The organism is Kingella sp. SNUBH-2017, from assembly GCF_028680565.1.
In the GTDB taxonomy this organism is placed as follows: domain Bacteria; phylum Pseudomonadota; class Gammaproteobacteria; order Burkholderiales; family Neisseriaceae; genus Kingella_D; species Kingella_D pumchi.
This window is the reverse complement of the sequence record NZ_JAPHVK010000007.1, coordinates 53963-109710: the sequence shown is the minus strand read 5'-3', so window position 1 is coordinate 109710 and position 55748 is coordinate 53963. Positions and strand designations below refer to the sequence as shown.

General features: G+C 59.4%; 51 protein-coding genes and 1 other RNA gene (2 of these 52 running past the window's edge). 16 read left to right on the top strand and 36 right to left on the bottom strand.

Annotated elements, in window-relative coordinates; all coding sequences use genetic code 11:
- From OP500_RS07195 to tgt, 4 genes are all read left to right on the top strand, one after another.
- Nucleotides 1-220: the 3' portion of a hypothetical protein gene (locus OP500_RS07195; RefSeq protein ID WP_274070576.1), read on the top strand. It extends 44 nt beyond the left edge of the window; the window shows 220 of its 264 coding nt (coding positions 45-264); the start codon falls outside the window, past its left edge; its stop codon occupies nucleotides 218-220.
- 55 nt (nucleotides 221-275) lie between these two features.
- The gene (locus OP500_RS07190; protein ID WP_274070575.1) at nucleotides 276-848 is read left to right on the top strand and encodes a hypothetical protein; all 573 of its coding nucleotides are present in this window, start codon (nucleotides 276-278) and stop codon (nucleotides 846-848) included.
- Between the two features lie 298 nt (nucleotides 849-1146).
- Entirely contained in the window at nucleotides 1147-2100 is a 954-nt protein-coding gene (locus OP500_RS07185; RefSeq protein WP_238745639.1) for a dicarboxylate transporter/tellurite-resistance protein TehA, read from the top strand.
- A gap of 106 nt (nucleotides 2101-2206) precedes the next feature.
- Entirely contained in the window at nucleotides 2207-3325 is a 1119-nt protein-coding gene (tgt, locus tag OP500_RS07180; RefSeq protein WP_274070574.1) for a tRNA guanosine(34) transglycosylase Tgt, read from the top strand.
- Between the two features lie 64 nt (nucleotides 3326-3389).
- On the opposite strand, the gene OP500_RS07175 is transcribed toward tgt, so the two are convergent.
- Nucleotides 3390-3656, bottom strand: coding sequence for an SWEET family sugar transporter (locus OP500_RS07175; RefSeq protein ID WP_238745642.1), 267 nt, complete (start codon nucleotides 3654-3656; stop codon nucleotides 3390-3392).
- Between the two features lie 176 nt (nucleotides 3657-3832).
- Entirely contained in the window at nucleotides 3833-5038 is a 1206-nt protein-coding gene (gene pncB / locus OP500_RS07170; protein WP_274070573.1) for a nicotinate phosphoribosyltransferase, read from the bottom strand.
- 124 nt (nucleotides 5039-5162) lie between these two features.
- Here pncB and ubiA point away from each other — a divergent pair, with 124 nt between their 5' ends.
- Nucleotides 5163-6065, top strand: coding sequence for a 4-hydroxybenzoate octaprenyltransferase (ubiA, locus tag OP500_RS07165; protein WP_274070572.1), 903 nt, complete (start codon nucleotides 5163-5165; stop codon nucleotides 6063-6065).
- A 139-nt stretch (nucleotides 6066-6204) separates the two neighbouring features.
- Here ubiA and OP500_RS07160 read toward each other — a convergent pair whose 3' ends face one another.
- From OP500_RS07160 to OP500_RS07110, 11 genes are all read right to left on the bottom strand, one after another.
- Nucleotides 6205-6702, bottom strand: coding sequence for a hypothetical protein (locus OP500_RS07160; RefSeq protein ID WP_238745648.1), 498 nt, complete (start codon nucleotides 6700-6702; stop codon nucleotides 6205-6207).
- Between the two features lie 81 nt (nucleotides 6703-6783).
- Nucleotides 6784-7299 (bottom strand): 2-amino-4-hydroxy-6-hydroxymethyldihydropteridine diphosphokinase, encoded by a 516-nt coding sequence (folK, locus tag OP500_RS07155; protein ID WP_274070571.1) that lies wholly within the window; start codon nucleotides 7297-7299, stop codon nucleotides 6784-6786.
- A 55-nt stretch (nucleotides 7300-7354) separates the two neighbouring features.
- Nucleotides 7355-7597, bottom strand: a complete 243-nt coding sequence (locus OP500_RS07150; RefSeq protein WP_274070570.1) for a glutaredoxin family protein — start codon at nucleotides 7595-7597, stop codon at nucleotides 7355-7357.
- Between the two features lie 58 nt (nucleotides 7598-7655).
- Nucleotides 7656-8672, bottom strand: coding sequence for a ferrochelatase (gene hemH / locus OP500_RS07145; protein WP_238745653.1), 1017 nt, complete (start codon nucleotides 8670-8672; stop codon nucleotides 7656-7658).
- A 164-nt stretch (nucleotides 8673-8836) separates the two neighbouring features.
- The gene (gene ftsZ / locus OP500_RS07140) at nucleotides 8837-10021 is read right to left on the bottom strand and encodes a cell division protein FtsZ (RefSeq protein WP_238745655.1); all 1185 of its coding nucleotides are present in this window, start codon (nucleotides 10019-10021) and stop codon (nucleotides 8837-8839) included.
- An 86-nt stretch (nucleotides 10022-10107) separates the two neighbouring features.
- Nucleotides 10108-11415, bottom strand: a complete 1308-nt coding sequence (gene ftsA / locus OP500_RS07135; RefSeq protein WP_238745657.1) for a cell division protein FtsA — start codon at nucleotides 11413-11415, stop codon at nucleotides 10108-10110.
- A 56-nt stretch (nucleotides 11416-11471) separates the two neighbouring features.
- Nucleotides 11472-12272: a cell division protein FtsQ/DivIB gene (locus tag OP500_RS07130; protein ID WP_274070569.1), complete on the bottom strand. Its 801-nt coding sequence runs from the start codon at nucleotides 12270-12272 to the stop codon at nucleotides 11472-11474.
- A 14-nt stretch (nucleotides 12273-12286) separates the two neighbouring features.
- Complete coding sequence (locus OP500_RS07125; RefSeq protein ID WP_274070568.1) at nucleotides 12287-13204, bottom strand: D-alanine--D-alanine ligase; 918 nt, start codon at nucleotides 13202-13204, stop codon at nucleotides 12287-12289.
- 129 nt (nucleotides 13205-13333) lie between these two features.
- On the bottom strand, nucleotides 13334-14749 hold the full coding sequence (gene murC, locus OP500_RS07120; RefSeq protein WP_274070581.1) for a UDP-N-acetylmuramate--L-alanine ligase: 1416 nt from the start codon (nucleotides 14747-14749) through the stop codon (nucleotides 13334-13336).
- A gap of 195 nt (nucleotides 14750-14944) precedes the next feature.
- On the bottom strand, nucleotides 14945-15403 hold the full coding sequence (gene nudB, locus OP500_RS07115; protein ID WP_274070567.1) for a dihydroneopterin triphosphate diphosphatase: 459 nt from the start codon (nucleotides 15401-15403) through the stop codon (nucleotides 14945-14947).
- Nucleotides 15393-16763 (bottom strand): mechanosensitive ion channel family protein, encoded by a 1371-nt coding sequence (locus OP500_RS07110; protein WP_274070566.1) that lies wholly within the window; start codon nucleotides 16761-16763, stop codon nucleotides 15393-15395. Before OP500_RS07110 ends, nudB begins: the two co-directional genes overlap by 11 nt.
- Nucleotides 16764-16959: 196 nt before the next feature.
- Here OP500_RS07110 and OP500_RS07105 point away from each other — a divergent pair, with 196 nt between their 5' ends.
- The 5 genes from OP500_RS07105 (at nucleotide 16960) to OP500_RS07085 (ending at nucleotide 21598) form a co-directional block, all read left to right on the top strand.
- Complete coding sequence (locus OP500_RS07105) at nucleotides 16960-17919, top strand: beta-ketoacyl-ACP synthase III (RefSeq protein ID WP_238745667.1); 960 nt, start codon at nucleotides 16960-16962, stop codon at nucleotides 17917-17919.
- 245 nt (nucleotides 17920-18164) lie between these two features.
- Entirely contained in the window at nucleotides 18165-18845 is a 681-nt protein-coding gene (locus tag OP500_RS07100; protein WP_238745668.1) for a response regulator transcription factor, read from the top strand.
- Between the two features lie 22 nt (nucleotides 18846-18867).
- Complete coding sequence (locus OP500_RS07095) at nucleotides 18868-20256, top strand: HAMP domain-containing sensor histidine kinase (protein ID WP_238745669.1); 1389 nt, start codon at nucleotides 18868-18870, stop codon at nucleotides 20254-20256.
- A 209-nt stretch (nucleotides 20257-20465) separates the two neighbouring features.
- Nucleotides 20466-20735, top strand: a complete 270-nt coding sequence (gene rpsO / locus OP500_RS07090; RefSeq protein WP_238745670.1) for a 30S ribosomal protein S15 — start codon at nucleotides 20466-20468, stop codon at nucleotides 20733-20735.
- A gap of 113 nt (nucleotides 20736-20848) precedes the next feature.
- The gene (locus OP500_RS07085) at nucleotides 20849-21598 is read left to right on the top strand and encodes a hypothetical protein (RefSeq protein ID WP_238745671.1); all 750 of its coding nucleotides are present in this window, start codon (nucleotides 20849-20851) and stop codon (nucleotides 21596-21598) included.
- Between the two features lie 155 nt (nucleotides 21599-21753).
- Here OP500_RS07085 and aceF read toward each other — a convergent pair whose 3' ends face one another.
- The 3 genes from aceF to aceE all read right to left on the bottom strand — a co-directional run bounded on the left by aceF (nucleotide 21754) and on the right by aceE (nucleotide 26977).
- Complete coding sequence (aceF, locus tag OP500_RS07080; protein WP_238745672.1) at nucleotides 21754-23391, bottom strand: dihydrolipoyllysine-residue acetyltransferase; 1638 nt, start codon at nucleotides 23389-23391, stop codon at nucleotides 21754-21756.
- Between the two features lie 70 nt (nucleotides 23392-23461).
- Complete coding sequence (locus OP500_RS07075) at nucleotides 23462-24064, bottom strand: hypothetical protein (protein ID WP_238745674.1); 603 nt, start codon at nucleotides 24062-24064, stop codon at nucleotides 23462-23464.
- 228 nt (nucleotides 24065-24292) lie between these two features.
- A complete protein-coding gene (gene aceE / locus OP500_RS07070; RefSeq protein ID WP_274070565.1) occupies nucleotides 24293-26977 on the bottom strand; it encodes a pyruvate dehydrogenase (acetyl-transferring), homodimeric type in 2685 nt (894 codons plus the stop codon).
- 272 nt (nucleotides 26978-27249) lie between these two features.
- Between aceE and yccS the strand changes: the two genes are divergently transcribed.
- Nucleotides 27250-29439, top strand: coding sequence for a YccS family putative transporter (gene yccS / locus OP500_RS07065; protein ID WP_274070564.1), 2190 nt, complete (start codon nucleotides 27250-27252; stop codon nucleotides 29437-29439).
- A 194-nt stretch (nucleotides 29440-29633) separates the two neighbouring features.
- Here the strand turns inward: yccS and OP500_RS07060 are convergent, their stop codons facing one another.
- From OP500_RS07060 to OP500_RS07050, 3 genes are all read right to left on the bottom strand, one after another.
- A complete protein-coding gene (locus OP500_RS07060; RefSeq protein WP_274070563.1) occupies nucleotides 29634-30068 on the bottom strand; it encodes a hypothetical protein in 435 nt (144 codons plus the stop codon).
- A gap of 128 nt (nucleotides 30069-30196) precedes the next feature.
- Entirely contained in the window at nucleotides 30197-30922 is a 726-nt protein-coding gene (locus OP500_RS07055; protein WP_274070562.1) for a DUF6796 family protein, read from the bottom strand.
- Nucleotides 30923-31298: 376 nt separating this feature from the next.
- Nucleotides 31299-31928 carry a DUF4189 domain-containing protein gene (locus tag OP500_RS07050; RefSeq protein WP_274070561.1) on the bottom strand — a complete coding sequence of 210 codons (630 nt, stop codon included), beginning with the start codon at nucleotides 31926-31928 and terminating at the stop codon, nucleotides 31299-31301.
- A 153-nt stretch (nucleotides 31929-32081) separates the two neighbouring features.
- Here OP500_RS07050 and OP500_RS07045 point away from each other — a divergent pair, with 153 nt between their 5' ends.
- Entirely contained in the window at nucleotides 32082-32540 is a 459-nt protein-coding gene (locus OP500_RS07045; protein WP_274070560.1) for a hypothetical protein, read from the top strand.
- Nucleotides 32541-32705: 165 nt separating this feature from the next.
- Here OP500_RS07045 and OP500_RS07040 read toward each other — a convergent pair whose 3' ends face one another.
- From OP500_RS07040 to OP500_RS07030, 3 genes are all read right to left on the bottom strand, one after another.
- Nucleotides 32706-33698, bottom strand: a complete 993-nt coding sequence (locus tag OP500_RS07040) for a virulence RhuM family protein (RefSeq protein ID WP_238745690.1) — start codon at nucleotides 33696-33698, stop codon at nucleotides 32706-32708.
- A gap of 406 nt (nucleotides 33699-34104) precedes the next feature.
- Nucleotides 34105-34899 (bottom strand): NYN domain-containing protein, encoded by a 795-nt coding sequence (locus OP500_RS07035; RefSeq protein ID WP_238745692.1) that lies wholly within the window; start codon nucleotides 34897-34899, stop codon nucleotides 34105-34107.
- Nucleotides 34900-34977: 78 nt separating this feature from the next.
- Entirely contained in the window at nucleotides 34978-37938 is a 2961-nt protein-coding gene (locus OP500_RS07030) for a valine--tRNA ligase (protein WP_274070559.1), read from the bottom strand.
- 229 nt (nucleotides 37939-38167) lie between these two features.
- Here OP500_RS07030 and OP500_RS07025 point away from each other — a divergent pair, with 229 nt between their 5' ends.
- Entirely contained in the window at nucleotides 38168-39052 is an 885-nt protein-coding gene (locus OP500_RS07025) for an EamA family transporter (protein ID WP_274070558.1), read from the top strand.
- A 140-nt stretch (nucleotides 39053-39192) separates the two neighbouring features.
- Here OP500_RS07025 and OP500_RS07020 read toward each other — a convergent pair whose 3' ends face one another.
- The 4 genes from OP500_RS07020 to OP500_RS07005 all read right to left on the bottom strand — a co-directional run bounded on the left by OP500_RS07020 (nucleotide 39193) and on the right by OP500_RS07005 (nucleotide 41259).
- Complete coding sequence (locus OP500_RS07020; protein ID WP_274070557.1) at nucleotides 39193-39726, bottom strand: DNA-3-methyladenine glycosylase I; 534 nt, start codon at nucleotides 39724-39726, stop codon at nucleotides 39193-39195.
- Entirely contained in the window at nucleotides 39723-40109 is a 387-nt protein-coding gene (locus OP500_RS07015; RefSeq protein WP_274070556.1) for a DUF488 domain-containing protein, read from the bottom strand. Before OP500_RS07015 ends, OP500_RS07020 begins: the two co-directional genes overlap by 4 nt.
- A gap of 62 nt (nucleotides 40110-40171) precedes the next feature.
- On the bottom strand, nucleotides 40172-40786 hold the full coding sequence (locus OP500_RS07010; protein ID WP_238745701.1) for a hypothetical protein: 615 nt from the start codon (nucleotides 40784-40786) through the stop codon (nucleotides 40172-40174).
- Complete coding sequence (locus tag OP500_RS07005; protein ID WP_238745703.1) at nucleotides 40783-41259, bottom strand: hypothetical protein; 477 nt, start codon at nucleotides 41257-41259, stop codon at nucleotides 40783-40785. Before OP500_RS07005 ends, OP500_RS07010 begins: the two co-directional genes overlap by 4 nt.
- A gap of 261 nt (nucleotides 41260-41520) precedes the next feature.
- Here OP500_RS07005 and murB point away from each other — a divergent pair, with 261 nt between their 5' ends.
- Nucleotides 41521-42555 carry a UDP-N-acetylmuramate dehydrogenase gene (gene murB / locus OP500_RS07000; protein ID WP_238745736.1) on the top strand — a complete coding sequence of 345 codons (1035 nt, stop codon included), beginning with the start codon at nucleotides 41521-41523 and terminating at the stop codon, nucleotides 42553-42555.
- A 522-nt stretch (nucleotides 42556-43077) separates the two neighbouring features.
- Here murB and recN read toward each other — a convergent pair.
- The 5 genes from recN to metK all read right to left on the bottom strand — a co-directional run bounded on the left by recN (nucleotide 43078) and on the right by metK (nucleotide 49036).
- The gene (gene recN / locus OP500_RS06995; RefSeq protein ID WP_238745705.1) at nucleotides 43078-44742 is read right to left on the bottom strand and encodes a DNA repair protein RecN; all 1665 of its coding nucleotides are present in this window, start codon (nucleotides 44740-44742) and stop codon (nucleotides 43078-43080) included.
- Nucleotides 44743-44814: 72 nt separating this feature from the next.
- Nucleotides 44815-46233 carry a sodium:proton antiporter gene (locus tag OP500_RS06990; RefSeq protein ID WP_238745707.1) on the bottom strand — a complete coding sequence of 473 codons (1419 nt, stop codon included), beginning with the start codon at nucleotides 46231-46233 and terminating at the stop codon, nucleotides 44815-44817.
- 221 nt (nucleotides 46234-46454) lie between these two features.
- On the bottom strand, nucleotides 46455-47531 hold the full coding sequence (locus OP500_RS06985; protein WP_238745708.1) for a DUF1176 domain-containing protein: 1077 nt from the start codon (nucleotides 47529-47531) through the stop codon (nucleotides 46455-46457).
- A 90-nt stretch (nucleotides 47532-47621) separates the two neighbouring features.
- Nucleotides 47622-47718: signal recognition particle sRNA small type (gene ffs / locus OP500_RS06980), an RNA gene on the bottom strand.
- 148 nt (nucleotides 47719-47866) lie between these two features.
- Complete coding sequence (gene metK / locus OP500_RS06975; RefSeq protein WP_238745709.1) at nucleotides 47867-49036, bottom strand: methionine adenosyltransferase; 1170 nt, start codon at nucleotides 49034-49036, stop codon at nucleotides 47867-47869.
- On the opposite strand from metK, the gene OP500_RS06970 reads away from it, so the two are divergent.
- A complete protein-coding gene (locus OP500_RS06970) occupies nucleotides 49035-49568 on the top strand; it encodes a hypothetical protein (RefSeq protein WP_238745710.1) in 534 nt (177 codons plus the stop codon). The genes metK and OP500_RS06970 overlap by 2 nt on opposite strands.
- 120 nt (nucleotides 49569-49688) lie before the next feature.
- Here OP500_RS06970 and OP500_RS06965 read toward each other — a convergent pair whose 3' ends face one another.
- The 3 genes from OP500_RS06965 to adk all read right to left on the bottom strand — a co-directional run bounded on the left by OP500_RS06965 (nucleotide 49689) and on the right by adk (nucleotide 51986).
- A complete protein-coding gene (locus OP500_RS06965) occupies nucleotides 49689-50552 on the bottom strand; it encodes a phosphoribosylaminoimidazolesuccinocarboxamide synthase (RefSeq protein ID WP_238745711.1) in 864 nt (287 codons plus the stop codon).
- A gap of 101 nt (nucleotides 50553-50653) precedes the next feature.
- A complete protein-coding gene (locus OP500_RS06960) occupies nucleotides 50654-51241 on the bottom strand; it encodes a CNP1-like family protein (protein WP_238745712.1) in 588 nt (195 codons plus the stop codon).
- Between the two features lie 94 nt (nucleotides 51242-51335).
- On the bottom strand, nucleotides 51336-51986 hold the full coding sequence (adk, locus tag OP500_RS06955) for an adenylate kinase (protein ID WP_238745714.1): 651 nt from the start codon (nucleotides 51984-51986) through the stop codon (nucleotides 51336-51338).
- Nucleotides 51987-52362: 376 nt separating this feature from the next.
- Between adk and OP500_RS06950 the strand changes: the two genes are divergently transcribed.
- Complete coding sequence (locus OP500_RS06950; RefSeq protein WP_274070555.1) at nucleotides 52363-54933, top strand: FimV/HubP family polar landmark protein; 2571 nt, start codon at nucleotides 52363-52365, stop codon at nucleotides 54931-54933.
- Here OP500_RS06950 and OP500_RS06945 read toward each other — a convergent pair.
- Together OP500_RS06945 and gatA are read right to left on the bottom strand one after the other, a co-directional pair.
- Complete coding sequence (locus tag OP500_RS06945; RefSeq protein ID WP_238745718.1) at nucleotides 54930-55112, bottom strand: hypothetical protein; 183 nt, start codon at nucleotides 55110-55112, stop codon at nucleotides 54930-54932. The two genes, OP500_RS06950 and OP500_RS06945, sit on opposite strands and share 4 nt — an antisense overlap.
- A gap of 22 nt (nucleotides 55113-55134) precedes the next feature.
- Nucleotides 55135-55748 carry the 3' end of an Asp-tRNA(Asn)/Glu-tRNA(Gln) amidotransferase subunit GatA gene (gatA, locus tag OP500_RS06940; RefSeq protein WP_274070554.1) on the bottom strand. The gene runs 838 nt beyond the window's last position, so only the last 614 of its 1452 coding nucleotides appear in the window; the start codon falls outside the window, past its right edge; the stop codon is at nucleotides 55135-55137.

The window sequence follows — 55748 nt, the reverse complement described above, 5'->3', positions numbered from 1 at the left end:
GTATGACAAGAAGCAAAAAGAAAACAAAATGACTCTGCCGGCCGGCTTTGAAGAAGTGCATTGGCGTGATGACGATGCTTCGGGGTTTTCTGCCGGTGTGTACCGTTCGGCAGACGGCAAGCAGGTGGTGGTTTCGTTTACCGGCACCAATGCCCGCACCGTTTCAGGCTGCCTGTCTGATGGTTTAAAGGATGAACCATCAGACAGGCAGCCTGCGTAGCGCAGCGAAGTTGCGAAGCTAAAACCATTCCGCCCAATGCAATAAAGGAGAAACCATGAAAGCGCTAAAACCGTTATTTGCCCTGCTGCCAGCCCTGCTGCTGGCGGGTTGCGACTGTATGTTTGCTTCGGGAGAAACATCGTGGAAAGAAGAAGTGCAGTTATCAAGCGGCACCAAAATTTGGGTAAAGCGCACAGTAAAGGGCGAAGCATCCTGCCAGTTGGGTGGACCCAATTCTTATGAAGTAAACGAGCGCGAATTGGAAGTGATTGCTTCTGCCGGTCTGCCCGTTCCGCCGAAATGGTCGTCGGAGTGGGATGATATGATTTTAGACCGGGATAAAGACGGCACATGGTATCTGGTGGTAACGGCAGGCTCCCCGGTTAACTGGGTCAGCGATTTGAAATACGCCCAATTCAAAGCAATCGACGGGAAATGGCAGCAGGTGGAGTTTGACAAATCGCTGGATGGTAGGGATGCCAATTTGGAGTACACTCTAAAAGTAGGAAAAATGCCGAAAGAAATTTTCCTACATGACAAACCATTGAATAGAGTACACCCTAAAGAGTTTAAAAGTAATGTTCAATCTAGGTATAAGTATATTAATCTTGACACCAAATACTGGTAATTTTATTTCATAAACTTAGGAGAGAATCATGGCAATCGATGTAAAAACCTACGCCCAACTGGCTGCCCGTGTGTATGACAAGAAGCCCTTAAACAAACCAGCGCCAATCTGCCCGCTACGCCGCCGCTCAACAGCCCCCCACATTTTCAGGCTGCCTTGCACTTTGCAAGGCAGCCTGAAAACATAATGAGTGCTTAAGACCATATCCTGAGCCTTAGGGCGAAGTCTGCCCCGCCGCAAAGCCGTACCATCGCCGCTTTTTAATCGGCAGCGCAGGAGGCTGCCAAAGGAGCAAACAATGGCATCAGCCAAAAAACCGTTTCCGATGCCGACGGGCTATTTCGGCATCCCCCTGGGCCTGGGCGCATTATCGCTGGCGTGGTCGCACGCGGCGGACGTTTATCCGCAGCTGGCGGCGTGGTTCGGCACCGCAGCGGGCGTATTGTCGGTGGGCAGCTGGGCGCTGTTTGCGCTGATGTTCGCCTACAAATGGCTTGCCTACCGCGAGCAGCTGCTGGACGAATGGCGCTGCCCCGTGCGCTTTTCCTATATCGCGCTGGTGGCGATCAGCACGATTATCGTCGGCGAAGTGCTGCGCCGCTGGACGGGCTGGGGCGAAGCGCTGATTTGGGCTGGCGTTGCCGGCCAGCTGGTGTATTCCAGCATCCGCATCGGTTCGCTGTGGCAGGGCGACGTGTTTACCGAAAAATCAGTGCAGCCGCCGTTTTACCTGCCCGCGGTCGCCGCCAACTACACCAGCACCGGCGCGATGGTGGTGCTCGGGCATCACGATTTCGGCTGGATGTTTTGGGGCGCGGGCACGCTGGCGTGGATCATGTTTGAACCGCTGCTGTTGCAGCGCATGCGGCTGTTCCGTTTGGAAAAAGACCAGCGCCCCGCCATCGGCATCGTGCTGGCGCCCGCTTTTGTTGGCGCGGCGGCGTATCTGGCGCTTACGGGCGGGCAGGTGGACAACGTGGTCAAAATCTTGGTCGGCTACGGCTTTTTGCAGCTGTTTTACCTGCTGCGCCTGCTGCCGTGGATTTTGGAATACGGCTTTGCCGTGGGACATTGGTCGTTCTCGTTCGGCGCGGCGTCGATGGCGGCGGTGGCGCTGTCCATGCGCGCGCAAACGGCGTATCCGCTGTTTTGGACGGGCGTGTTTTGGTTTGCCAATGCGCTGATTGCGCTGTTGGTGCTGATGACGGCGCTGCGGATTGCGCAGGGGCGGTTTTGGTTAAAAGCAGCCTGAAAACGGCGAAACGGCAGAAAAACGGCTTTCAGGCTGCTTTGGCGGCAGCCTGAAAGCCCGATTCGTTTATAATCCGCCCCTTTGTTTCCCCGCCATCAGGCACACCATGCTCAAATTCACCCTGCACAAAACCGACGGCCACGCCCGCCGCGGCACGCTCGAACTCAACCACGGCAGCATCGAAACACCCGTTTTCATGCCGGTGGGCACTTACGGCTCGGTCAAAGCCATGTCGCCCGCCAACCTGCACGACATCAAAGCGCAGATTATTCTCGGCAACACTTATCACTTGTGGCTGCGCCCCGGGCTGGAAGTCATCGAACAATTCGGCGGCCTGCATCAGTTTATCGGCTGGGACAAACCGATACTCACCGACTCGGGCGGCTTCCAAGTGTTTTCGCTCGCCGATATGCGCAAGCTCACCGAAGAAGGCTGCACCTTCAAAAGCCCGATTAACGGCGACAAATTGTTTCTCTCGCCCGAAATCTCGATGAAAATCCAAACGGTTTTGAATTCCGACATCGCCATGCAGCTTGACGAATGCACGCCCGGCGAAGCCACAAAGGCGCAGGCCGAAGCATCGCTGCAAATGAGCCTGCGCTGGGCGGAGCGCTCGAAAAAGGCGTTTGAAGATTTGAACAATCCCAACGCGCTCTTTGGCATTGTGCAGGGCGCGATGTATGAAGATTTGCGCGAACAGTCGCTGCGCGGGCTGGAAGAATTTGACTTCCCGGGGCTGGCCATCGGCGGTTTGAGTGTCGGCGAACCCAAGCCCGAGATGTACCGCATGCTGCGCGCCGTCGGCCCGATGCTGCCCGCGCACAAACCGCATTATCTGATGGGCGTGGGCACGCCCGAAGATTTGGTGTACGGCGTGGCACACGGCGTGGATATGTTCGACTGCGTAATGCCCACGCGCAACGCCCGCAACGGCTGGCTGTTTACCCGCTTTGGCGACGTGAAAATCAAAAACGCCAAGCACAAACACGACACCGCGCCGCTGGACGCAAGCTGTACCTGTTATACCTGTCAAAATTTCAGCCGCGCCTATCTGCACCACCTGCACCGCGCCGGCGAAATCCTGGGCGCACAGCTCAATACCATCCACAATCTGCATTTTTATCAGGTAATCATGGAAGAAATGCGCGAAGCCATCGAACAGGGAAAATTCGCCGACTGGCGGGCGCATTTTCACGAGCTGCGCGGCACCAGTCCTGAAGCGTAATAAACGGCAAAAAGGCAGCCTGAAAAGTTTTCAGGCTGCCTTTTTGCTGTATTTTGCCGTGTGCTTACAGGCCGGTGATAAAAGCGACCAGACCCAGCACGATGCCCGGGGCGTTGGCGACGGCGATCGGCCAGTCGCGCGGCTGTTTGAACAGGCCGTAGGCCACCCAGATGGTGCAGTTGATGCTGGCCACCAAGGGCTGCAGCAGTTCTAAGAAAGTTACTTCGCGGCCTTTGAGATTGGCGGCGATTTGCGGAACATAGGCCACATACATGGCAACGGCCATGATGCTGCCGATGGTGCCGAGAATGCGGATTTGTTTTTCGGTCATGTTTTTTCCTTCCGTGTGTGTTTGCTGCAGCTGCAGCGCAAAAGGGCGGCATGATAAAGACTTTGCGTCGATTTTTCAAAGGTTTTTCGGGAGTGTGGCGTTTTTTCAGGCAGCCTGAAACGGCCAAACCGCCGCGCAGGGCGGCGGTTTGGCGGACAGGGCAGCCTGAAAACTTTTCAGGCTGCTTCGCTGCCGATGCCGAATACTTGGCGCAGATAGGCGAGGAAAGTGTTGTTGTCGGTAACGGTTTTGCCAGGGCTGTCGGAGAGTTTGGCCACCGACTGGCCGTTGCATTCGACCAGTTTCAACACGATGTTGAGCGGGGTGTGCCCCATGTCATTGGTGAGATTGGTGCCGATGCCGAAGCTGGTTTTGAAGCGGTCTTTGAAATACTGGTGCAAATCCCAGGCTTTCTCCAGCGTCAGGCCGTCGGAGAAGGTGAGCATTTTGGTGCGGCTGTCGATTTTGAGCTTGCGGTAGTGGGCATAGGCTTTGTCGCCCCAAACATAGGGGTCGCCGCTGTCGTGGCGCAGGCCGTCGAAAAGTTTGGCGAAGTAAAGGTCGAAATCGCGCAAAAAGGCGTCCATGCCGACAACGTCGGTGAGCGCGATGCCCAAATCGCCGCGGTATTCGTGCACCCAGGCATCGAGGGCGGCTTTTTGGAAGTCGCGCAGGCGCACGTCGAGCGCCTGGAAGGCCTGCAGAAATTCGTGCGCCATGGTGCCGATGGGGGTAAGGCCGAGGGTTTTGGCCAGATAGACGTTGCTGGTGCCGCGAAACACCTGCGGCGCGGCCTGGTGCAGGGTGCGCACCACATGTTCCTGCCAGGCCGGATTGTAGCGGCGGCGGGTGCCGAAGTCGGACACCAGAAATTCGGGATCGCCCGGCTGCTGGTGCTGGGCGTAGGCGGTAAGCAGCGTGGCTTTGTCGCGCAGGCGCTTTTCGCCTTCGGCGAGCACGGCGGGGGTTTCGAGACGGCGGAAATAGAGTTCGTTGACGATGGCCAGAATGTAGATTTCAAAGAACATCGCCTGAATCATCGGCCCTTCGATGCGGATGTTGAGCCGGTTTTCGTCGTCGATATGCACGTGCACGAAGCGGCGTTTGAGCTGAAAGAGTTCGAGATAATCGACAAAGTCGCTTTTGATAAAGCGCAGGCTGCGCAGGTAGTCCAGCTCGTCGGCGCTAAACTGCAGGCTGCACAGATCGTCGAGTTCGCGCTCGAAGTCGTCGCGGATTTCGGAGAGCGGATAGACGGTCTGGTCGTTGTTGCGGCAGCGGAATTCGTAAACGCTGTGGGTTTCGGGAAACTGGTGCAGCACCACCTGCAGCATGGTGAATTTGTAAAGGTCGGTATCGAGCAGGGAGCGGATTATCGGCATAAGGACTGGGATGTTGCGGACAAAGCGCAATTAAAGCACGTTTGCGCCGCTTTGTGCGGAAAATCCCAAGGGTGCGGCGCCGCGGCTGCGTTATAATCCGCGCCAGTTTCAGCAAGGAGAAAACATGAGCGACAAACCGCTTGCCGGCAGCCTGAAAGCCGGCGCATGGCTGCACAAGGCCGGTGTTTACGCCCGCCTGATGCGTTTGGACAAACCCATCGGCACGCTGCTGCTGCTGTGGCCGACGCTGTGGGCGCTGTGGCTGGCGGCGCAGGGGCGGCCGGACAATACCGTGCTGCTGTGCTTTGCGCTGGGCACGCTGCTGATGCGCAGCGCCGGCTGCGTGATCAACGACTGGGCCGACCGCGGTTTCGACGGCAGCGTGGCGCGCACCGCCGGCCGGCCGTTTGTCCGCGGCGAAGTGGGGGAAAAGGAAGCGCTGCGGCTGGCGGCGGTGCTGGTGCTGCTGGCCGCCTGCTGCCTGATTCCCCTGAACCGCACCGTTTGGCTGTTTGCCCTGCCGGCGGTGTTTGTCGCTTTCAGCTATCCCTTTGCCAAGCGCTTTTTCCCGCTGCCGCAGCTTTATCTGGGCATCGCCTTTTCTTTCGGCATTCCGATGGCTTTCGCCGCCGTGCAGGGGCGCGTGCCGGGTTATGCCTGGTGGCTGTTTACCGCCAATCTGTGCTGGACGCTGGCGTATGACACCATCTACGCGATGGCCGACAAGGAAGACGATTTGAAAATCGGCATCAAAACTTCGGCCATCACTTTCGGCCGGCTCGATGCCGAAATGGCGATGCTCTGCCACGGCCTGTTTGATCTGCTGATGATGCAGGTGGGCATGGCCGTTGGTGCCGGATGGCCGTTTTGGGCGGCGCTGGTGCTGACGGTTTATTGGCAGTGGCGCCACTATCTGCGCATTCAGAGGCGGGATCGCGACGAGTGTTTTGCCGTTTTTCTCGACAACAACAAAATCGGCTGGCTGTGGTTTACCGCGCTGGCGGTGCAGTACGGCGCCGGTTCTTAAGGATTTTTTGTTTTCAGGCTGCCTTTAGCGGGCAGCCTGAAAATTGTTTGGGCAACAGCCGAATAAAACACGCCGCCCGGGACAACTCGGGCGGCGCTTCAGTTTTCAGGCTGCTTCAAGCAAGGCAGCCTGAAAGGTTTTACTCTTCAAATTTCAGCTTGTGTTTGGCGGCGGCAGCGGCCAGTTGGGTTTGCGCGGCCATCAGCTTCTGCTGGCCGCTCATCATTTGTTTCTGCGCTTCCATCATCGCGGCGGCATTATTAGGATCTTTTGCATCGAGCTTAAAGCCTTTTTCGATGCCGGCAACCATTTCGCCCATACCCTGCGAGAGGTTGTTGCGGATGGCTTTGCCTTCTTCCGATTGCAGGTTCAGTGCGTTCAATTTTTCCGGCAGCGGGCGGAAGAAGACCAGCATTTCTTCAACAATGGCTTTTTGTTCTTCTTCGCTCTTGGCGGCCATCAGCCGGTCTTGGAATTTTTGGTTGGCTTCTTTGCTGTAGCCGGTTGCTTTCACCGCTTCGCTGATGGCTTTCAAATCTTCCACTTCAGGGTTGCTGCAGGCGGCGAGCAGAGCAATGCTGCCCAGCAGCAGGGCAGCTTTGGAGAGGTTTTTGCCGAGGTTTTGCCAGAATTTCATGTAAACAGTCCTTTGTTGTCGGTTTGGATGGGGGAAAACGGCTTTCAGGCAGCCTGAAAGCCGCTGCGGATTATAAAGGTTTCAGCGGTTTTCGGCAGCGCTTTTTGCGGCGGCGGCGCCAAGTTTTTCAATGCCGGTGCTGCCGAGTGCCTGCACCAGATCGCGGGCGCGGCCGTGGCTGCCGATCGGGTAGTCGGGAGCAATTTCCGCTAGCGGCAGCATCACGAAACTGCGCTGGTGGGCGCGCGGGTGGGGCAGGGTGAGTTCGGCGTCGTCGGATATGCTGCCGGCAAAGTCGATCAAGTCCAAATCCAGCGTGCGCGGGGCGTTGCGAAAGCTGCGCACGCGGCCGAAGCGGGTTTCGATGTCCTGCAGTAGGTGCAGCAGCTCGCGCGCGCCGCAGTCGGCTTCAACGAGAGCGACGGCATTGACGAAATCGGGCTGGTCGGCATAGCCGACGGGCGCGCTCAGATACAGCGACGAGGCTTGCAGGCTGCGGATAACGGGCAGGGCGGCAACGGCGGCGATGGCGCGGCGCACCTGTTCGGCAGGGTTTTCGAGATTGCTGCCGAAGGCGATAAGGGCGGTGGCGGTCATGGCGGTAAACGGGAAAACAATGGGAAAAGCAGCCTGAAAACGCGGCGGGCGTTTTTCAGGCTGCCTGCGCGGCAAGATAGGCTTCGAGCGCGGCGGCATCGAGATGCCAGTGGCAGATTTGGTGGGCGCCATGCAGCAGCACCGGCACCAGCTCGTTGTACTTTTCTTCGAGCGCGGGGTCGTCATCGACATCGACGATTTCGATCTCAAAGCCCCAGCGTTCTTGAAATGGGCGCAGCGCGTCGCGCATCTGGTGGCACAGGCCGCAGTATTCGCGGAACATCAGGGTCAGGGTCATGGTGCGGGTGCTTCCGAAACGGGTTTCAGGCTGCTTTGCAGGCAGCCTGAAAAACGGATTACAGCCAGCCGGCGCCGTTTTCGCGCACGATTTGCGCCAGCGCGTCGAGCCAGTCGGGGTTGTCGTTGAGGCAGGGGATGTAGTGGTAGTCGCTGCCGCCGGCGGCATGGAAAAGCTCGCGGCCGCTGATGGCGATTTCTTCCATGGTTTCGAGGCAGTCGGCAACAAAGCCGGGGCAGGCGATGTCGATGCGGCCGCCCGCGTTTTTTTTCGCCAGCTGTTTTATCAGCTGCTGGGTGTTGGGTTCCAGCCATTTGGCGGGGCCGAAGCGGCTTTGGAAGCAGACTTCGTAATCCTGTTCGCCCAAACCGAGTTCGGCGGCAATCAGGCGGGCGCTGTGGCGGCATTCCGACTGGTAGGGGTCGCCGTTGCGCTCGTGGCGCAGCGGGATGCCGTGGAAGCTGAACAGCAGTTTGCCTCCGCTGCCGTGTTGGGCGCGGTAATTGCGGATTTGCGCGGCTTGGGCGCCGATGTAGGCGGGATGGTCGTAAAAGCGGCTGACGGTGCGCAGCGACATCTGGTTGCGCTGGCGCTTCAAGGCATCGTGCACCTGGTCAAGCGCGGCGCCGCTGCTGCTGCCGGCGTATTGCGGATACAGCGGCAGCACAATCAGCCGGCCGACGCCCTGCGCTTTGAGTGCTTCGATGGCCGAGGGGATGGACGGTTCGCTGTAGCTCATCGCATAGGCGACGGCGACATCTTCAGGCAGCCGGCTTTGCAGCCCTTCGCACTGGCGGCGGGTAAACACTTCCAGCGGCGAGCCTTCCTTAAACCACACTTTGGCGTAGTTGGCGGCGCTTTTTTTGGCGCGCAGCGGCAGAATCACGCCGCGCAGCAGCGGCTGCCACAGCAGGGCGGGCAGCTCGACGATGCGCCGGTCGGAAAGAAAGCTGCGCAGATAGGGGCGCACGGCGGCGGCGGTGGGAGCGGCGGGGGTGCCGAGATTGATCAGCAGCACGCCGGTTTTCTGCCGGCCGCCGGCTGCCGGCTTGGGTTCGGGATTCAAAGATTTCATGGCAGTGGTGTGGTGGCGGGGCTGCCGGCAATCCGTCGGGATTGCGGCGTTTCGCGCCCTTGTCGTTGTGGTTTGCGCGAAAAGCGCATGGTGCCTTTTCAGGCTGCTTTCGGGAAACAGGCAGCCTGAAAGGTTTTCAGGCTGCCTGCGGGCGGTGCGGCGCTTTAGTTGTTGCCGCCGTTATTGTTGTTGAGGCCTTGGCGGCGGACGACGGCGGGAACTTCAAAATCGTCGAGTACCGACTGACTGGAGAAGTCGGCGGCCACCAGGTTCATGCTGCGGGTTTTGCGGCCGGAGATAATCATGCCGGCGCCGTCGCCGCCCAGCGCGTCGTGGCGGGGGGTGCTGCGCACGGGCGCTGCGGGACGCGGCTGGTTTTGGTCTTCAAGACCGGTGGCGATGATGGTGATGCGGATGGCGTCTTCGTCCATGTTCTCGTCTTCGACGTTGCCGAATTTGAGTTCGGCATCCGGCAGCGCGTATTCGGTAACCTTGGCCATGATTTCTTCGTATTCGTCGAGAATGAAGCATTCGGGCGCGGTGGTGATGTTGACCAGCACGCCTTTGGCGCCGTTGAGGTTGATATCGTCCAGAAGCGGGCTGGAGATAGCTTCCTGTACGGCGATGCGGGCGCGGTCGGGGCCGCTGGCTTCGCCGATGCCCATCATCGCCATGCCGGTGATGCTCATCATGTTTTTGACGTCGGCAAAATCAACGTTGATCAGGCCGCGGTAGGTAACGATTTCAGAGATGCCGGCCACGGCGTTGCGCAGCACGTTGTTGGCGGCGCGGAAAGCGGCGCGTACGGTTACGCCTTTGCCCAGCGCGGCGAGCAGTTTGTCGTTGGGCACTACGATCAGCGAATCGACGTGGCGTTTGAGATTGTCGATGCCTTCCTGGGCGATGGCGGTGCGGCGACCTTCGTGTTTGAAGGGGCGGGTAACCACGGCCACGGTCAGGATGCCGAGTTCTTTGGCCACTTCGGCAATCACCGGAGTGGCGCCGGTGCCGGTGCCGCCGCCCATACCGGTGGTGATGAACAGCATATCGGCGCCGCTGATCAGTTTGGCAATCGCTTCACGGTCTTCCAGCGCGGCATCGCGGCCGACTTCGGGATTGGCGCCGGCACCCAAACCGCGGGTCAGGTTGACGCCGAGCTGGATTTTGTTTTTCGCCAGATTGCCCTGCAGCGATTGGGCATCGGTGTTGGCGCTGATGTATTCGACGCCCTGGATCGGATTTTCGATCATGTGGTTGATGGCGTTGCAGCCGCCGCCGCCGACGCCGATGACTTTGATGACAGTCGAACCGACGACGGTTTCGATGGTGGGATTGGCGGTGTTTTCCATAATAGTGCAAGCTCCTTAACGCTCGGGGCGGGTGATGGTAATGGTAATCGGGCGGCGGCCGGGGCAGCCTGAAAGGGTAGGGCGGATCAGAATTTTTCGTTTATCCACTGTTTGGTGCGCGTCCACCAGCTTTCGCCGTCGTCTTCTTCGTGGACGGCATGGCTGCGCTGCGGTGCCGGCGTGTGGTCGGCTGGCGCTTCGCTGTCGCGGCGGCGCACGGGAACGCCGGCGCTGCTGCCGTGGTGCAGGGCGCGTTCCTGCGCGGTTTGCAGCAGGCCGATAACGGTGGCGTAGCGCGGGTTGCGGATGCGTTCGGAAACGCCGCTGATTTCCTGCGGCACGCCGACACGGGCGGGCAGGTTGAAGACGTTTTCGGCCAGATCGGTGCAGCCGTTGAGCAGCGAAGCGCCGCCGGTAAGCACCACACCGGAGGTAAGCACGTCTTCGGGGAAGCCGGAGCGGCGCAGTTCGTTCAGTGCCAGTTCCAAAATTTCTTCGACGCGCGGGCCGATGATGCTGGCGAGCACGCGGCGGGCGATCTGGCGCGGCGGACGATCGCCAACGCTGGGGACTTCGACCATTTCGTCCAAACCTTCGATATCGGGATGGTCGGTGGCGACGCCGTGGAAGATTTTGATGCGCTCGGCGGCGCCGTAGGGCGTGCGCAGCGCCTGGGCGAGGTCGCGGGTAATCAAATCGCCGGCAATCGGGATAACGGCGGTGTGGCGGATGGCGCCGTTGGTGTAAACGGCGATGTCGGTGGTGCCGCCGCCGATGTCGAGCACGCACACGCCGAGTTCTTTTTCGTCTTCGGTGAGCACCGCATCGGCGCTGGCCAAGGGCTGCAGCACCACTTCGTCCACTTTCAGGCCGCAGCGCTCGATGCATTTTTGCAGGTTTTGCAATGCGGTGGCGGCGCCGGTGATGATGTGCACGCGGGTATCGAGGCGGATGCCGCTCATGCCGATCGGCTCGCGCACGCCGGGCTGGTTGTCGATGATGTATTCCTGCACCACGGTGTGCAGCACCTGGTGGTCGGGCGGGATATTGACGGCTTTGGCGGTTTCTTTGGCGCGCTCGATGTCGGCCTGGGTGACTTCGCCGTCTTTGATTTTGACCACGCCTTGCGAATTGCGGCTGCTGATGTGGTTGCCGGAGATGCCGATGGTTACGCTGCGGATTTTGCAGTCGGCCATGTGTTCGGCTTCGCCGACCGCCTGGCGGATAGCCTGGGCGGTGGCGTCGATATTGTTGACCATACCGGCTTTGAGGCCGCGCGATTCGACCTGGCCTAAGCCGACGATGTGGATTTCTTCGTCGATGATTTCGCCGATCAGGGCGATGACTTTCGAGGTGCCGATGTCTAGGGCACAGACGTATTGTTTGTTTTCCATATAGGGCGGTTTCCCGGAAAAATGCCGTCGCGGATGCTTTTCAGGCTGCCTGAAACTCAGCGGCGGCGGGTTTGGGCTTTGTTGTTGTTTTTCGGTGCGGCGCTCTCGGCCGCTGCGGTGTAGGGCGCTTCGGCATCGTCGTCTTTGGGCAGGGCAGGGCGCTCGGATTTGCTGCGGTAGCCGACGGCGAATCCGTCTTTATAGCGCATATCGACATAATCGAGCGCATGGGCATGCGCCGCCAGATGGCCGGACCAGGATTCGGCGAAGCGGCCGATGCGGTGGTGGATGTTTTCCCGACCCAGACGCACTTCGACGCCGTTGTCGAGCATCAGCGTCCAAGCCGAGCGCGGGCTGTATTGTAAACGCAGAATCTTCAAACGCAAAGGCTGCAGCTTGGTGCTGAAGGCGCGGTAGTTCTCAATCATCAGCGGCATATCGCGCGATTCGCCGTCAAACTCGGGCAGTTCGGCATCGTAGGCAGCCTGAAAAATGCGGCCTTTATCATCGACCAGTCCGGCGTGTTCGTTGTCGCGCAGCCAGCGGGCAAAGGGTTTGTGTTCGCTGACGCGGATTCTGATGGTGTGCGGCGGAACGCGCTCGGCTTTGGCGTCGGCCACCCACGGGTCGCTTTGGACAATGCTCTGCGCGCGGCCGACATCGACGCTGAAAAAGCTGCCGGTCAGGCCGGGGCGCACGCGCTCGAACAGTTTTTCCTTGTCGGCATACTGCAGGGCGGCTTGTCCTTCGGTGGGAACGATGTCGATGCTGGCGATGTGGAAATAGGGGTGCTTGTTCAGCCACAGCGCACCGGCGATTAAGACGGCAAGCCAGGCGGCGTAATAAAACAGCTTCACGGCGGCTCTCCGAATCAGGCGCGGGCGGTTTGCAGGATGATCAGGCACAAATCGGCAAAGCCGATGCCGGCTTCCAGCGCGGCTTTGGGCACCAGGCTGTGGTCGGTCATGCCGGGAACGGTGTTGATTTCCAGCAGGTAGAGTTTGCCGTTTTCATCGCGCAAAAAATCGACGCGCGCCCACGAATCGCGGCCGCCGAGGGCTTCGAAAGCGCGCAGTGCCAGCGAGCGCATTTCTTTTTCGTGTTCTTCGCCCAAATCCGACGGGCATTGGTAAACGGTGTTGTCGAGCAGGTATTTGGCTTCGTAGTCGTAAAACTCGTTGGCGGGGATGATGCGGATGGTGGGCAGCGCCTGGCCGCCGACGATGGCGCAGGTGTATTCGCCGCCGGAAATGAAGCGCTCGGCAAGAATTTCGCCGTGCAGGTTTTGCCCGCGCAACTCGCGGTAGCGGGCTTCGAGTTCGGCGGTGGTTTTGACTTTATAAACGCCGACGCTGCTGCCTTCGGCGGCGGGTTTGATAAACAGCGGCAGGCCGAGTTCGGCGGCGACGGCGGCAAAGTCGCTGTCATCGTGCAGCACGGTAAAGGGCGGCACCGGCAGGTCGAGCGCCTGCCAGATCAGTTTGCTGCGGTATTTGTCCATGCCCAGCGCCGAAGTGAGCACGCCGCTGCCGGTGTAGGGGATGCCCAGTGCTTCGAGCGCGCCCTGCACGGTGCCGTCTTCGCCGTAGGTGCCGTGCAGAATGTTGAAGGCAGCCTGAAAGCCGTCGGTTTTGAGTGCGGACAAATCGCGCTCGGCAGGGTCGAACAAATGGGCATCGACGCCCTTGCTTTGCAGGGCGGCGAGAATGGCGCGGCCGCTGTTGAGCGACACTTCGCGCTCGGCGGAAAAACCGCCGGCGAGTACGGCTACTTTACCGATACTGTGCATGGTGGAACTTTCTGTGCGTGCGGCAGCCTGAAACTTTCAGGGTGCCTGAAAACGGTGGAAAACGAAAAACGGAGCGCGACCGTTTTTTCAGGCTGCTTTTGCCGTATGCAGGAAAGCAGCCTGAAAGGATCAGGCGGTTTTGGCGGTGAGATCGACCAGCGCCTGCGCGGTTTTGCTGATGCTGCCGGCGCCCATCGCCAAGAGCACGTCGCCATCCTGCAAAAAGCCCAGCAGGGCATGGGGCAGGGCGGCGATGTTTTCGCAGTAGAGCGGCTCGCCGCCTTCGGGGCGGCTTTCCTGCAGGGCGCGTGCCAATGCGCGGCTGTCCGCGCCTTCGATGGGCGCTTCGCCGGCGGGATAGACTTCGGTGAGCGCGAGGGCGTCGGCGCTGCCGAGTATCTGCACGAAGGAATCGAACAAATCGCGGGTGCGGCTGTAGCGGTGCGGCTGGAAGGCCAGCACCAGGCGGCGGTCGGGGTAGGCGCCGCGCGCGGCGGCGAGGGTGGCGGACATTTCGGCGGGATGGTGGCCGTAGTCGTCGATAACCAGCGCGCTGCCTCCGTTGGGTAGTGGGATTTCGCCATAGTGCTGGAAGCGGCGGTTCACGCCTGCAAAGTGGCGCAGGCTGTCTTGGATGGCGCTGACCGGCACGCCGCATTCAAGGGCGATGCCGATGCTCGCCAGTGCGTTGAGCACGTTGTGGCGGCCGGGCAGGTTGAGGCGCACGTCGAAATTCAGGTTGCCGGTTTTGCCGCGGTAGGCGACTTTGAAACGCATCTGTGCGCCGGCGGCTTCGATGTCGTAGGCGCGCAAGTCGGCGTTTTCGTCGTCGATGGCGTAGGTGGAGTAGGGGCGGCGGATTTCCGGCAGGATGGCGCGGACGTTGGCGCTGTCGCTGCACAAAAAGGCTTTGCCGTAGAAGGGAATGCGGTGGACGAAGTCGATAAAGGCCTGGTGTAGGCGGCGCGCGTCGTGGCCGTAGGTGTCCATGTGGTCTTCGTCGATATTGGTAACCACGGTGAGCACGGGACTAAGATACAGGAAGGAGGCGTCGCTTTCGTCGGCCTCGGCCACGATGTAGTCGCCCTGCCCGAGCTTGGCGTTACTGCCGGCGGCGGTGAGTTTGCCGCCGATAACGAAGGTGGGGTCGAGGCCGGCGGCGCTGAGGATGGAGGCGGTCAGGCTGGTGGTGGTGGTTTTGCCATGGGTGCCGGCGATGGCGATGCCCTCGCGCAGGCGCATCAGTTCGGCCAGCATCAGCGCGCGCGGAATCACCGGAATGTGCTGCGCGTGCGCGGCCTGCACTTCGGGATTGTCGGCTTGGACGGCGGTGGAGGTTACGACGACATCGACGTCTTCCACCTGCTCGGCGCGGTGGCCGTGGAAAACGCGGATGCCGGCCTGCTGCAGGCGCTCGGTTACGGCGCTGGGGGTTTGGTCGGAGCCGGAAACGCGGAAGTTGAGGTTGTGCAGCACTTCGGCGATGCCGCACATGCCGGCGCCGCCGATGCCGACGAAGTGGATTTTCTTGACGCGGTTTTTCATGGTGTTTGCAATGGTGTGGGCAGTTTTCGGGCGGCAGAAGGCAGCCTGAAAGCAAAAAGCCGCCATTCTAAAGCGCCTGCCGGCGGTTTGCCATGTTTTTTGCGGTTTTTCAGGCTGCTTTTTTCGAGGGAATGCTCGAAACTGCCGGCGCTAAGGCGGGCGCTGGCGGAACGGTTCAGCGGCGGCGGACGGTTTTCAGGCTGCTTCTTCGGCAGCCAGCCGCAGCAGCGCGTCGCGGTTGGAGGGCGAGAACACGACGGCTGCGGCTTCGGCCAGCGGCAGCCAGTGGCTGGCGGTGTGTTCGGCCGACAGCCGCACCTGCGTGGGATCGGCCACGCGGGCGGAAAACCAGTGTTCGGTGTTTCGGGTTACGCCTGCGGGGTAGCGGTGGCGCCAGTGCGGGTAGATTTCGTAGTCGGTGTGAAAATGCCAGTCGGCCAGATCCTGCGGGGCAAGGGCGATGCCGGTTTCTTCGGCGGTTTCGCGCAGGGCAGCCTGAAACGGGGTTTCGCCCGCCTCCAGGCTGCCGGTTACGGACTGCCAGAAACCGGCGCGGTCGGCGCGCTCGAGCAGCAGGGCGCTGCCTTGGCCGTCGTGCAGCAGCACCAGTACGGAAACGGGGCGTTTGGGCGGCTTGGGTGTTTCAGGCTGCATCAGACGGGCTTTCTGCGGCGGTTGCGCTTTTCTGCAAGGTAACGGCAGGGGCGGGGTTGTCGTTGAGGATGCGGACTTCGCGCTGCGGGTAGGGGAATTCGATGCCTTCTTCTCGGAAGCGCTGCCAGATGGTGAGCAGGATGCGCGAGGAGAGGTCGAGAAAGCCGTTTTCGGGGTCGCTGACCCAAAAACCGAGGGTGAGGTCGATGCCGTTGTCGCCGAAGCCCACCAGATAGGCGCTGGGGTCGGGGTTCTCCTGCACGCGCGGCTCGGCGGCAGCGGCGGCTTTGAGGATTTCGAGCGCCTGTGGCAGGTCGGTCTGGTAGCCGACTTGGATGTTCAGGCTGTGTTTGAGTGAGCGGGCGGTGTAGGACTCGTTGATAACGGTGGAGGTAACGAAGGTTTCGTTCGGAATCAGCGCTTCCTGCCCGCTGCCGCTTCTGAGTACCACGTAGCGGGCGGTGATTTCGCTGACGTAGCCGGTGAAGTTGTTTACCGTGAGCCGGTCGTTGGGGCGGATGGAACGGTCGGCCAGGATGATGAAGCCGGAAACGTAGTTGCTGGCGATTTTCTGCAAGCCGAAGCCGAGGCCGACGCCGAGCGCGCCGCCGAATACCGACAATACCGTCAGGTCGATGCCCACCAGCGGCAGGGCAATCAGCACCGAAAGGATCATCAGCAGGGTTTTCACCGCCTTGCCCAGCACGATGCGCAGGTTGATGTCCAGGCGGGTGGTGCGCATCAACTGCGTGTTGATCCACTTGGCCAGCCACATCATCAGCACCATCACGATGCCCACCCACAGCAGGCCGGTCAGGATGGTGTAGAGGCTCAGGTGCGACGATCCGACGGAAAACTTCAGCGATTTCATCCATCGGATGATCAGATCGTCCACGCTCGACACCCACAGCAGGAAGCACACCCACAGCGTTGTGGAGGCCGTGCGTTCGAGGCGGTTGGAGAAATTGTTTTCCGGCAAGGCCTGGTTGATAACCGCCAGCACCAGCCGGATCATAATCATCCAGTACGCGGCCAGCGCCAGAAACTGCAGCCAGACGGCCGGAAAGCCGGCCAGCGGCCAGATAACCAGCGCCACTGCGGCAGCGGCCAGCATCAGCAGCGGCCACAAAATCCGCGCCACGATATGCCGCAGCGGATGCCAGTGGATGAATTTTTCCAGATAGCCGCGTTTTTCGATAAAGCGGCACAGCATGAAGGCGCCGCCGGCCAAGACCGCCGCCAGCGCCAGCTCCACCCAGCCCGAAGGCTGCCTGAAGCTGCGCTGCAAAAGCTGGAGGGCGAACTCGTCGCGGCTGACCATATGTGCCGAGAGCCATTCGTTGATTGTCGTTTTGTCCATTGTTCGGTTCCGGTTTTGGCTAAGTGTGTGTGTCGCCGATTATAGCCGATGCGGCTTCAGGCAGCCTGAAAAACCGTTTCAGGCTGCCTGAAGCCGGCTGGCGGGGGGCGGCGTGTGCCGCTTATTTGAGGAGCGGGGCGCTATTCGCGTACAATAGCCGACTTTATTTCATTTACCCATTGTCGAAGAACACGCCATGACCTATGCCAAAATTCTCGGTACCGGCAGTTACCTGCCCGCCAACCGCGTCAGCAACGACGACCTCGCCCAGCGCGTCGATACCTCCGACGAATGGATCAGCAGCCGCACCGGCATCAAAGCCCGCCGTCTGGCCGCTGACGACGAGAAAACCAGCGACCTGGCCGCCGCCGCCGGCCGCCGCGCCTTGGAAGCGGCAGGCCTGCAGCCGCAGGATATCGATTTGATTATCGTTGCCACCGCCACCCCCGACATGCAGTTTCCCTCCACCGCCACCATCGTCCAGCAGAAGCTCGGCATTTCAGGCTGCCCCGCATTCGACTTGCAGGCCGTCTGTGCCGGCTTCATCTATGCCATCACCACCGCCGACGCCTACATCCGCAGCGGCATGGCCAAACGCGCGCTGGTTATCGGCGCCGAAGTGTTCAGTCGTATCCTCGACTGGAACGACCGCAGCACCTGCGTGCTCTTTGGCGACGGCGCCGGCGCGGTGGTGCTCGGCGCCTCCGACGAACCCGGCCTGATCCGCAGCAAACTGCACGCCGACGGCAACTACCTCGATCTGCTCAACGTGCCCGCGCAAATCGCCGACGGCGGCGTAACCGGCCTGCCCTTTTTGAAAATGGACGGGCAGGGCGTGTTCAAATTCGCCGTCAAGCAGCTGGCCGCCGTTGCCGACGAAGTGCTGGCCGAAGCCGGCTTCTCCGCCGAAAAGCTCGACTGGATCGTGCCGCACCAGGCCAACCGCCGCATCATCGAAGCCACCGCCAAACATTTGGGCATCAGCATGGAAAAAGTCATCCTTACCGTGGCCGAGCACGCCAACACTTCCGCCGCATCGGTGCCGCTGGCACTGGACGACGGCATCCGCAGCGGCAAAATCGTCCGCGGCCAGCATCTGCTGCTCGAAGGCATCGGCGGCGGTTTTGCCTGGGGAGCGGTGCTGCTGAAGTATTAAACCGTCTGCTCTCTGCACAATGATTTTTCAGGCAGCCTGAAAGCGAAAATGCCCCGCCAACGCTTTCAGGCTGCCTTATATTTCGGAGTTGGATGATTGTTAAGGCGCCGCCGCGCTTTGCAAAAAAGCGCAAAGCCCGAAGCAGCCGCGCTAGGAATGTAAAGACAATACTGTTAAGATAAGCGCAAGCAGGTTTCAGGCAGCCTGAAACCGCAGATTTTCCAGTTGAACGAAAGGAAACCCCCATGAGCCGCGTATTATTGGTAGACGACGACGATACCCTGACCGAACTTCTGGCCGAATATCTCGGCGCCGAAGGTTTGGAAGTCAGCCGTGCGCCCGACGGCGAAAAAGGCGTGCAGGAAATCCTGAACAATCCCTACGATGTGGTGGTATTGGATTCGATGATGCCGAAAATGAACGGTTTGGACGTACTCAAAACCGTGCGCGCGCAGAGCAAAATCCCCATCATCATGCTCACCGCCAAAGGCGACGACATCGACCGCATCATCGGCTTGGAAATGGGTGCCGACGACTACGTTCCCAAACCCTGCCAGCCGCGCGAACTTTTGGCGCGCATCAATGCCATTTTGCGCCGCGCCCAGCAGAGCGGTGAAAATCCGGCGAGCAACGCCAGCAGCATTACCGCCAGCAACGTTACCCTTTACCCGGCCAAACGGCAGGCGGAAGTCGGCGACAAGCCGCTGGAGCTGACCAGCACCGAATTCAACCTTTTGGAAGTGCTGATGCGCCACGCCGGACAAGTGGTCAGCAAAGACACGCTTTCGGAAGAAGCGCTCGACCGCAAGCTGGCCAAGTTCGACCGCAGCATCGATGTGCACATTTCCAGCATCCGTCACAAATTGGGCGACGCGTCGCTGATTCAAACGGTGCGCGGTTTGGGTTATCTGTTTGTTAAAAACTAAACGTTCCGTGCTTTAGCGCAACATGAAATTATTTCAAAGAATTTTCGCCACGTTCTGTATGGTCATCATCTGCGCCATCTTCGTGGCGAGTTTTTCTGTGTGGCTCTTGCAGACCCGCATGGTGGAAAACCATTTCCAGCGTACGCGCACCATGGAAATCAACCTGCTCTCCAACGCGCTCACCACCTTTCAGGCGCAGGGCGAAGACGCCACGCGCAACCTGCTCGAGCGCTGGCGCAGCGATCCGTCGGCGCAGAACGTCATCATCATCACCGGCGACAACAAACAGGACATTCTCGGCCGCAGCGTGCAGCCGGACGAAGTGGCGCACGCCTATGATTTCGCCCTGAAAAACCCCAATTCCAATCTGTCGGCCATCTATTACGACCCCTTTGGCGAAGAGTATCTGTTTTTTATCCGCGATTTCGACAAAAACACCGTCAAACCGATGCCCGGCCTGCTGATTCCCGGTCTGTCGGTGGCGCCGGTATGGCACGAATTCATCATTTTGGCGGTTACCCTGATTGTCGGCCTGCTGCTGGCCTATATCCTGGCCAGCAATATTTCCCGCCCGATCCGAATTTTGGAAAAAGGCATGAACCGGCTGGCATCCGGCGATTTGAACGCCCGCGTCTCGCAGCAGCTGGACGATCGCAAAGACGAGCTGGCCAGCCTGGGCGTGCATTTTGACCGCATGGCCGCGCAGTTGCAGAAGCTGGTGGAAAAAGAGCGCCACCTGCTGCACCACGTTTCCCACGAGATGCGCTCGCCGCTGGCGCGGATACAGGCGCTGCTTGGCTTGTTGCACATGCAGCCGCAAAAGCAGGAAGTGTATCTGGGCAAGCTCGAAAGCGAACTGACACGGATGGATGCTTTGGTGGGCGAACTCTTGACCCTGTCGCGGCTGGAAACCGCCAACACCCCGCTGGAAAAAGAACCCTTCGCCCTGCTGCCCTTTTTAGAGCAGCTGGTAGAAGACAGCCAGCCGGTGGCGCAGCAAAACGAGCAGACCGTATCGCTCGAAGTGCGCGGCATCAATCCGGAAGCCCGCTTTAACGGCAACGAAGGCTATCTCTACCGCGCTTTTGATAACGTTATCCGCAACGCGATGAACTACAGCCCCGCCGGCAGCACCATTCTTTTGAGCTGCCACGAAGACCGCCACCACCTGCACATCGAAATCACCGACAACGGCCCGGGCATCCGCGAAGACCAGATTCCGCACATCTTCACCGCCTTTTACCGCGCCGACAGCAGCGGCAACAAACCCGGCACCGGCCTGGGGCTGGCGCTGGCGCGGCACATTGCCGAGCAGCACGATGGCAAAATCCTGGCCGAAAACGTCAGCCCAAGCGGCCTGAAGATCCACTTTATCCTGCCCAAAACCCAGCTGCCGGGCGGCAAAAAATAGTTTTCAGGCTGCCTTGTCTGGAGTCGTGCAACAAAGGACAAAGGCAGCCTGAAAAAAAGCAGAAAATCCCCTGTACGCCGCCGCGTTTTGTGGCATAATCCGCGCTCCCGTCGGCGCACGAGCGCGGCGGGTTCGGAGTTTGAGCAGGTTGCTTTGCCAGCTGGCCAAACTTGTCGCCGCAAGGCTTTTTTTATTTTAGGAAATTCATCATGGCTCTGTCCGTAGAACAAAAAGCGCAAATCGTTAAAGACTTCCAACGCAAAGAAGGCGATACCGGCTCTTCAGAAGTGCAAATCGCCCTTCTGACTTTCCGTATCAACGACTTGGCGCCCCACTTCAAAGCAAACCCCAAAGACAAACACAGCCGCCGCGGCCTGCTGAAAATGGTCAGCGCCCGCCGCCGCCTGCTGGCCTACCTGCGCCGCACCGATGCGGAAACTTACCGCAACGTGATTTCCCGTCTGGGTCTGCGCAAATAAGACCTGCGTTTTCAGGCTGCCTGAGTTTTCAGGTAGCCTTATTTGTAGCTGTTGCGAATCCGGCAGCCTGAAAGCCGGATTGTTTTCCCCAAACCACCGTAAACGAGAAACCCATGAAAAAACTGCTGATGCTGGCGGCACTTTCCGCCGCTGCCGCGCTGCCGCTGCAGGCTACCGCCAAAGACATTTCCCGTGCCGTTCCGACGGTCGAGCAGGCCGTGCGCCACAACAAAGCGCCGAAGATTGCCAAACCGGCGCCCGCCAACCAAATCATCGCCTACTACAGCGCCGACAGCGAACGCGCCGACGGCCCGCAGGCCGGCGGCTATTACCGCGTGCTGCTCGGCCACACCAAAGACGGCGCAGCCGTGGTTCAGGATTTTTATCAGGACAGCAAAGCCAAACAGATCGATCCCGTTGCCATGCGCAAAGACGCCGATCCTACTGACTTTGATGCCGAAAGTACCGAAGGGCGCACCATTTGGTATTCGCCCGAAGGCAAGCTGACCAATTTTGCCGACCATGAAAAAGGCGAGCTGGTTTACTCGGTTTCTTATGTTGACGGCAAGCCGGCGCTGGAAATCCGCAAAGACCCGCGCGACAAAAGCCGCGAAAGCCAGATTATTTATGATGAGCACGGCCAGGTCTTGATGGAGATTGAAGAGACAGGCAAGGGTGTCAAAACCGTTGCCTACCGCAGCAACGGCTCCAAACTTGCCGAGACCTTCACGCCCAAAGGCGGCGAAATCAGCCACAAATGGTGGACGGCCGCCGGCAAGGAAACCGATCAGGAAAGCGTAATCGGCGAACTGCTGACTTTGGAAAAACGCGTCCGCAACCGCATGGACGCCATCTCCAACTAAACGCACAATCGCACCAAACCCCGCTGGTTTTCAGGCAGCCTGAAAAGCAGCGGGGTTTGTTTGTATGCCCAATACCGACCACGGATAAAACGGAGCAGGGCGCAAAAAAAGCAGCCTGAAAACTTTTCAGGCTGCCTTTGTATTGTCCGCGCGTTTTACAGCATAATGCGGCGGAAGTCCTGCAACAGCTTGGCGAGGAACACGGTGAAGCGCATACCGGCGGCGCCGTCGATGACGCGGTGGTCGAACGAGAGCGACAGCGGGCACATCAGGCGCGGCTCGAATGCGGAGCCGTTCCAAACCGGTTTCATCTGCGATTTGCACACGCCCAAGATGGCGACTTCGGGGGCGTTGACAATCGGGGTGAAGCCGGTGCCGCCGATGCCGCCGAGGCTGGAAATGGTAAAGCACGCGCCCTGCATTTCCTGCGGTTTGAGCTTGCCTTCACGGGCTTTTTTGCTCAACTCGGTCAGCTCTTGACTGATTTCTTTCAGGCCTTTTTTGTCCACGTCTTTGATTACCGGTACAACCAAGCCGTTGGGCGTGTCGGCGGCAAAGCCGATGTGGAAGTATTTTTTCAGCACCAGATTATCGCCATCCAGCGAGGAGTTGAACTCGGGGAAGGCTTTGAGCGCGGCCACGGAAGCCTTGATGATAAAGGCCAGCGGCGAGAGTTTCACGCCTTCGCGCTCCCACTCTTTGTTGAGCTGTTTGCGGAATTCTTCCAGCTCGGTCATGTCGGCTTCGTCGTGAACGGTAACGTGCGGAATCACCACCCAGTTGCGCGACAGGTTTTGGCCGGAGATTTTTTTGATGCGGGAGAGTTCTTTGACTTCGATTTCGCCGAACTTGGCAAAATCCACTTTCGGCCACGGCAGCAGATCCAAACCGCCGCCGAGCGATGCGCCGGCCGCTGCGGGTTTGCCCGCGCCGCCCTGCATGGCGGATTTGACGAAGGCTTTGATGTCGTCTTTGGTGATGCGGCCTTTGGTGCCGCTGCCTTTGACCAGGCTCAGATCGACGCCCAGTTCGCGCGCCAGTTTGCGGGCGGAAGGGCCGGCGTGGGCTTTGGCGAAACCGGCTTCGTTGACAGGGGTGCTGCCGAAGGCGGCCACCGGTACGGCGGGAGCGGCAGCCGGTGCGGGAGCGGCCGTCTGAACGGGTGCGGGAGCAGGCGCGGCGGCCTGTGCGGCAGGAGCAGCCTGAACGGGTGCGGCTGCGGCGGCACCGCTGGCGGCAACGTCGATAATCAGGCTGCCTTCGGAAACTTTGTCGCCCACTTTCACGTGCACGGCGGTAACGGTGCCGGCGGCGGTGCAGGGCACGTCCATGGTGGCTTTGTCGGTTTCCAAGGTAATCAGGGTTTGGTCTTCGGCCACGCTGTCGCCGACTTTGATTTCGACGGCGATCACGTCCACATCGCTGTGGCCGCCGATATCGGGCACGACCACCTGTACGGTGGCGCCGCCTGCGGCAGGGGCAGCCTGAACGGGCGCGGCGGCGGGCTGTTCGGCCGGTGCGGGCGCGGCAGCCGGAGCGGCGGCTGTGCCTGCGCCGTCGGTTTCCACCAGCAGAATCACGCCGCCTTCGGAGATTTTGTCGCCGACTTTGACTTTGACTTCTTTGACCACGCCGGCATCGGTGGCGGGCACGTCCATAGTCGCCTTGTCGGTTTCCAGGGTGATCAGGGTGTCGTCCACGGCGATGGTGTCGCCGGCTTTGACTTCGACGGCGATGATGTCGACGTTTTCGTGTCCGCCGATATCGGGGACTTTGATTTCTACGATGCTCATGTTTTTCCTTAGGTTATTTGTTTAGGGAAAGGGTTTCAGGCTGCTTGGGGCCGTCTGAAAAACAGGCTTTCTAACGCCTGCTGCATTTGACGGCGTTTGCCAGCGGCACGGCTTTCAGGCTGCCGTCGGCGGCGATGTCGTACACGGCGACGCCGCAGGCTTTGCCGCTCACGCCGACCACTTCATAGTCGTGTCCGGCTTCGGGCACGAAAGAAGCGGCGCGCGAAGTGCAGCTGCCTTCGTTGGTGTGGACGGTGTAAGCAGGCGTTTGAAGCGTGTTGGTCAGGCCGACAAAGGCGGTTTCCACGTTGACGGCTTTGCCTGCGGGCACGGCCATTTCGCGGAAGAAGGCGCGCGAAAGAATGCCGTTTTTGCTGCCGAGGGCTTTGCTGTTTTCGGTGGCGGGAATGCCGATGCTGTGGCTTTTCACCGAGCCGACCAGCGAGCCGAAGGCGTCGCCCATGCTGCCGCCGATATTGCTTTTTTGCCCGCGCTCGCCGGCGGCGCAGTCGATGCCGCTGGTGATCAGGGTGGGCTTTTGGTTTTGGCCGTACAGGCGGATGCGCGCCTGCGTGCCGCTGTCGTAGCCGCCGCCCTGTTGGACGACGGGGGCGGGGCTGGAACAGGCGGCCAGCAGCAGGATTGCGGCAGTGCCGGTAAACGAAAGTTTCATGGCGGTTTCCAAGATGGGCTTTCAGGCTGCCTTGAAGTGTTTAAAGGCAGCCTGAAAGCAGATTTCTCTTTTCAGACGGCCTTTTCAGGCTGCCTTATCTGGCGGTTTTCGGTTTTTTCAGACGACCTTTGAATAGTTGCCAGAAGGCTGTCTGAGAATCTTTTTGAAAAGCTTGAAGGCGGCAGCCTGAAAACTTTGGGATACGGTTTTCAGGCTGCCTTATCCGCCTTAGCGTTTCCAGCTCGGCGCGGTGTCGGTCTGGATGCCGTATTTGGCGATGGCCTGCTGCACGGTTTCTTTGCCGATTTTGCCTTGCTCGGCCAGGGCGTTGAGCGCGGTTATGGCGACGTGGTAGCGGTCGACTTCAAAGAAGGAGCGCAGGTTGGCGCGGCTGTCGGAGCGGCCGAAACCGTCGGTGCCCAGGACGTGGTAGTCGTTGGGGATGTAGGCGCGGATGCGGTCGGCGAAGCTGCGCACGTAGTCGGTGGCGGCAACTACCGGGCCTTCGCGGCCTTGCAGTTGGGCGGTTACGAAGGGGGTTTTCTGCTCACCCATGGGGTGCAGCAGGTTGTGGCGCTCGACTTCGATGGCGTCGCGGTGCAGCAGGTTGAAGGACGGGCAGGACCAGATGTCGGCTTCGACGTTGAAGTCGTTTTTCAGCAGCTCGGCGGCGGCAATCACTTCCTGCAGGATGGTGCCGGAGCCCATCAGCTGTACGCGTTTGTCGCCTTTGCCGCCTTCGCGCAGCAGGTACATACCTTTGAGAATCTGCTCTTCGATGCCTTCGCGCTGGGGCAGGGCGGGGTGAGTGTAGTTTTCGTTCATCAGGGTGATGTAGAAGAAGACGTCTTCGTTGTCGACGTACATTCTCTGCAGACCGCTGTGGACGATGACGGCCACTTCGTAGGAGAAGGTGGGGTCGTAGGTGACGCAGTTGGGGATCAGGTCGGCCTGAATATGGCTGTGGCCGTCTTCGTGCTGCAAACCTTCGCCGTTGAGCGTGGTGCGGCCGGCGGTGCCGCCGAGCAGGAAGCCGCGCGCGTGCATGTCGCCCGCTGCCCAGGCCAAGTCGCCGACGCGCTGGAAGCCGAACATGGAGTAGTAGATGTAGAAGGGGATCATGGCGAAGCGGTTGTTGGCGTAGCTGCTGGCGGCGGCAATCCAGTCGGCCATCGCGCCCGGTTCGTTGATGCCTTCCTGCAGGATTTGGCCGTCAACCGATTCTTTGTAGAACATCAGCTGGTCTTTGTCCTGCGGGGTGTACTGCTGGCCTTTGGGGTTCCAGATGCCGTATTGGCGGAACATGCCTTCCATGCCGAAGGTGCGGCTTTCGTCGGGAACGATGGGGACGATGCGCCGGCCGATCTGTTTGTCTTTGAGCAGGGTGGCGAGAATGCGCACGAAGGCCATGGTGGTGGAGAATTCGCGGTCGCCGCTCGATTGCAGCTGGGCGTCGAAGTCGCTCAGAGCGGGAATCGGCAGGGCTTCGTTGTTGGGGTTGCGCTGGGGCAGGTAGCCGCCGAGTGCGTTGCGGCGCTCGCGCAGGTATTTCATTTCTTCGCTGTCTTCGGGGAAGCGGAAGTAGGGCAGATCGCCGCTGTCAATCTGCTCGTCGGTAACCGGAATGCCGAAGCGGTCGCGGAACTGTTTGAGCGATTTGACGTCCATTTTTTTCGCCTGGTGGGCGATGTTTTGGCCTTCGCCGGATGCGCCCATGCCGTAGCCTTTGATGGTTTTGGCCAGGATGACGGTGGGGCGGCCGCCGGCGTTGTTTACCGCTTCGTGGTAGGCGGCATAGACTTTGTGCGGGTCGTGGCCGCCGCGGTTCAGCGCCCAGATTTCGTCGTCGGACATGTCGGCGACCATCGCTTTGAGTTCGGGCGTGTTGAAGAAGTGTTCGCGCACGTAGGCGCCGTCTTTGGATTTGTAGGTTTGGTAGTCGCCGTCGAGACACTCTTCCATGCGCTGTTTGAGCACGTTGTTGGTGTCGCGGGCAAGCAGGCCGTCCCAGCGGCTGCCCCAGATGACTTTCAGCACGTTCCAGCCGGCGCCGCGGAAGTTGCCTTCCAATTCCTGGATGATTTTGCCGTTGCCGCGCACCGGGCCGTCCAAGCGCTGCAGGTTGCAGTTGATGACGAAAATCAGGTTGTCCAAGCCTTCGCGGGCGGCCAGTGCAATCGCGCCCTGGCTCTCGGGCTCGTCCATTTCGCCGTCGCCGCAGAAACACCACACTTTGCGGCCTTTGGTTTTGGCCAAGCCGCGCGATTCAAGGTATTTCAGGAAACGCGCCTGGTAAATCGCCATCAAGGGGCCAAGACCCATTGAAACGGTGGGGAACTGCCAAAATTCAGGCAGCAGGTGCGGGTGCGGGTAGGACGGCAGGCCGTTGCCGCCGACTTCCTGACGGAAATTGTTGAGCTGCTCTTCGCTCAGACGGCCTTCGACATAGGCGCGGGCGTAAAAGCCGGGGGCAGAGTGGCCTTGGATGTAGATCAGATCGCCTTCTTCTCCGGCGGCTTCGTTTTTGGCGCGCCAAAAGTGGTTGAAGCCGACATCGTACAGGGTGGCCGAAGACTGGAAGGACGCGATGTGGCCGCCCAGTTCGAGATTTTTCTTACCGGCGCGCAACACCATGGCGGCGGCGTTCCAGCGGATGATCGAGCGGATGCGGTGCTCCAGTTCGTGGTTGCCGGGGGATTTTTGCTCTTTGCCCACCGGAATGGTGTTCAGATAGGCGGTGGTGGCGTCAAACGGCAGGTGCACGCCGCGGCGGCGGGTGTATTTGACCAGGTTTTCCAATAAGAAATGCGCCCGCTCCGAGCCTTCGTTTTCCAGCACGGAACTGAGCGCATCCAGCCATTCTTGGGTTTCGATAGGATCAGCGTCGTTCATATCGTTATAGGTTTGGGACATGGTGCATCCTTTCTGTAAGTTCGATTCGAAATGGCGCCGTTTGGCCGCGGGCGGGAAAACGGCGCCGAAAGTGGGCAGATTGTAGCTTCAAACGGTAATAAGTGGCAAATCGCAGGCGTTTGGATTTGGCTATCATTCGGCGCTTTGGGGCAGCCTGAAAACGCCTGCGCCGCCACGGCAGCAGCGATTGGGCTTAAAATGCGCGCTTTTGGCCTGAGCGCGCGGTTTGGCGGCTTTCAGGCTGCCTGAAAACCCGCTGCCCGAAACGATTTATGAAACTTTTTTCCCTGCCATCCAGATACATCGGCGCCGTGCCGGTGCTGCTGAGCACTTCGCTGCTGGCCGCGCTGGTGTATTCCCGCCCGCTGAACCACCTGTTTCCGCCGCTGGTGCTGGGCGTGATTGCCGGCGGCCTGGTGGATTTGGACAACGGCCTGACCGGCAAGCTGAAAAACATTGTTTATACCTTGCTGGCCTTTGCCGTGTCGTCGCTGGCGGTGGAAGCGGTGATCAGCCGGCCGGCGGCCTATGCCGCGGTGATGACCGTGCAGGCTTTCGTTTTTACCTTTCTCGGCGCCGCCGGCCAGCGCTACCGCACCATCGCTTTCGGCACGCTGGCGGTAGCGGTGTACACCGCGCTCACCCACGATGACGCCGCGCCGTGGTACCAGCCGACGCTGCTGATTCTGTGCGGAACCCTGCTCTACAGCCTGTGCGCGCTGCTGACCCACATCATCTTTCCCAACCGGCCGGTGCAGGACAATATGGCCGCCGCCTACCGCGCGCTGGCGGACTTTCTCACCGCCAAATCCGATTTTTTCGACCCCGACGAAGCCGAACATCTCGAACAGCAGCAAATCACGCTGGCGATGAGCAACAGCGCGGTAACCGCCGCCTTCAACCAATGCCGCAGCGCCCTGTTTTACCGCATGCGCGGCCAGCACCGCCATCCGCGCACCGTGCGGCTGTTGCGCTGTTACTACGCCGCGCAGGATATCCACGAGCGCATCAGCTCCAGCCACGTCCATTACCGCGATTTCGCCGAAGCCATGCGCTACAGCGATTTGATCTACCGCATCCGCCGCCTGCTCAGGCTGCAGGCGCAGACCTGCCGCGAGTTTGCCTGCACGCTGGCCGACGACAGCGATTTCGTGCTGCCGGCCAAGCTCGAACGCGCCGGCCGCGGTGCCGAAGCGTCGCTGCAGCACTATGCCGCCACCGCTACCGACGGCGCCGTCGCCCCCTACCGCGTGCAGCGCCTGCTCGACAACATCCTGCACGTCAGCCTGCAGCTGGGCAGCCTGAAAAGCCCCGAGCGCAGCGAAGGCTTCGAATACAACCACCAAACCCGCCTGCACGCCCCCGAAAGCAGCGGTTTCAAAGGCGCATGGCGCAGCCTGAAAGCGCAAAGCACGCTGCATTCGCCGGTGTTCCGCCACGCCGTACGCATGGCCGCCATCGTGCTGGCCTGCTGCCTGATTATCCGAGTGATCAACACCACCGCGCTCGACCGCGAGGATTTGAGCCTGGGCTACTGGATTCTGATGACCGCCGTTTTCGTCTGCCAGCCCAACTACTCCGCCACCAAAAAACGCCTGATCCAGCGTATTCTCGGCACCGTTTTCGGCATTGTCGCCGCCGCCGCGCTGCCCTTTTTGAGCCTGTCGCTGGCGCACAAACTCGGCATCGCCGTGCTTAGCACGACGCTGTTTTTCTATTTCCGCAGCAATAAGCAGAGTTTTTCCACCTTTTTCATCACCATTCAGGCGGTGGTCGGCTTTTCGATTATTGGTTCCGACACCCGCGCCTTCTTCCTGCCGCGCCTTCTCGACACCTTGATCGGCGCTTCGGTGGCCGGCCTTGCCGTTTATTTTCTGTGGCCGGACTGGAAATATCTGGCGCTCGACAAAACCGGTGCCCAGGCCGTAGAGAGCAACGCCGCCTACCTGCGCGCGGTGCTGCGCGAACTGGAAAGCGGCATCCGCGACGATATGGACTACCGCATCGCCCGCCGCCTGAGCCACGACCGCGCCGCCGCCTTATCCAGCACCCTGTCCGATATGTCCGGCGAGCCGGCCAAACATGGCAGCAAGCTTGCCGACGGCTTTTTGCTGCTAAAAATCAACTATTCGCTTATCAGCTACATCGCCGCGCTCGGCGCCTACCGCAACAAAATGCAGCCTGAAAACGCCGCTGCCGACGGTTTTATCCACGAATTTCTCGCCGCCGGCAGCGCTGCCGCCGATATTCTCGAAAACCTGCCGCAATGGGACGAGAGCCGTTTTCAGGCTGCCTTAAGCGCCCTGCAGCTGCAACTGGAGGCCCTGCGCCCCGATGCTGAAGCCGGCGAAACCCGCCAGGTGCTGTGGCAGCAGCTTACCATGATCGCCGGCCAGCTGCGCCCGGGCTATCAGGCGCTGCATCCGGTATCGGATAGCGAAGCCGTGGCACAGGCAGCCTGAAAACGGCGGCAAGATTGGTCAGGACAAAAAAAGCAGCCTGAAAACCGTTTCAGGCTGCTTTTTGCCGCAATATTGCCGGTTTGGCGTAAGCACCGTGCTGCCATTTGCCCAAACGCAAGGGCAGCCTGAAAAAACGGCGCGCAGAAAAAACCGTCCGCAGGCTTGGCTGTTCGGGCGGACGGTTTTTTGGCTGCCTATTTCAGGCGGTGCAGCACAATCGGCTGCGGCGTGCCGCGAACCAGCGCAAACATGATATAGATCCGTTTTTGCGCTTTGCTCTCGATGCGGCAAAAGCCCATGGCAATGTTTTTAATGCAGTTAAAACGCGCGTTCTGCAAATCGGCATCGTCCTCGGGCAGCGTTTTTTTCCACTCAGCCACATCCGCTGACGAAGCATCGACCAACTTGCATTCGCCGGTGGCACGGCAGACTTCCGACCATTGTTTTTCCGGCAGTTGGCGGCCGTCCATCATCCACTGCTTGCCCTGCCGGAAAAGTTTCATCTGCATCGTGCCCAGCGTGCCGTCCACACGGACGATTTGGTATTCGCCTTGGTCGCTGGCATCCAGCGCCTGCGCCATCGGCGCCACAGCCAGCAGCAGCGCCAGCAGTAATCCGGATTTTTTCATGTTTGTCCTTTGCATCAAATTTTAAAAAAACATCTGCCGGCCGCATGGCGCAGCCGGCGGCGCATCATACCGCATCTTGTTGCGGCGGTAGAAACAGTTTTGCTGCGCAGCCCCCGTATTTTCGGCTTTCAGGCTGCTTTGTGTCGCCGCAGCCACAGCAGCGCCGCGGTGTAAAACACCAGTTGCGCCAGATTAAACGTAGCACCGCCAAGCAGCTCCGCCGCTTCGGAGCGGGGAAAGGCGCTGCAGACCGTGGCAACAACAATGCCGACCGGCAGCGGCGTCAGCCAGCACAAAGAGCGCGGCAGATAGCTGCGGCCGCGGGCAGCCTGCAACAGAAATACCAGCCAGCCCAACGCCAGAGAGCCGACCGATGCCGCCCAATGCAGGACAAGCAGCCGGTAATGGCCGTTGTATTGCGCCAGCGCCAGCGTTAAATCTTCGGCACGGGCGGCAAGCAGCGCCTGTGCGGCGTTGCCCAGATAGTAAAAACCGGCATGCACCAGCGGCGCGAGCGCGTAGCCGAAAAACAGCAGCGCGAAGCACAAAACAGCCGCCCGCCCCGGCCGCAGCAGGCGGTAAACGCCGAACGCGGCGGCCAGATAAAACGGTGCGCTGAAGGTGGCGGGCAGCACGCCCCACAGCAGGCGCGCGGGCGCGGCATCAAGCATCAGCGCCGCCATCTGCACATCGCCTTCCATCCGGCCGGCGGCCAGCGCCGCCAGCTGCGGATGGCGCTCGGGCTGCGGCACAAAACCGACCAGCAGCATATCGCCTACTGTCCAACACAGCGCCGCCAGCACGCCGGCAAAGAGCAGGGCGGCGGTTTTAACGGGTTTGGCATGTTCGGACATATCGGCTCTTCTGTGGCAAACGGCGGCAAAATGCCGCAACGGTTTTCAGGCTGCCTTTGCCTGAAAGCTGCCTGAAAACCGGCCGGCTGCGGGACGCTTAGTCTAAAGGATATTTAAGAGAAGGGGGAATGGGGGGGGCAGCAGAGAGCTGGTGGCGTTTTTCAGGCTGCTTGGGGAAACGAGGCAGCCTGAAAATACGAGGATTGTTTGAAAACCCGTTTCAGGCTGCTTTTGATGCGCTAGTTTGGAGCGGAAATCCAGTATTTTGGGGAAGTTTTAAGAAAGGGCAGGGTCTGGATTGATAAAACAAGCGCCGGCCAGATTCTGATCCGACCGGCGCTGGGCAAAAAACGTGCTTTGCCCCTCAATCACCCGCCTAGCGGAAAAACGACGGTATCTTTTTCATTTTCATGCTTTTTTCTGGGAAAATAATCCCGGGGTCTTCGTAGCGGCAGGATGTGTTGGTGATGACGTTGCAGGGCACGGCGCAGGAGGGGGTTGCGCCGACGGTGGGGTGGCAGCCCTGGCCGCCCTGGTGCTGGCAGTTGCCCGTTGCCGTTATTTTGGCAAACTCGTGGGTGGGGCCGTAGCCCATGGAGTCGAAGAGTTTGCCGTTCAGCCGTCCCTGCGCCATGGTAAAGCACAGATTGCTGTAAAGAACGACGGTTTTGCAGTTTTTGCCGCCGGCCTGGCGGCATTGTTTGAGCGCGTCTGCCGAGGCGGCTTCGGGGGTGTCGAAGGCTTTGTCGGTTGTCCACAGCATTTTGATTTCGGGCGAACCGGCATATCCGCCCCATTTGCGCGGGTGCATTTTGCGCGTGGCCAGCTCTGCTTTGGAAGGCAGACCTTCCATTGCTTTCACAACCGGCATCATAGATTCCACTTCCTGCGCGGAAGGGCCGTTGCTGCCTCTGGCAGCCTGCAACAGTTCGTAAGCAAGGCTGCCTTGACAGCCAGACAACAGCAGGCTGAATGCGGTAGCTGCCAGCAGGTGTTTTTTATTCAACAAGATACAACTCCTTTCAGATAAAACGGTAAAAACGGGTATCGCCGTGCGGCGCGCGATTATACAGTTTTTTTATCGGCTCACACCGCAGCGGCTTATAATGCGCGCTTCGACCGTCTGTTCATTGTTATCTATTTTTGCTAAGGGGGAATGATGTTGTTACCAAAATCCGCTTTGAAATCCGTTTTGCTGTTGTCCGCCGCCGTGCTGACGCTTGCCGGTTGCGAAACGGTGGACAAAATTATGAGTGCCGATATCTCGCCGTACGGCGCAATCAACGCGGCGCGCAGGGGCGTGGCCGGCGCGCGTTTCAAAGGCAAGCACATTGTTTCGGCGTATGCGGAACTCGGTAAGGCCGACGATATCCAGCACGGAATTATCCAGGAAGGCAAACTCAAAGGGCAGGAAGGCTATATTTACACTTGGACGGATGTCAGCCAAAACAGCGAATCGACCCATTATCTCGGTACGGGCTACCACAGCGACGGCAGTCAGACCAATTACTACGAGCGCGGCGTAACCAATTTCACCCGCTACCGCTATTTCATTACCGATACCAACCACGTTATCCGCGATTACAAAGAAAGCGAACATCGGTCGCGGGTGCAGTAGGTTTTGCCTCAGGCTAAAAGCAGCCTGAAAGTATGGTTGGGATTTTAAAAGGCCGTCTGAAAAGGGTTTCAGACGGCTTTTTTTGTTTTCAGGCTGCTTGGGTTGTCAGAACCAATATTTTCCAACAACCGAGCTCGGCTTGCGCCAACCGTTGCCAACCGTTGTTTAGCGTTTTTCCAATTCCGCCTGCCAGTTTTCCAATTCGCGCAAATCTTCCGCTTCGGCGGCGGCCAGTTTGGCAGCTTTGCGTGCCTGGTCAAACAGCGCGTATTGTTCTTGGGCGAACAGCTCCATTTGGCGGTGCGTGCGACTGCCTTTGTCTTCCAATACAGGAAAGCCGTTGAAATCAATCAGGTTGTCAACATTGCCGCGCCAGAAATCCAGCGTCAGGTCTTGGCGGTTTTTTACGCGCAACTCCGCGCTTTCCAAGAAAATCATCACCAAACGGTTGAGCGTGTCCAACTCGTCGGCAGACAGATAGTTTTTCGCCACCACAATATCGCCTTTACGCACCATCCTCCCTTTCCATGAGGTCAAGCCCATATTCGGCAGCGCGGCATCGGCGCGGGCGCAGACCAGTTCCGCCGCCGTTTGGCGGGTAACGGCAAAAATCAGCTTGTTTTGCGTTTCGGCAAAAAACATCTGCGCCGCCTTATCGGTTTTGTCGTAGTCGCTGGATAGGGCGAACAAATCGCGCACTTTCTGATAAAACCGTGCTTCGCTGGCGCGGATTTCGCGGATTTCCGCCAGCAGGTCGTCAAAATAATCGAAACGCCCCTGCGGATTTTTCAGCCGCTCTTTGTCCAGCACAAAACCCTTGTCCAAATAAGCGCGAAGCTGCGTATTTGCCCAGCGGCGGAACTGCACCCCACGCGGGCTGCGGACGCGGAAGCCGACGGCCAGAATCATATCCAGCGCGTAATGCTTGACCTGATACTGCTTGCCGTCTTGGGCAGTTATTAAGAAATCCTTAATAACTGAAACCTCGTTCAACTCTTTGTCTTCCAATATGTTTTTAATATGCGTAGCGATATTGGGCACAGAGGTGCTAAAAAGTTCGGCAAGCTGGTTTTGCGTGAGCCAAGCTTCACCGTCGGACACCAGCAGGGAAACATGGCTTTGGCCGTCGTCGGTGTTGTAGATGATGAGATTGTCCATAGGGATTCCGTTTGCGGCAGCCTGAAAAGTCGGGACGGTTTCAGGCTGCTTGGGGTTGTGGGCTTGCCTGCGGTATTTTAGCCGTATCCCGGCGGCGAGGCAGCCTGAAAACAGGGAGGCCGTCTGAAAAACAAAAAACACCGTCATTCCCGCGCAGGCGGGAATCTTGTTTGTTGTTCGGCAATATTCTGATAAAACAAACCGTTGCTCAAACCCCGCCAAGATTCCCGCCTGCGCGAGAATCTTGGCGGGGCGGGCTTGGTTTTCAGGCTGCCTTGTGCGTGAGGCACGCCTGAAATCAGAAAGGCCGTCTGAAAAACAGGTTTTCAGACGGCCTTTGGGTAGGTTGGGTTGCAAACCCAACAGGTTTTGCAGCTTTTAAGAAACTGTTGGGTCTCGACCCAACCTACGCTTGCTTAAGTTTTACATACATATGTTCTTGGTTACTTTCTATATTTTTTCGTATTTCATATTCAAATATCTCGGGGTGTTTTTTAACCAAAGTTGTGAATTTGGCACAGCCATAATTGCGTGGGTCAAAATCTGCCTGCAACCGCCGCCATGTTGAACCAAATGCAGTCATGGCAACCCATTCGCTGTCAAACTGTTCAAAGATTTTTCTAATCGTATCCATGGGCAAAACCGCCGTTTGATGATTAGCTGTTGGTTGTTCCGTTTGTATTGCCGTATCAGTTTGGACGGAAACGCTGCTTTTGTTATCGTTTTTAATTTCTTCTGATATAAGGTTTTCCACATAGATAAACTGCGTACAGGCATTGATAAAAGCTTTGGGCGTTTGCTTTTTACCAAAGCCGTACACGGGCATTCCCTGTTCTTTCAAACGGATTGCCAAAGCCGTGAAATCGCTGTCGCTGGATACAATACAAAATCCGTCCAATCGGTCGCTGTACAATAAATCCATGGCATCAATAATCATAAAACCATCGGTTGCATTTTTCCCTGTCGTAAAAGCAAATTGCTGCATCGGTTTGATGGCGTAATCATTGATAACTTGCTTCCATTGCCCATTGTTACCAACAAAATTGCCATAAATCCGCTTAACGGTTACATCTCCGAATTTGACAACTTCATCTAAAATAGATGCTATATCGCGAGCAGAAGCATTGTCGGCATCAATCAACACGGCTAAACGCACCGTTTTTTCTTCTACCACGTTGAAACTAGTTTTAGTTTTAGACATTTATAATTCCTCTATTTATCTATGGTTCGATAGGAGGCAGCCTGAAACATTAATTTTCAGACGGCCTCTTTCAAACAGCTACGCTTTCAACTTCGCCAACTGCGCCTCTACTTTCGCCATCTTATCCTGCAACTCCGCCAGATCGGCTTTGTCTTTCTCCACCAGATGCGCGGGGGCTTTGTCGGTGTAGCCGGGTTTGGCGAGTTTGGCGTTGAGTTTGTCCAAGGCTTTTTGCAGTTTTTCGGCTTCTTTGGTCAGGCGCGCGGTTTCGGCGGCTTTGTCGATTTCCACTTTGAGCATCAGGCGTGCGCCGTTGCACACGGCGACGGGGGCGTCTTCGGCTTCGGGCAGTTTGTCCACCAGCTTGGCTTCGGTGAGACGGGTGAGCGCGGGCAGGTATTTGAGGCAGTCGGCCAAGTCGCTGCCGCCTTCGACAAACAGCGGGGCTTTGACGTTTGGCGCGATGCCCATTTCGCCGCGCAGTTTGCGCACTTCGTCGGCCAAATCTTTCAGGCTGCCCATTTTGTCGAAGGCGGCGGGGACGATTTTCTCCGGGTCGGCTTCGGGGTAGGCGGCGAGCATGATGCTGTCGCTGTGTTTGGCGTTGGCCAGCGGGGCGACGGTTTGCCACAGCTCTTCGGTGATGAAGGGCATGATGGGGTGCAAGAGGCGCAGGATGGCTTCGAGTACGCGCACGAGGGTGCGGCGGGTGGTGCGCTGGGTGGTGGGGCAGCCGGTTTGGATTTGCACTTTGGCAAGCTCGATGTACCAGTCGCAGTATTCGTTCCACACAAATTCGTATAGCGTTTGCGCGGCCAAGTCGAAGCGGTAGGTTTCAAAGGCTTCGGCAACGGCGGCTTCGGCTTGTTGCAGTTTGCCGATAATCCATTGGTCGGCAAAGGTAAACGCCAATGGCTGCATTTCGTCTTGGCCGCAGTCTTGGTTTTCGGTGTTCATCAAGACGAAGTTGGTGGCGTTCCATAATTTGTTGCAGAAGTTGCGGTAGCCTTCGGCGCGTTTGAAATCAAAGTTTACGCTGCGGCCGAGGCTGGCATAGCTGGCCATGGTGAAACGGAGTGCGTCTGCGCCCATGGCAGGAATGCCTTCGGGAAACAGTTTTTCAGTGGTTTTTTTCACGGCGGGGGCGGTTTCGGGCTTGCGCAGGCCGGTGGTGCGTTTGATAAGCAGCTTGTCCAAATCGATGCCGTCAATCAAGTCCACGGGGTCGATGACGTTGCCTTCGGATTTGGACATTTTTTTGCCTTCGTGGTCGCGCACGATGCCGTGGATATACACGTCTTTAAACGGCACTTTGCCGGTGAAGTGGGTGGTCATCATAATCATGCGGGCGACCCAGAAGAAGATGATTTCGTAGCCCGTTACCAAGACATTGCTGGGCAAAAAGGCTTTGAGTTCGGGCGTTTCAGACGGCCAGCCGAGGGTGGAGAAAGGCACGAGGGCGGAGGAGAACCAGGTATCCAATACGTCTTCGTCGCGCGTCAAATACAATCCTTTTTCTTTCAATTCATCAATAACTGCTTGTTGAATTTCCCCAGTTTTTTTGGATTTAAATAGCTGAACGGCAATAGTCGGACCAAAGAGTTCAGCAATTTCTTCATCGCTAGTGCATTGGCGGCTCTTATCAAATAAATATTGACGATATGCTTCACTTTCTGTGCGGGCAACGTAAACCTTGCCGTTTTCGTCATACCACGCGGGGATTTGGTGCCCCCACCACAGCTGGCGCGAGATGCACCAGTCTTGGATGTTGTTCATCCATTGGTTGTAGGTGTTGACCCAGTTTTCGGGGATAAAGCGCACCGCGCCGCTATCGACCGCGCGTTTGGCTTTTTCGGCCAGGCTCAGACCCTGGTATTCGGACTCGGGCTCGCCGCCTTGGGGCGCGGCGCTCATGGCGACAAACCATTGGCTGGTAAGCATCGGCTCGATTACGCTGCCGGTACGGTCGCCTTTGGGCGTCATCAGTTTGTGCGGTTTGATTTCCTGCAAAAAGCCCTGTTCTTTCAAGTCGGCCACGATTTGCTTGCGCGCGGCAAAGCGGTCCAAGCCTGCGTATTGTTCAGGCAGCCTGAAACCCTGCTGCGCTTCGCCTTTGTAGTTGAACACTTCGGCACCTGCCAACACTTTTGCTGTTAAATCAAACACATTGATTAAACAGGTGTCGTGGCGTTTGCCGACTTCGTAGTCGTTGAAATCGTGCGCGGGCGTGATTTTCACGCAGCCTGTGCCGAAGTCTTTTTCCACATATTCGTCGGCAATCACGGGGATGGTGCGGCCGGTGAGCGGCAACACCAGCTCTTTGCCGATAAAACGCGCGTAGCGTTCGTCTTCGGGATGCACGGCCACGGCCACGTCGCCCAACATGGTTTCGGGACGGGTGGTGGCGACGATAAGGCCGTCTGAACCATCAACCAGCGGATAGCGGATGTGCCACATCGAGCCGTCTTCTTCCACGCTTTCCACTTCCAAATCGGATACCGCCGTGCCGAGCACGGGATCCCAGTTCACCAGCCGCTTGCCACGGTAAATCAAGCCCTGCTCAAACAGGCGCACGAATACTTCGGTAACCGTCTCGGCGCGCACGTCGTCCATCGTGAAATACTCGCGCTGCCAGTCTGCCGAGCAGCCGACGCGGCGCATCTGCTGCGTAATCGTGCCGCCGGAGAGGTTTTTCCACGCCCATACTTTTTCCAAGAATTTTTCACGCCCCAAATCGTGGCGCGACACGCCCTCGGCGGCGAGCTGGCGCTCCACCACAATCTGCGTGGCGATGCCCGCGTGGTCGGTGCCCGGAATCCACGCGGTGTTGCGGCCTTTCATGCGGTAGTAGCGCGTTAAGCCGTCCATAATCGTTTGGTTAAACGCGTGCCCCATGTGCAGCGTGCCGGTTACGTTGGGCGGGGGAAGCTGGATGGAGAAACTTTCGGGGCGGGCGAAATTGGCGGCGAAATAGCCTTGTTTTTCCCAGTTTTGATAGTGTTTGGTTTCGATTTCGGCGGGGGAGTATTTGTCGAGCATGGTGAAAGGCCTAAGAAGGTAAAGAAATAGAAAAGATAAATTTGAAAACGGCGGATTATAGCCGATTGGCCGGTGCTAAAATAGCCGCGCCCAAAGGTTTTCAGGCTGCCTGCGGCCGCTTGCGGCAGGCAGCCTGAAAGCATCGGCGGCTCACAGCAGGCAGCCTGAAAAATATTGCACGAACCGGATTGGTTTGAAAACAGCCCCTACCCCCCGCCCGAGAAAGCCCATGTCCGCCCACACCCCCTTAAACAAAACCGACGCCCTGATTGCCGCTGCGGTGATTTTCCTGTGGGGCGTCAGCTTTTATTTTATGAAACTCGCGCTGGCCGAAATCAGCCCGATGGTGCTGGGCGTGCTGCGTTTTGCCCTGATGCTGTTTCCCGCGCTGTTTTTCATACCGTGCCCCGCCGTGCGCTGGTACTGGCTGGCCGCCTACGGGCTGGCCATCAGCTTCGGCCAGTTCAGCCTGCTGTTTGGCGCGCTGGCCGTGGGCATGCCTACCGGACTGGCGGCGCTGGTGCATCAGGCTCAGGTGTTTTTTACCGTTATCATCGCCGCCCTGATTTGGCGCGAGCCGGTGCGCGGCAACCATTGGACGGCGATGCTGCTGGCGGCGGCGGGGCTGGGCTTAATCGGCGTCGGCCAATATCGGGGCGAATTGCCGATGACCGGCATGCTGCTGTCGCTGGCCGCCGCGCTGGCCTGGGCGGCGGGCAATCTGCTGGTGAAGAAAATCGGCCGCGTGCAGGCGCTGTCGCTGGTGGTGTGGGGCAATGTCGTTACCCTGCCGGCCTTTGCGCTCACCGCATGGTTGCTGTACGGGTTTGACGGCATCGCCGCGCAAATCGGCGGCATGACTTGGCGCGGCTGGGTCGGCGTCGCCTTTCTCAGCTATCTGGCCAGCCTGGGCTGCTACTCCGGCTGGGGCAGCCTGCTCTCCCGCCACCCCGCCGGCAAAATCACCCCGCTGGCGCTGCTGATTCCGGTTATCGCCCTGCTGCTGGGCGCGCTGATTTTGCACGAACCGCTCAACGGCTGGCACTGGGCCGGCGCCGCTGTGGTGATGGCCGCGCTGCTGGTGCAGGTGTTCGGCGCCCGCAAGGCAGCCTGAAAAAACCGGATTGGTACGTTCGGACAACATTGGCAGAAACCGTAAACGAAACCCACAAAGGCAGCCTGAAAAAGGTAAGGCAGCCTGAAAACCGTATCCGCGGTTTTCAGGCTGCTTTGGTTTTGCCCTGCCGTTTCGGATCAGCGCCCGCCCAGGCGGGCGGCGACCGGGCAGTCGGCATCGTGGGCACCGGGTAGGTAGCCGGTGCTCATCAGAAATTCGTTGACGATTTCGCGGCCGACAAACCTAAAGGTTTTTTTAAAGATTTTCAGCCAGCTGTCCAAACCAGGCGCGGCGGCGGCGTGGGCGTCGAGCCAGTTTTTAAAGGAGCCGTGTTCGGCTTGGATGGCAAGGATTTGGCGGGCGTTGTGGATGGCGGCGTTGATTTTCAGGCGGTTGCGGACGATGCCGGTATCGGCAAGCAGGCGCTCGCGGTCTTGGTCGTCAAATGCGGCGACGGCGGCGATGTCAAAGCCGCGATAGGCAGCCTGAAAGGCGTGCTGCTTGCGCAGAATCAGCGTCCAGCTCAGGCCGGCCTGGTTGATTTCCAGCACCAGCCGCTCGAAAAGTTCCTTGTCGTCGGCCACGGCAAAGCCGTAAACGTGGTCGTGGTAGTGTTTGTTGGGGTCGCTGCTGCCGGCGGGCAGGCTGTTGGCAAAACGGCAGTAGCTCATGCGCCGCTCCCGTTTTTCAGGCTGCCTTCAAGGGCGAGCAGATGGTCGCGCAATACCGAAAGATGGGAGTGTTCGGGATTTTTGACGGCACTTAACAGCACAGTGGCGGGATGTTCGGCATGGATGCGGCGCAGCTCTTCCAGCGCCGCCTGCCGCTCGGGCGCGGCCAGCTCGGCGCGGTAGCGGCGGGCAAATTCGGCAAAACGGCTGTCGGGGTCTTGGTGGTACCACTCGCGCAGCGCGGCCGAGGGCGTGAGATCTTTAAGCCAGACGAATTGGTTCATGGTTTCTTTGCGGATGCCGCGCGGATAGAGGCGGTCGAGAAAGACGGCGGCTTCGTCCGGGGCAGCCTGAAAGCCGTAGATGCGTGCGAGGCGGTACATGGCGTTTCCTTAAAATGGATTTTCAGGCTGCCTTTTGCTGAAAAAGGCAGCCTGAAAACGGTTTAGCGTTTGCGCTTGGCGGCGGGCTGGTTCCAATCCTGCTTTTCGGCACGCGCGGCGTCGCGCTCTCGCTCCCATTGCTGCAAAGCTTTTTGCTGCCGGCGGCGGACTTCGTCTTCGCTCACGGTTTCGCCTGCCTGCCGCTGGCGCTTGGCATTTTCGCTGATTATCGCCGGCAGCAGTCTGGCCACCGCCGCTTCGGCATGGGCTATCGCTTCTTCGCGCATCGGCTGGGTATCGCGGCAATACTGCTGGAGTTTGGCGGCGCTGGTTTTGGCATCGGGCATCGGATAGCGTTTTTCAAAGTCGGCTTCAACCCATTCGTACAAAGTGGCCGCCTGGTGTTTTTTTCCCAGCTCGGCATCGTGTTGCACGCAGCGCTGCGCGATTTCCGGATCGGCAGCCACCAGCATGATGTACAGGTCGCTGTAGTATTTGGCGCTGGCCGACCCCTGCGGATAGCAGGCGCGGCCGGTGGTGAAATGGACACTGCGCTCGTAGAGTTTGATGCAACTTTGCTCCAACTCGGCATTGCTGCCGGCGGTTTCGGCGGCCAGTGCCGGTGCCGAGAAGAGGGCAGCGCTTAGGGCAAGGGCGGACAGAATCGGCGTTCTCATTTGGACTTTCCTTTGTTGCGAGAAGGTTTGCGGACGGTTTGGCCGGCTTCGGCGGCGTGGGCTTGGGCGCTTTGTTTGCGCCAGTTTTGGTAAAGCCACTCGAATTCCCGGCGGATTTGCGCTTCGCCTTGGGGTTCGGACGACTGTTTGTCGGACTCGATTTCGGCGGCCAGTCTTTCGGTGAAGCTGCGCGCCATCAGCGCTTCGGCATAATCAAGCGCCTGCAGGCGGCGGGTTTTGGTTTCGCGGCACAGGCGGGATCGGGTGGCGGCGTTGTCGGGCGCATCGCCGTATTGTTGTTCCACCGCGGCCATTTCGCGGCGGAACGCCGATTGCGGGTCTTGGCCGGCGCGGCCGAAATAGCCCGCGCAGCGCGCGCCTTCGGGGCCGTTTACCGCCAGCCACAGCGCGGTTTCCTTATAGTAGCGGCCGATTTCGGGCTGCGCTTCGTGGCAGAACTGGCCGCCGGACAAGGCAATCAGCCGGCGGTAGGATTGCAGGCATTCCTGTTCGTTCTCTTCGCCATCATTTCGCCATCATTGGGTGCGGCCAAAGCCGGAAAAGAGAGTAGAGCGCATAAGGCCGGGACAAGCAGTTTTTTCATCGGTAAACCTGTGGCGGGGAAAGGGCGCAATCTTAACAGAATCGGCCGTCGGCGGTACAATGCGCGCCGCCGTTTCAGGCAGCCTGAAACGGCATCTTTTTGTTTGTCCACCGCATTGGAAATGCCGCCCATGATTGCCGTATCCGCCCGCCACGATCTGCAGCCGCTGCACACCTTCGGCCTGAGCGCCCGCGCCGCTGCCTTCTGCACGCTGGAAAACGAAAGCCAGCTGCCTGAAATTATCAATCTGCCCGAGTTCGACCCCGCCACCGTGCTGTGGCTGGGCGGCGGTAGCAACGTGCTGTTTATGCGCGACTATCCGGGTCTGGTGGTCAAAATGGCGAATAAAGGCATCCGCATCATCGGCGAGCGGCAGGACGGCCGCGTGTTGGTGCAGGCGCAGGCGGGCGAAATCTGGCACGACTTTGTGCAGGAGATGATTGCTCGGGAGCTGTACGGTGCCGAAAACCTGAGCCTGATACCCGGCACCGTCGGCGCCGCGCCGGTGCAGAATATCGGCGCTTACGGCGTGGAAGTGAAAGACCTGGTTCACAGCGTGCGCTGCTACGATTTGGCTCAGAGATGTTTTGTCGAACTCACGCAGGTAGACTGCCGCTTCGCCTACCGCGACAGCCTGTTTAAAGGCGAGGGCAAAGGCTGCTATGTGATTTGCGCGGTTACATTTGCCCTTTCCCGCCGCTTCACGCCCAAGCTCGGTTACGGCAATCTCGATGCGCTTCTGGCCGCCGAGGGCAAAACCGCGCCCAGCGCCCGCGAAGTGGCCGCTGCCGTGTGTCGCATCCGCCGCGAAAAACTGCCCGACCCCGCGCAAACCGGCAATGCCGGCAGTTTCTACAAAAACCCGCTGGTCGATGCCGCCGCCGGTGCCGCGCTGCTGGCGCGTTATCCCGATATGCCGCACTACCCGCAGCCGGACGGCAGTCTGAAACTGGCCGCCGGCTGGCTGATCGAGCAGGCCGGACTCAAAGGGCGGCAGATCGGCGGCGCGGCGGTGCACGAGCGGCAGGCGCTGGTGCTGGTCAACCGCGGCGGCGCCACCGCCGAGGATGTGCGCCGCCTGTCCGACGAAGTGCGCGCCACGGTCAAAGAACGCTTCGGTGTCGAACTCGAAGCCGAGCCGGTATGGCTGCCGGCCGGGGCGTAACGCGCGGCAAGACCGGTCAAACGGTTTTCAGGCTGCTATTCCACCGCGGATAGGCAGCCTGAAAACTTTTCGGCGCTTGGATTCGGGCATAAGTAACAAATAAGGTGCTACTCATCACTAGAGGTAGGGAAATAATCTTTAATAAATATAATCTTATTTGCTATTCTCATGCTGTGATGACACTCCAAATGCCGCTTTGCACAGTCTTGGGTGGGTGTAGTGGGATTTGCCCGTTTCGGAGTTCTTCGTGCGTTCGTTGAAGAAGTCTTTGTGCCGTTCGAACTATGCTTTCAGGCTGCTTTCAAAATCGGCTCTGCGGCTGCTTTTCAGGCTGCTGTTTTGACTGTTGGGCAATGACGGGATTGGGTTTGGGCGTCGCAACTGCGCTGCACCATTCAGGCTGCCCGAATGTCCGAAGCAGCCTGAAAAACGGTGTTGTCTTTCAGGCTGATTTTGTATCGGTCAAACGGCTTTTCAGGCTGCCTAATCGGCATGGTTCAGGCAGCCTGAAAAGCTGAAACCCTAATCCCGCGCCGCCATTGCCAGCATTTCGGCGGCGTGGGCGCGGGTGGTGTCGGTGATGGTTTCGCCGCCGAGCATGCGGGCGATTTCGGCGGTGCGCGCGTCGCCTTCGAGCACGCGGATTTCGCTGACGGTCTGCCCGCCCTTACCGTGTTTGCTGACCTGCCAGTGCTGTTCGCCGCAGGCGGCCACTTGGGGCAGGTGGGTAACGGCCAGCACCTGGTGGCGGGCGCCGAGGCTGCGCAGGGCGCGGCCGACGGTTTCGGCCACGCCGCCGCCGACGCCGGTATCGACTTCGTCGAAAATCAGCGTCGGCACTTGGGTGTAGCGGCTGGCGGCCACCTGCAGCGACAGGCTGATGCGGGCGAGTTCGCCGCCGGAGGCGGCTTTGTTCAGCGGACGCAGCGGGTTGCCTTTGTTGGCGGCCACCTGATACTGCACCTGTTCCAAACCGTGGGCGCCGGGGGCGGAGGGCAGCAGTTCGATATGAAAGCGTGCGCCTTTCATCGCCAGTTTTTGCAGGTGGGCGCAGGTTTCGTCGGCCAGTTTGGCGGCGCCCTGGCGCCGTTGGGCGGACAGGCGCTGGGCGGCTTCGTGGTAGGCGGCTTCGCAGCGCTCGGCGTTTTGGCGCAGCGCTTCGGTGTCGGCGGCGGCGTCCAAATCGTTGAGGGCGGCTTGGATTTCGGCGAGTTTGGCCGGCAGCTCGGCTGGTTCGACGCGGTATTTGCGGGCGGCGGACATCAGCTCGCGCATCCGCTCTTCCTGCAGCGCCAATTCCTGCGGGTTGATTTCGACGCTGCCGCCGACACTTCTGAGATTGGCGGAAACTTCTTCCAGCTCGGCTTCGGCCGAGACGATGAGTTCGATGCTCTCGGCAAAGCGCGGCTCGATGGCGGCGAGGTTTTCCAGTTCGCGGCGGCAGCGGTAGAGCAGGCTGGCGGCGCCGTCTTCGCCGTCGATGTATTCGCGGGCGGTTTCGGCGGACTGCAGCAGTTCGGCGGCGTTGGCCAGGCTGTCGTAGCTGCGGTTGAGGCTTTCCCATTCGCCTTCGGCGGCGCCGAGTTTGTCGAGTTCGCCAAACTGCCATTCGAGCCGCTCGCGCTCGAGGGCGATGTGCTCGGACTGGGTTTGCGCCTGCTCCAGCGCCTGCAGCGCCTGCTGCCACAGCCGGTAGTGCTGGCGCACTTCGTCGGCGGTTTTCAGGCTGCCTGAAAAGGCATCGAGCAGGTGGCGCTGGGCGGCTTCCTGATTGAGCGAGTGGTGGGCGTTTTGGCCGTGGATGTCGATCAGCTGCTCGCCAATGTGCTTGAGCTGGGCGAGGGTGGCGGTCTGGTTGTTGATAAAGCTGCGGCTGCGGCCTTTGGCGTCGATAATCCGGCGCAGGCTGAGTTCGGCGGCGTCTTCGTCAAGCAGCCCCTGATCGCGCAGCTCGGCGGCCAAATCGGGCAGGGCGGAAAGGTCGAACAGGGCAGAAAGGCGCGCTTCTTTGGCGCCGGTGCGCACTTGGGCGTAATCGGCTTTGTCGCCTAAGAGCAGGCCGACGGCATCAAGGGTAACCGATTTGCCGGCGCCGGTTTCGCCGGTGAGCACGGTAAAGCCGCCTTGGAAATCGAGATCGAGTTTTTCAACCAGGACGAAGTCCTGCAAAGACAGTGCGAGCAGCATGAAACAAAAGTCCTAGAACAATGCGGGAAAACCGTTTTCAGGCTGCCTTCGGACAAAGGCAGCCTGAAGAAATCAAAGCAGTTGGAATACGAAGAAAATCAGCGTGTGCAGCACAAACAGCGGCACCAGTATGCCGAAGGACCAGGCCAGATAGCCGAAAAAGCTGGGCATCGCCACTTTGCGCTGCTCGGCAATCGCTTTGACCATAAAGTTCGGCGCATTGCCGATATAGCTTAGGGCGCCCATAAACACCGAGCCCATCGATATCGCCAGCAGGGTGTGGAACAGCGGGCCGGTCATCAGGCTTTGGGCGTCGCCGCCGGCCATATTGAAGAACACCAGATAGGTGGGCGCGTTGTCCAAAAAGGCCGACAGCAGGCCGCTCATCCAGAAATACATGGTATTGACCGGATTGCCGGCCGAATCGTGCACCAGCGCGATTAAGGGGGCGAAGGCGCCGTGTTCGCCCGCCTGCAAAATGGCGATAACCGGCGAGATGCTGATAAAGATGCCGAGAAAGAGTTTGCCCACTTCCATAATCGGGTCCCAGTTGAACTCGTTACCGGCGCGCACCTGCTTGGGCGTCAGCAAGAGCGAGACCAGCGCCAGCGCCAGCAGGATGACGTCGCGCACCAGATTGGGCAGCAGATAGGCAGTGCCGAAAATATTGAAACCGGGATGGTCGGGCTTCCACAGGCCGGACATCAGCACCGCGCCGACTACGCCGGCCAACAGCAGAAAGTTGATCTTGCCGAAGATTTTGATTTTGCCTTCGTCGGCGGTTTCGTGCGGCAGCACTTCGTCTGCCTGGGCGTAGTAGTGCGCATCGAGCAGGTAAAAGGCCGTCAGCAGCACAGCGGCGCTGATCAGCACCGGCGCGGCCATATGCATCACCGTCCAGCCGAAATCAACGCCTTTCAAAAAGCCCAGAAACAGCGGCGGATCGCCCAGCGGCGTCAGGCCGCCGCCGATATTGGCCACCAAAAAGATAAAAAACACCACCACATGCACGCGGTGCTTGCGGTGTTCGTTGGCCTTGAGCACCGGCCGGATCATCAGCATCGCCGCGCCGGTGGTGCCCATTACCGAAGCCAGCAGCGTGCCGATCGCCAGCAGCAGCGTATTGAGCCGCGCGCTGCCGCGCAGGTTGCCCCACACCAAAATGCCGCCCGATACCGTATAGAGCGCCAGCAGCAGCAGGATAAACGGAATGTATTCGCCCACCAGCGCATGCACCACCAGATGCAGGCTCTCGCCCAGCCCGTACACCAGGCTGAAAGGAATCAGAAACAGCAGCGTCCAGCCGGCGGTAATCTTGCCGAAATGGTGGTGCCAGGTATGGGAAAAAAACAAAGGGCCGGTGGCGATGGAGAGCAGGATCAGCACAAAGGGCAGACCCCACCACAGCGGCAGAGCGGCGCCATCGACGCCGGAAGCCTGCGCGGCGGCGGGCAGCAGCATCAACAGCGCACTTAACATGCGGACGGGCATAGTGGTTCCTTTTTCTTCTAACAAACGGACAAACTTCAGAACAGCATTCCCGGCCGCCGCGCCAGCGCCGCGGCCGAAAGCGCCGATTATATACCAAAGCACCGCCACGACGCCCGCCGGCGCCAGTCCGCATCAATCCGGCCGGCCGCCGGCAGCACGGCAAAAAAGCAGCCTGAAAGCCGTTTTCACGCTTTCAGGCTGCCTGCATATCAGATCGGCCCTTATTTTTTGCCGCCGATAACTTTGCTTTGGAGTATCGGCAGCGTCCACGCGCCGCCGGTAAAGCCTTTGCATTGGCCGGTGGTGTCTTCACGGCTGCGCACAAAGGTTTTGCCGTTCCACACCGCGCTTTGGCCGCCCCAGCAGTCGCCCAGACCGCGTCCTTTGAAACCGCCCGACAGTGTGGCGGTTTTCGGATCGAAGCCGGCATGGCCGCCGTATTCCTGCGGCAAAACCTGTTCGACGAGGCTGAGTTTGGCGTTCATCACGGCGTTGAAGCTCGTGCCCTGATACGCGCCCGATATGCACGAAGTGTCAATCAGCACCTGTCTGCTGTTAAGCGGATAGACCGTGATGTCGCGCTGCCGATCGGGTTCATGCAGATCGCCGCAGCGCTCGAAACGATCGTCGTTTTTACGTCCCTGATTGCTCTTTTGCAGCAAGGCCATTACTGCTTTATGTTTGGCCGTGCCTTTTTTCAGCGTGTATTCACCTTTTTGCGGTACGGCGGCGGCGCGGATGGTCGGCACCGGCTGCGGCTGCAATACGGCGCGGGTGCTGCGCCCTTTGCGTATCAGCGCCGAGGGCGTGTTCAGGCGGCCTTGGAATTCGTCAAGTTTCAACATGGCTGCCGCCGCGCCTTTGTCCGACAGCGTCCAGGTGTTTGCGCCTGATATAACTTCGATTTTGGCGTCGCGGCGCAGGGCGGTCAGCAGGGCTTGGGTTTGCGCGCCGCTGAGCTTGCCGTAGCCGTCTTTGTCAAAACGGATGGTACCCAGCGCTTTGCCGTTGAGCCGCAGTTCGCTTTTGGCTGCCAGCTTCAAATCGGGCTCGTTGTCGGTGAAATCGGGGGCGACGGCGATTTGCCCGATCACCGGCGCATTGCCGCCCGCCTTGCGTGTGAACAATACGGATACGGGATGTTCGATTTCTCCATCGTCCTGATAACCGGCGATGCGGCAGGTGCCGGTGTTGTCGCAGGCGGCATCCCAGTCTTGGTAGGATGTATAAAACCCTTGCAGCGGCGCGGCGGCGGCAAGGGCAGGGGAAAACAGGGCAAAGACAAGCAGGCGTTTCATAAAAGCTCCCGGTTAAAGCGTGGCGGAAAAAGGTTTTCAGGCTGCCTGAAAACAAATTGCCGCCTGCAAGTGGCAGGCGGCAAGGAAAAGGGTGGCGAGCCGAACCCCCGGCACTGACGCTCCCGAGTGGGCTGCTGGCTTCCGCCCCTGACCCGTTGTTCGAAATTGTCATGCGGGGAGACCCGCCGTAAGGCTGTGCATTATAGCGGCCGCAGCCAAAATAGCAAGGGGCTGCGGGGCTTGGGGCGTTTCAGGCAGCCTGAAAAAAGCACCTGCCGGGCACTAAAGCGCGGGCGGGTGCTTGAAACCGTTTTTCAGGCTGCCTTTGCGGCGTTTTACAGCCCTGCAGCGGCTTTAAGCGCGGCGGCTTTGTCGGTGCGCTCCCAGGTAAACTCCGGCTCTTCGCGGCCGAAGTGGCCGTAGGCGGCGGTTTTGCTGTAAATCGGACGCAGCAAATCGAGCATTTTGACGATGCCTTTGGGGCGCAGGTCGAAATGTTCGCGCACGATGGCGATCAGTTTGTCTTCGCTGATTTTGCCTGTGCCGAAGGTGTCGATGGCAATCGAGGTCGGCTCAGCGATGCCGATGGCGTAGGAGATTTGGATTTGGCACTGGGTGGCCAGGCCGGCGGCGACGATGTTTTTGGCAACGTAGCGGCAGGCGTAGGCGGCGGAGCGGTCAACTTTGCTCGGGTCTTTGCCCGAGAATGCGCCGCCGCCGTGCGGGGCTGCGCCGCCGTAGGTGTCGACGATGATTTTGCGTCCGGTCAAACCGCAGTCGCCGTGCGGGCCGCCAATCACGAATTTGCCGGTGGGGTTGATCAGATATTTGGTTTCTGCCGTGAGCATTTCGGGCGGCAATACGGGCTTGATAATCTGCTCGATTACCTGTTTTTCCAGCTCTTCATGGCTGATTTCGGGGTCGTGCTGGGTGGAAAGGACGACGGTGTCGATGCGTTTGACTTTGCCGGTTGCGCTGTCGTACACGGCGGTAATCTGCGCTTTGGCATCGGGGCGCAGCCACGGCAGGCGGCCGTCGCGGCGCAATTCGCTCTGACGCTGCATCAGGCGGTGGCTGTAATAAATGGCAAAGGGCATCAGGGTGGGCGTTTCGTCGCAGGCGTAGCCGAACATCAGGCCCTGGTCGCCCGCGCCCTGTTCTAAATCCAAGCCTTCGCCTTCGTTCACGCCTTGGGCGATGTCGGGCGATTGTTGGTCGTAATACACGCCGACGGCGCAGCCTTTGCTGTCGAAACACAGCGCGGGGTCGTTGTAGCCGATGCGCGCGATGGTATCGCGGGCGACTTTGATGTAATCGACGTGGGCATGGGTGGTGATTTCGCCGGCGAGTACGCACAGGCCGGTGTTGACCAGCGTTTCGGCGGCGACACGCGCGGCGGGGTCTTGCGCCAAAACGGCGTCGAGAATGGCATCGGAGATTTGGTCGGCCACTTTGTCGGGATGGCCTTCGGATACGGATTCGGAGGTGAAAAGATATTCGCTCATGGCTTTGGTCTTTCGTTGGCGGGTGGCGGAAAGCAGCCTGAAAACGGCTTCAGGCTGCCTGTTTCGGGTGCGGCGGGCAAAAAAATACCCGCATTTAAGCGGGATTTCGATTGCCTGCGGCGCTGCCGCAAACCACATCGGTTTTGAAAAACCGTCCACCTTACTCGGCGAAACCGCGAAGCAGGTTGGCATGGAAGTCCCAACTCTTAATGCGGGGCGGATGGTAGCAAATCCGCACGGCATCGGCAAGCAAATGCGAATGTTTTTTAAACGGCAAAAGCAGCCTGAAAACCTTGAAACGGGTTTTCAGGCTGCCTTTTGGCTGTCAGGCTGCCCTGTTTTTTCAGTTGTAGCTTGGGGTGCGCCCCAACAAATCTTTTGGTATTGGGAAATATTGGGTTTGGTACCTCAATCTACCTGCTGCCTTTTTCTCTGTAACGTCATTAGCTTACGCAAGTCCGCTACGCTACCACCGCGTAGGCGGGAATCTTGGTTAAATCCAGGCAAAGGCTTGTTTTCCCAAGTCCTGTAAAAGCCCAAACAAGATTCCCGCTTGCGCGGGAATGACGGCAGGGGGCGTTTTCCGTATCCTGTCGAAACCCAAAAAAGCAGCCTGAAAACCTTGAAATGGGTTTTCAGGCTGCCTTGTTTTTCAGGCTGCCGTCAGCAAGTCCAGCGCTTCGCGGTATTTGGCCAGCGTTTTGGCGATCACGTCGGCGGGCACGGCAGGGGCGGGCGGCTGTTTGTTCCAGCCGCTGCTTTCCAGCCAGTCGCGCACGAACTGTTTGTCAAACGAGGGCGGGCTGATGCCGGTTTGGTACTGGCTTTGCGGCCAGAAGCGGCTGGAATCGGGGGTCAGCACTTCGTCCATCAGGGTCAGCGTGCCGTTTTCGTCGAGGCCGAACTCGAATTTGGTGTCGCAGATAATGATGCCGCGCGTTTCGGCGTAGGCGGCCGCTTCGCTGTAAAGGGCGACGGCTTTGTCGCGCACCTGCGCGGCCAGTTCGGCGCCGATGATGCTTTCGCATTCGGCAAAGCTGATGTTTTCGTCGTGGCCGCCAACTTCGGCTTTGGTGGATGGGGTGAATAGGATTTCGGGCAGTTTTTCGGCTTCGCGCAGGTTTTCAGGCAGCCTGATGCCGCAGACGGCGCCGGTTTTTTGGTATTCCTTCCAGCCGCTGCCGGCCAGATAGCCGCGCACGATGGCTTCGATTTTTACCGGTGTCAGGCGTTTGGCGACGACGGCGCGTTTTTCGACGGCGCGGGCTTCGGCTTCGGGCAGCACGTCGTACACGCTTTGGCCGGTGAAGTGGTTGGGCATGATGTGGGCGAGTCTGCCGAACCAGAAATTGGAGATTTGGGTAAGGATTTCGCCTTTGCCGGGGATGGGTTCGGGCAGGATGACGTCGAAGGCGGAGAGGCGGTCGCTGGCGACGATCAGCATGGTTTTGTCGTCGATTTCGTAAAGGTCGCGCACTTTGCCGGAGTAGATTTTTTTCAGGGAAAGGGTGGTCATGACGGGCTCGCAGTAGGGAAAAAGGGGGCGGGGGATGCCAAAGGCAGAGTGTTTTTCAGGCTGCCTTAATCCTGTACGGGGCAGCCTGAAAAACGCCGGGTTTATTTGCTGTATTCACGCTGGTGGCGGGTGCCGATTTGTTCGGCAACGCGCTGGCGCAATGCCTGGTCGTTTTTGGCGCGTCCGTCGATGCACAGGGCGATGTAGAGCTCGCGGCGCACGGGGTCGCTGCCGTTGATTTTGCCGCCGATGACTTTCCAGTCGGACTGGCGCGGCGTGATCCAGCGGCGGCCTTCCAAATCGGCGTAGGCAAAGGTTTTGAGCTTGGCGCCTTCGGAGCCGAGCAGCTTGTTGCCGGTTACGCACAGCAGGCCTTCGGCGCTGATGTTGTCGTAGCCGGCGGCCGAGCGGTTGTTCAGCAGATAGCGCACGCTGCCGTCGGCGGCGGTGGTGATGCTGGAGAGCAGGATGCGCGGTTTGCCGCGGAAGGTGGGCGAAACGTAGATGTCGAGCCATTCGGGGTCGGCCGGATCGGGCACGGCGGGCAGCGACAGCTTGCTTTCGCTGAAGTTTTCGGTTTCAAGGCGGCCGCCGCCCATTTGGTCGAAACGCTTTTCGGTCAGCGATTCGGCGGCAGCGCTGCCGCAGAGCGCAACGGCCAGTAGGAATCCGTATGCGGTTTTGCTCATGTTCTGCTCCTGTCCTGAATATCAATATGGGAAACGGCGAAGGCTTAAGGCAGCCTGAAAACGGCAAAAGGCGTTTTCAGGCTGCCTTTGGGGCTTATGCTTTGCCCAGCGCGGCCAGGATTTCGCCGCGCACGTCGTCCACCGGACGGGTGCCGTCCACTTTCACGTAGCGCGGGGCGTGCTCGCCGCTCAAGCCGCTGTAAAAGCCGATTAGAACGGCGGTTTCGCCGTGATAAACATCCAGGCGTTTGCGCACGGTTTCTTCTTTGTCGTCGCTGCGCTGGATCAGGTCTTCGCCGGTTTCGTCATCTTTGCCTTCGACTTTGGGCGGGTTGTGGACGATGTGGTAGCTGCGGCCGGAAGCGGGGTGCACGCGGCGGCCGCTGATGCGCTCGAGAATCACGGCGTCGGGCACGTCGATTTCAACCACCGCATCCAGCGCGATTCCGGCCTGCTGCAGCGCTTCGGCCTGCGCCAGCGTGCGCGGGAAGCCGTCAAACAGAAAACCGTCGCGGCAGTCGTCTTGGGCGATGCGCTCTTTGACCATGCCGATGATGATGTCGTCGCGTACTAAGCCGCCTTCGTCCATGATTTTTTTCGCTTCCAAACCCAGCGGCGTGCCGGCTTTGATGGCGGCGCGCAGCATGTCGCCGGTGGAAATCTGCGGAATGCCGAAGGCGCGGGTGATGAACTGTGCCTGTGTTCCTTTGCCTGCGCCGGGGGCGCCGAGCAGCAATATTTTCATAATCTGTCTTTCGTTGCGGGGTGGGAAAAGGGCGCTATGTTAATACTTTTTAAACTATGCTTCAAAGGCAGCCTGAAAGAACCGCCGCGCGGCTTGCAATGGCGGCGGCTGCAGCTTTTTTGTATAAAACTTCCATAAAATGGGTTAAGAAGCGCTAAAGTATTTATTTTGTTGTTTCTAATATCAAATGTGCCGTTTTTTGGGCTGCGGGTGCCGAAAAACGGCGTTTTTTCACGGCCAAAGGGCAAGTATTTGCTGCAAAAACCGCCGTTTGGCTTGGCATAAAGGTTAAGAAACCGCTATCATACCGAAAATTTTTTAAGCATCCGCATCGGGTTTGCGCCCCTTGGCGGGGCTTTGCTAATGGAGACTTACTTTGAAAACAAACAAAATAATCGCCGCTTCGCTGTCTTTGGCCGTTTCCGTGCCGGCGCTTGCCGGTTTGGGCGGTTTGAATGTCCAATCCAATTTGGGCGAGCCGTTTTCAGGCAGCATCGTGATCAGCGGCCGGGAAGCCGAAGCGGTAATGCAAAGCCGGAACATCAGTATTTCCGGTGCCAACCTTCAGGGAACGGTGGTTCCGCAGGGCAACGGCAATGTGCTGCTGCACCTGCATTCTTCTTCCGCCGTTCACGAACCCATCCTGACCTTTACCGTTTCCGCCGGCAAACAAACACGTCAATACACAGCCATGGTCAATCCGCCCCGTTACACCCCTGCCAAAGCCTCCGCACCCAAAGCAAGCAAAGCCCCGCGTAAAAGCGGTACGCTGACTCCCATCGCCGATCCCGCATCAGGCGATGCTTTGCAGCAGGAAAGGGTTTTGCGTCCGGAAGGCGCCGGCGAACGCGAGCGCCAGGGCGCTTCTGCCAAAAGCCGTTACCACCGCGTCCAACGCGGCGAGAGCGTTGCCTCCATCGCCCGCCGCTACCGTCCGCACAGCATCAGCCAGCGCCGCGCGATACAGGCGCTGATGGCGGCCAACCCGGGCGTGTTCCGCCGCGGTCGTGTCGATGAAATCCACCGCAATGCCAATCTGTACATTCCGTCCGCCTCGCAATGGCAGGCTTACGCCGCCGCTGCCGACCGGCGCGCTGCCCGTGCCGCCGCCCGCAGCGATTGGAGCCGTCAGGCCGACAACCAGGCCGGACGGAACGGCGAAGTGAAAAACGACGTGGCAGTGCCGCGTGAGCAGGTAAAACCGCAGCAGGATGCCGTTAAGCCGCAAGAGCAGCCCAAACCCGAAGCAGTCAAGCCGGAGCCGGTGAAACCCGAACCGGTTAAGCCCGAGCCAACCAAACCCGAACCGGCCAAACCGGAGCAGGCGAAGCAGCCTGAAGAGCCTATGCCGCCGGTACAGCCGCCGCAGCCTGAAACTCCGCCCGCTTCGGCAGGCAATGTTCCGGCCGGCCAGCAGGCTTCCGAAGGCACAATCGCCATTCCGCCCGAAATACAGGGCGCGGCTTCCGAAGTGCCTGTGCCGAATCCTGATCCGAAACTGGTTCCACCGCCTGCCGAGCAGGATGTTGCCGGCCAAGACGGTGCAGCCGGTGAAGAAGTCGATTGGACCAAATGGGCGGCGATGGGCGCCGCCGGTGCGCTGGTGCTGGGCGGTTCCGCTTATCTCTTCAATAACCGCCGCCGCCGTAAGGAAGAAGCGGATAGCGAAGAAGACGATCTGCCGACCGCCAGCGAAGCGGCCAGCCGCGTCAAATGGAATTCGGCTGCCGCACAAAATGCTGCGGCTCAGGCTGCAGTACAAACTGCGACAGATGACGAAGCCGATTTTGAGGATGACGACGAAGTCTATATTGCCGAGAGCGTGACTCCTGCCGCCCAGCCGCAGGTTCAACCCCAGGCATCTACATTCGATTTAGACAGCTTCCAGCCCGAAGTTGTTACCAAGACCGAAACTGTTGTCGAGGAAAACCGTCCGGAAGAGTTGGCGCGCGCGGCATCGCAATCGGCTACCGAATTTGATGCCGGTGATTGGAACTGGGAAGAAGTCGAAGCCGCTCCCGCCACGCAGGCTGCAGCCAAACCCGCGGCAAGCGCCGCAGCAGCAGTTGCCGCCGCCCCCGCCAGCGAAGAGCAGGACGACTGGATGGCCGATTTCGACTTCATCCAGCCGGACGAACCCGAAAGCATGCCGCCTGAAACTTCTTTCTCAGTTGGCGAGCAAGAAGTGCAGTTTGCCGAGCCTGCCGCTGTTGAACCGGCAGCATTCGAGCAGCCCGTATTTGAACAGCCTGCCGCCGTTGCAGAACCGGTGTTTGAACAGCCTGCATTTGAGCAGCCGACATTTGAGCAGTATGCCGTAGCCGATTTCGCGCCGGTTGGCGAGCCCGAACCGCAGCCGGCAGTTACCCAGGCAGCAGATGACTTTGGCGCCTTGGATTTTGCGGCGGACTTTGAAAGCCCGCAGCAGACCGTGGCCGATATCGAAAGCGCTTTGGCCGAGCCTGCCCTGCAGAGCGATTCTGCTTTGGATTTCGCGCTGGATACGCCGGCCGTTGCCGAAACCGCCGATTTGAATGTGCCGGCGGCACCGGTTGCCGATTTGTCTGTTGCCGATTTGTCCTTCGACGACGGTTTGGATTTTGCCCAAGTAGAGCAGGCACAGCAGCCTGAAATCTCCGCTGCCGCTGCCGATCCGTTTGCCGCGCCGTTTGCTGCAGAAGCGGAAGGTCTCAGCGCCGATGCGCTGGCCGAATTTACCGCGCCGGCAGCGGAAGTGCCCAACTACCAGACGCACGATGCCATCGCCAGCGCCGAGGTTTCCGATATGGATACCCCGCTGGAAGCCAAGCTGGAGCTGGCGAAAATGTATCTGGAAATCGACGATGCCGCTACCGCCCGCGAAACCCTGCGCGAGCTGATTGCCGAGTCAAACGGCAGCAGCATCCAAGACCAGGCCAAAGCCCTGCTGGCCGAATTGGGCAACTAAGCAGCCGCAAAAATCAAACGGCATTTCTTACGGGAAATGCCGTTTTCTTTTCCTGGTGCAAGGGTGCAAGCCTGCCGGTTGTGGGGAGAGATTTCCGGATGATGCCTGTCTGTTCCTGTCCTTTGGATAAAAAGCAGCCTGAAAACGCCAAACTGCGTTTTCAGGCTGCTTTGTTCCATCCAATCCGTTTCCGTTTGGGTTTTACAACGCAGGCGCTTTGGTATGCCAGTCGCTGGCAAGCTGGATTTGGTGGGCGGCGTTGAGCAGGCGGGCTTCGGAAAAGTGGTTGCCAATAAGCTGTACGCCGATGGGCAGGCCGTTGCGGCAGAAGCCGGCGGGCAGGCTGAGGGCGGGCAGGCCGGCGAGGTTGACGGCGATGGTGTAGATATCGGAGAGGTAGGCTTTCAAGGGGTCGCCGCCGTGGCTGCCGATTTGCGGGGCGGAAGATGGGGCGGTGGGGCCGAGGATAAGGTCGCAATCGGCAAAGGCCGTCTGAAAATCGTTGGCGACGAGGCGGCGCAGTTTTTGCGCTTTGATGTAGTAGGCGTCGTAGTAGCCGTGGCTCAGTACATAAGTGCCGATCATGATGCGGCGTTTGACTTCGCTGCCGAAGCCTTCGGCGCGGGTGTTGGCGTACATTTCTTCGAGATTGGCAAACTCGGCGGCGCGGTGGCCGTAGCGCACGCCGTCGTAGCGCGAGAGGTTGGTGCTGGCTTCGGCGGAGGCGAGCACGTAATAGGCGGGGATGGAGAGGGCGGTTTGCGGCAGGGAGACTTCTACCGTTTCGGCGCCTTGTTCGCGCAGGATGGCGATGG

Excerpts from the sequence above, each read along its gene's own strand:
- pncB (WP_274070573.1), bottom strand. The coding sequence starts at position 5,038 with ATGCCGATAATCCGCTCCCTGCTCGATACCGACCTTTACAAATTCACC.
- OP500_RS06965 (WP_238745711.1), bottom strand. The coding sequence starts at position 50,552 with ATGACCACCCTTTCCCTGAAAAAAATCTACTCCGGCAAAGTGCGCGAC.
- OP500_RS07160 (WP_238745648.1), bottom strand. The coding sequence starts at position 6,702 with ATGAAATTCTGGCAAAACCTCGGCAAAAACCTCTCCAAAGCTGCCCTG.
- tgt (WP_274070574.1), top strand. The coding sequence starts at position 2,207 with ATGCTCAAATTCACCCTGCACAAAACCGACGGCCACGCCCGCCGCGGC.
- OP500_RS06970 (WP_238745710.1), top strand. The coding sequence starts at position 49,035 with ATGGCTTTGGTCTTTCGTTGGCGGGTGGCGGAAAGCAGCCTGAAAACG.
- hemH (WP_238745653.1), bottom strand. The coding sequence starts at position 8,672 with ATGAAATCTTTGAATCCCGAACCCAAGCCGGCAGCCGGCGGCCGGCAG.
- OP500_RS07045 (WP_274070560.1), top strand. The coding sequence starts at position 32,082 with ATGTTGTTACCAAAATCCGCTTTGAAATCCGTTTTGCTGTTGTCCGCC.
- OP500_RS07025 (WP_274070558.1), top strand. The coding sequence starts at position 38,168 with ATGTCCGCCCACACCCCCTTAAACAAAACCGACGCCCTGATTGCCGCT.
- OP500_RS07110 (WP_274070566.1), bottom strand. The coding sequence starts at position 16,763 with ATGGACAAAACGACAATCAACGAATGGCTCTCGGCACATATGGTCAGC.
- metK (WP_238745709.1), bottom strand. The coding sequence starts at position 49,036 with ATGAGCGAATATCTTTTCACCTCCGAATCCGTATCCGAAGGCCATCCC.
- folK (WP_274070571.1), bottom strand. The coding sequence starts at position 7,299 with ATGACCGCCACCGCCCTTATCGCCTTCGGCAGCAATCTCGAAAACCCT.
- aceE (WP_274070565.1), bottom strand. The coding sequence starts at position 26,977 with ATGTCCCAAACCTATAACGATATGAACGACGCTGATCCTATCGAAACC.
- murB (WP_238745736.1), top strand. The coding sequence starts at position 41,521 with ATGATTGCCGTATCCGCCCGCCACGATCTGCAGCCGCTGCACACCTTC.
- OP500_RS07060 (WP_274070563.1), bottom strand. The coding sequence starts at position 30,068 with ATGAAAAAATCCGGATTACTGCTGGCGCTGCTGCTGGCTGTGGCGCCG.
- OP500_RS07175 (WP_238745642.1), bottom strand. The coding sequence starts at position 3,656 with ATGACCGAAAAACAAATCCGCATTCTCGGCACCATCGGCAGCATCATG.
- OP500_RS06990 (WP_238745707.1), bottom strand. The coding sequence starts at position 46,233 with ATGCCCGTCCGCATGTTAAGTGCGCTGTTGATGCTGCTGCCCGCCGCC.
- OP500_RS07040 (WP_238745690.1), bottom strand. The coding sequence starts at position 33,698 with ATGGACAATCTCATCATCTACAACACCGACGACGGCCAAAGCCATGTT.
- adk (WP_238745714.1), bottom strand. The coding sequence starts at position 51,986 with ATGAAAATATTGCTGCTCGGCGCCCCCGGCGCAGGCAAAGGAACACAG.
- OP500_RS07010 (WP_238745701.1), bottom strand. The coding sequence starts at position 40,786 with ATGAGAACGCCGATTCTGTCCGCCCTTGCCCTAAGCGCTGCCCTCTTC.
- OP500_RS07085 (WP_238745671.1), top strand. The coding sequence starts at position 20,849 with ATGAAAAAACTGCTGATGCTGGCGGCACTTTCCGCCGCTGCCGCGCTG.
- OP500_RS07185 (WP_238745639.1), top strand. The coding sequence starts at position 1,147 with ATGGCATCAGCCAAAAAACCGTTTCCGATGCCGACGGGCTATTTCGGC.
- OP500_RS07075 (WP_238745674.1), bottom strand. The coding sequence starts at position 24,064 with ATGAAACTTTCGTTTACCGGCACTGCCGCAATCCTGCTGCTGGCCGCC.
- OP500_RS07150 (WP_274070570.1), bottom strand. The coding sequence starts at position 7,597 with ATGACCCTGACCCTGATGTTCCGCGAATACTGCGGCCTGTGCCACCAG.
- rpsO (WP_238745670.1), top strand. The coding sequence starts at position 20,466 with ATGGCTCTGTCCGTAGAACAAAAAGCGCAAATCGTTAAAGACTTCCAA.
- OP500_RS07105 (WP_238745667.1), top strand. The coding sequence starts at position 16,960 with ATGACCTATGCCAAAATTCTCGGTACCGGCAGTTACCTGCCCGCCAAC.
- OP500_RS06945 (WP_238745718.1), bottom strand. The coding sequence starts at position 55,112 with ATGGAACAAAGCAGCCTGAAAACGCAGTTTGGCGTTTTCAGGCTGCTT.
- ftsZ (WP_238745655.1), bottom strand. The coding sequence starts at position 10,021 with ATGGAAAACACCGCCAATCCCACCATCGAAACCGTCGTCGGTTCGACT.
- ftsA (WP_238745657.1), bottom strand. The coding sequence starts at position 11,415 with ATGGAAAACAAACAATACGTCTGTGCCCTAGACATCGGCACCTCGAAA.
- ubiA (WP_274070572.1), top strand. The coding sequence starts at position 5,163 with ATGAGCGACAAACCGCTTGCCGGCAGCCTGAAAGCCGGCGCATGGCTG.
- OP500_RS07055 (WP_274070562.1), bottom strand. The coding sequence starts at position 30,922 with ATGTCCGAACATGCCAAACCCGTTAAAACCGCCGCCCTGCTCTTTGCC.
- OP500_RS07035 (WP_238745692.1), bottom strand. The coding sequence starts at position 34,899 with ATGTCTAAAACTAAAACTAGTTTCAACGTGGTAGAAGAAAAAACGGTG.
- OP500_RS07030 (WP_274070559.1), bottom strand. The coding sequence starts at position 37,938 with ATGCTCGACAAATACTCCCCCGCCGAAATCGAAACCAAACACTATCAA.
- OP500_RS07020 (WP_274070557.1), bottom strand. The coding sequence starts at position 39,726 with ATGAGCTACTGCCGTTTTGCCAACAGCCTGCCCGCCGGCAGCAGCGAC.
- OP500_RS07190 (WP_274070575.1), top strand. The coding sequence starts at position 276 with ATGAAAGCGCTAAAACCGTTATTTGCCCTGCTGCCAGCCCTGCTGCTG.
- OP500_RS06960 (WP_238745712.1), bottom strand. The coding sequence starts at position 51,241 with ATGAGCAAAACCGCATACGGATTCCTACTGGCCGTTGCGCTCTGCGGC.
- nudB (WP_274070567.1), bottom strand. The coding sequence starts at position 15,403 with ATGCAGCCTGAAACACCCAAGCCGCCCAAACGCCCCGTTTCCGTACTG.
- OP500_RS07100 (WP_238745668.1), top strand. The coding sequence starts at position 18,165 with ATGAGCCGCGTATTATTGGTAGACGACGACGATACCCTGACCGAACTT.
- recN (WP_238745705.1), bottom strand. The coding sequence starts at position 44,742 with ATGCTGCTCGCACTGTCTTTGCAGGACTTCGTCCTGGTTGAAAAACTC.
- aceF (WP_238745672.1), bottom strand. The coding sequence starts at position 23,391 with ATGAGCATCGTAGAAATCAAAGTCCCCGATATCGGCGGACACGAAAAC.
- OP500_RS07095 (WP_238745669.1), top strand. The coding sequence starts at position 18,868 with ATGAAATTATTTCAAAGAATTTTCGCCACGTTCTGTATGGTCATCATC.
- murC (WP_274070581.1), bottom strand. The coding sequence starts at position 14,749 with ATGAAAAACCGCGTCAAGAAAATCCACTTCGTCGGCATCGGCGGCGCC.
- yccS (WP_274070564.1), top strand. The coding sequence starts at position 27,250 with ATGAAACTTTTTTCCCTGCCATCCAGATACATCGGCGCCGTGCCGGTG.
- OP500_RS06985 (WP_238745708.1), bottom strand. The coding sequence starts at position 47,531 with ATGAAACGCCTGCTTGTCTTTGCCCTGTTTTCCCCTGCCCTTGCCGCC.
- OP500_RS07015 (WP_274070556.1), bottom strand. The coding sequence starts at position 40,109 with ATGTACCGCCTCGCACGCATCTACGGCTTTCAGGCTGCCCCGGACGAA.
- OP500_RS07125 (WP_274070568.1), bottom strand. The coding sequence starts at position 13,204 with ATGCACAGTATCGGTAAAGTAGCCGTACTCGCCGGCGGTTTTTCCGCC.